Source organism: Bradyrhizobium sp. USDA 4473 (assembly GCF_054063335.1).
This window is the reverse complement of the sequence record NZ_JBSSGE010000001.1, coordinates 6,460,946-6,518,185: the sequence shown is the minus strand read 5'-3', so window position 1 is coordinate 6,518,185 and position 57,240 is coordinate 6,460,946. Positions and strand designations below refer to the sequence as shown.

52 protein-coding genes and 1 tRNA gene (2 of these 53 only partly in view) are annotated in these 57,240 nt (G+C 64.6%); 37 read left to right on the top strand and 16 right to left on the bottom strand.

What is annotated here, in order from left to right:
- From ACVW17_RS30930 to ACVW17_RS30920, 3 genes are all read right to left on the bottom strand, one after another.
- Positions 1-221 carry the 5' portion of an MgtC/SapB family protein gene (locus tag ACVW17_RS30930; protein WP_456755387.1) on the bottom strand. 292 nt of this gene lie to the left of the window's left edge, so 221 of the gene's 513 nt are visible here — the first part of the coding sequence; the start codon lies at positions 219-221; its stop codon lies beyond the left edge, outside the window.
- Positions 222-243: 22 nt separating this feature from the next.
- Positions 244-822, bottom strand: coding sequence for a peroxidase-related enzyme (locus ACVW17_RS30925; protein ID WP_456755386.1), 579 nt, complete (start codon positions 820-822; stop codon positions 244-246).
- Positions 823-936: 114 nt separating this feature from the next.
- On the bottom strand, positions 937-2,697 hold the full coding sequence (locus ACVW17_RS30920) for an ATP-binding protein (RefSeq protein WP_456755385.1): 1,761 nt from the start codon (positions 2,695-2,697) through the stop codon (positions 937-939).
- Positions 2,698-3,084: 387 nt separating this feature from the next.
- On the opposite strand from ACVW17_RS30920, the gene ACVW17_RS30915 reads away from it, so the two are divergent.
- The 8 genes from ACVW17_RS30915 to ggt all read left to right on the top strand — a co-directional run bounded on the left by ACVW17_RS30915 (position 3,085) and on the right by ggt (position 12,599).
- Positions 3,085-4,977 (top strand): putative bifunctional diguanylate cyclase/phosphodiesterase, encoded by a 1,893-nt coding sequence (locus tag ACVW17_RS30915; protein ID WP_456798234.1) that lies wholly within the window; start codon positions 3,085-3,087, stop codon positions 4,975-4,977.
- Between the two features lie 149 nt (positions 4,978-5,126).
- Positions 5,127-6,083 (top strand): catechol 2,3-dioxygenase, encoded by a 957-nt coding sequence (locus ACVW17_RS30910; protein ID WP_456755383.1) that lies wholly within the window; start codon positions 5,127-5,129, stop codon positions 6,081-6,083.
- A 142-nt stretch (positions 6,084-6,225) separates the two neighbouring features.
- Positions 6,226-6,696: a DUF1801 domain-containing protein gene (locus ACVW17_RS30905; protein ID WP_456755382.1), complete on the top strand. Its 471-nt coding sequence runs from the start codon at positions 6,226-6,228 to the stop codon at positions 6,694-6,696.
- Positions 6,697-6,871: 175 nt separating this feature from the next.
- Positions 6,872-8,107 (top strand): sulfite dehydrogenase, encoded by a 1,236-nt coding sequence (soxC, locus tag ACVW17_RS30900; protein WP_456798233.1) that lies wholly within the window; start codon positions 6,872-6,874, stop codon positions 8,105-8,107.
- Between the two features lie 28 nt (positions 8,108-8,135).
- Positions 8,136-8,684, top strand: coding sequence for a c-type cytochrome (locus ACVW17_RS30895; RefSeq protein ID WP_456755380.1), 549 nt, complete (start codon positions 8,136-8,138; stop codon positions 8,682-8,684).
- Between the two features lie 138 nt (positions 8,685-8,822).
- Positions 8,823-9,131 (top strand): BA14K family protein, encoded by a 309-nt coding sequence (locus ACVW17_RS30890; RefSeq protein WP_456755379.1) that lies wholly within the window; start codon positions 8,823-8,825, stop codon positions 9,129-9,131.
- Between the two features lie 146 nt (positions 9,132-9,277).
- Positions 9,278-10,777, top strand: coding sequence for an amino acid permease (locus ACVW17_RS30885; RefSeq protein WP_456756565.1), 1,500 nt, complete (start codon positions 9,278-9,280; stop codon positions 10,775-10,777).
- An 85-nt stretch (positions 10,778-10,862) separates the two neighbouring features.
- Positions 10,863-12,599, top strand: a complete 1,737-nt coding sequence (gene ggt / locus ACVW17_RS30880) for a gamma-glutamyltransferase (protein WP_456755378.1) — start codon at positions 10,863-10,865, stop codon at positions 12,597-12,599.
- A gap of 133 nt (positions 12,600-12,732) precedes the next feature.
- Here the strand turns inward: ggt and ACVW17_RS30875 are convergent, their stop codons facing one another.
- Positions 12,733-13,083, bottom strand: coding sequence for a hypothetical protein (locus tag ACVW17_RS30875; RefSeq protein WP_092112972.1), 351 nt, complete (start codon positions 13,081-13,083; stop codon positions 12,733-12,735).
- A gap of 551 nt (positions 13,084-13,634) precedes the next feature.
- Between ACVW17_RS30875 and ACVW17_RS30870 the strand changes: the two genes are divergently transcribed.
- Positions 13,635-16,127, top strand: a complete 2,493-nt coding sequence (locus ACVW17_RS30870; RefSeq protein WP_456798232.1) for a penicillin-binding protein 1A — start codon at positions 13,635-13,637, stop codon at positions 16,125-16,127.
- Positions 16,128-16,318: 191 nt separating this feature from the next.
- On the opposite strand, the gene ACVW17_RS30865 is transcribed toward ACVW17_RS30870, so the two are convergent.
- A tRNA-Gln gene (locus ACVW17_RS30865) sits at positions 16,319-16,392 on the bottom strand.
- Positions 16,393-17,029: 637 nt separating this feature from the next.
- Between ACVW17_RS30865 and ACVW17_RS30860 the strand changes: the two genes are divergently transcribed.
- From ACVW17_RS30860 to ACVW17_RS30840, 5 genes are all read left to right on the top strand, one after another.
- Complete coding sequence (locus ACVW17_RS30860; RefSeq protein WP_456755376.1) at positions 17,030-17,362, top strand: hypothetical protein; 333 nt, start codon at positions 17,030-17,032, stop codon at positions 17,360-17,362.
- 10 nt (positions 17,363-17,372) lie between these two features.
- Positions 17,373-17,798: a phage holin family protein gene (locus tag ACVW17_RS30855; protein WP_456755375.1), complete on the top strand. Its 426-nt coding sequence runs from the start codon at positions 17,373-17,375 to the stop codon at positions 17,796-17,798.
- Entirely contained in the window at positions 17,776-18,837 is a 1,062-nt protein-coding gene (locus tag ACVW17_RS30850) for a DUF3618 domain-containing protein (protein ID WP_456798231.1), read from the top strand. The genes ACVW17_RS30855 and ACVW17_RS30850 overlap by 23 nt, the downstream gene beginning before the upstream one ends.
- Positions 18,824-19,924, top strand: coding sequence for a YihY/virulence factor BrkB family protein (locus ACVW17_RS30845; protein WP_456755373.1), 1,101 nt, complete (start codon positions 18,824-18,826; stop codon positions 19,922-19,924). Before ACVW17_RS30850 ends, ACVW17_RS30845 begins: the two co-directional genes overlap by 14 nt.
- Positions 19,925-20,329: 405 nt before the next feature.
- Entirely contained in the window at positions 20,330-20,737 is a 408-nt protein-coding gene (locus ACVW17_RS30840) for a GNAT family N-acetyltransferase (protein WP_456756564.1), read from the top strand.
- A gap of 21 nt (positions 20,738-20,758) precedes the next feature.
- Here ACVW17_RS30840 and ACVW17_RS30835 read toward each other — a convergent pair whose 3' ends face one another.
- From ACVW17_RS30835 to ACVW17_RS30825, 3 genes are all read right to left on the bottom strand, one after another.
- The gene (locus ACVW17_RS30835) at positions 20,759-21,268 is read right to left on the bottom strand and encodes an invasion associated locus B family protein (protein ID WP_456756563.1); all 510 of its coding nucleotides are present in this window, start codon (positions 21,266-21,268) and stop codon (positions 20,759-20,761) included.
- A 105-nt stretch (positions 21,269-21,373) separates the two neighbouring features.
- The gene (locus ACVW17_RS30830) at positions 21,374-24,520 is read right to left on the bottom strand and encodes a multidrug efflux RND transporter permease subunit (protein ID WP_456755372.1); all 3,147 of its coding nucleotides are present in this window, start codon (positions 24,518-24,520) and stop codon (positions 21,374-21,376) included.
- Positions 24,517-25,686, bottom strand: a complete 1,170-nt coding sequence (locus tag ACVW17_RS30825; RefSeq protein WP_456755371.1) for an efflux RND transporter periplasmic adaptor subunit — start codon at positions 25,684-25,686, stop codon at positions 24,517-24,519. The genes ACVW17_RS30830 and ACVW17_RS30825 overlap by 4 nt, the downstream gene beginning before the upstream one ends.
- Positions 25,687-25,868: 182 nt before the next feature.
- On the opposite strand from ACVW17_RS30825, the gene ACVW17_RS30820 reads away from it, so the two are divergent.
- The 7 genes from ACVW17_RS30820 to ACVW17_RS30790 all read left to right on the top strand — a co-directional run bounded on the left by ACVW17_RS30820 (position 25,869) and on the right by ACVW17_RS30790 (position 32,548).
- Positions 25,869-26,330, top strand: coding sequence for a MarR family winged helix-turn-helix transcriptional regulator (locus ACVW17_RS30820; protein ID WP_456755370.1), 462 nt, complete (start codon positions 25,869-25,871; stop codon positions 26,328-26,330).
- 117 nt (positions 26,331-26,447) lie between these two features.
- A complete protein-coding gene (locus tag ACVW17_RS30815) occupies positions 26,448-26,687 on the top strand; it encodes a hypothetical protein (RefSeq protein WP_456755369.1) in 240 nt (79 codons plus the stop codon).
- A 246-nt stretch (positions 26,688-26,933) separates the two neighbouring features.
- Positions 26,934-29,513, top strand: coding sequence for a TonB-dependent receptor (locus ACVW17_RS30810; protein ID WP_456798230.1), 2,580 nt, complete (start codon positions 26,934-26,936; stop codon positions 29,511-29,513).
- A 20-nt stretch (positions 29,514-29,533) separates the two neighbouring features.
- Positions 29,534-30,223, top strand: coding sequence for a Fe2+-dependent dioxygenase (locus tag ACVW17_RS30805; protein WP_456755367.1), 690 nt, complete (start codon positions 29,534-29,536; stop codon positions 30,221-30,223).
- Positions 30,224-30,226: 3 nt separating this feature from the next.
- Entirely contained in the window at positions 30,227-31,273 is a 1,047-nt protein-coding gene (gene exbB / locus ACVW17_RS30800; protein WP_456798229.1) for a tonB-system energizer ExbB, read from the top strand.
- Between the two features lie 3 nt (positions 31,274-31,276).
- Positions 31,277-31,741, top strand: coding sequence for a TonB system transport protein ExbD (gene exbD / locus ACVW17_RS30795; RefSeq protein ID WP_456755365.1), 465 nt, complete (start codon positions 31,277-31,279; stop codon positions 31,739-31,741).
- Positions 31,742-31,753: 12 nt separating this feature from the next.
- Complete coding sequence (locus tag ACVW17_RS30790) at positions 31,754-32,548, top strand: energy transducer TonB family protein (RefSeq protein ID WP_456755364.1); 795 nt, start codon at positions 31,754-31,756, stop codon at positions 32,546-32,548.
- A 4-nt stretch (positions 32,549-32,552) separates the two neighbouring features.
- Here ACVW17_RS30790 and ACVW17_RS30785 read toward each other — a convergent pair whose 3' ends face one another.
- The 4 genes from ACVW17_RS30785 to ACVW17_RS30770 form a co-directional block, all read right to left on the bottom strand.
- Positions 32,553-33,773 carry an ABC transporter substrate-binding protein gene (locus ACVW17_RS30785; protein ID WP_456755363.1) on the bottom strand — a complete coding sequence of 407 codons (1,221 nt, stop codon included), beginning with the start codon at positions 33,771-33,773 and terminating at the stop codon, positions 32,553-32,555.
- Between the two features lie 197 nt (positions 33,774-33,970).
- Positions 33,971-34,399: a hypothetical protein gene (locus ACVW17_RS30780; RefSeq protein WP_456798228.1), complete on the bottom strand. Its 429-nt coding sequence runs from the start codon at positions 34,397-34,399 to the stop codon at positions 33,971-33,973.
- Positions 34,400-34,480: 81 nt separating this feature from the next.
- Complete coding sequence (locus ACVW17_RS30775; RefSeq protein ID WP_456755361.1) at positions 34,481-35,161, bottom strand: site-2 protease family protein; 681 nt, start codon at positions 35,159-35,161, stop codon at positions 34,481-34,483.
- An 83-nt stretch (positions 35,162-35,244) separates the two neighbouring features.
- Positions 35,245-36,150 carry a DMT family transporter gene (locus ACVW17_RS30770; RefSeq protein ID WP_456755360.1) on the bottom strand — a complete coding sequence of 302 codons (906 nt, stop codon included), beginning with the start codon at positions 36,148-36,150 and terminating at the stop codon, positions 35,245-35,247.
- Positions 36,151-36,244: 94 nt separating this feature from the next.
- On the opposite strand from ACVW17_RS30770, the gene ACVW17_RS30765 reads away from it, so the two are divergent.
- Positions 36,245-37,114, top strand: a complete 870-nt coding sequence (locus ACVW17_RS30765; protein ID WP_456755359.1) for a LysR substrate-binding domain-containing protein — start codon at positions 36,245-36,247, stop codon at positions 37,112-37,114.
- On the opposite strand, the gene ACVW17_RS30760 is transcribed toward ACVW17_RS30765, so the two are convergent.
- The 4 genes from ACVW17_RS30760 to gntR form a co-directional block, all read right to left on the bottom strand.
- The gene (locus tag ACVW17_RS30760) at positions 37,111-37,857 is read right to left on the bottom strand and encodes an SDR family NAD(P)-dependent oxidoreductase (RefSeq protein WP_456755358.1); all 747 of its coding nucleotides are present in this window, start codon (positions 37,855-37,857) and stop codon (positions 37,111-37,113) included. The two genes, ACVW17_RS30765 and ACVW17_RS30760, sit on opposite strands and share 4 nt — an antisense overlap.
- A gap of 25 nt (positions 37,858-37,882) precedes the next feature.
- Complete coding sequence (locus ACVW17_RS30755; protein ID WP_456755357.1) at positions 37,883-38,614, bottom strand: SDR family oxidoreductase; 732 nt, start codon at positions 38,612-38,614, stop codon at positions 37,883-37,885.
- A 124-nt stretch (positions 38,615-38,738) separates the two neighbouring features.
- Entirely contained in the window at positions 38,739-40,577 is a 1,839-nt protein-coding gene (locus ACVW17_RS30750) for an IlvD/Edd family dehydratase (RefSeq protein WP_456755356.1), read from the bottom strand.
- Between the two features lie 212 nt (positions 40,578-40,789).
- Positions 40,790-41,818, bottom strand: a complete 1,029-nt coding sequence (gene gntR, locus ACVW17_RS30745) for an HTH-type transcriptional regulator GntR (RefSeq protein ID WP_456755355.1) — start codon at positions 41,816-41,818, stop codon at positions 40,790-40,792.
- A gap of 206 nt (positions 41,819-42,024) precedes the next feature.
- On the opposite strand from gntR, the gene ACVW17_RS30740 reads away from it, so the two are divergent.
- The 15 genes from ACVW17_RS30740 to ACVW17_RS30670 form a co-directional block, all read left to right on the top strand.
- Positions 42,025-43,092, top strand: coding sequence for an ABC transporter ATP-binding protein (locus tag ACVW17_RS30740; RefSeq protein WP_456755354.1), 1,068 nt, complete (start codon positions 42,025-42,027; stop codon positions 43,090-43,092).
- Positions 43,093-43,170: 78 nt separating this feature from the next.
- Complete coding sequence (locus ACVW17_RS30735; RefSeq protein WP_456755353.1) at positions 43,171-44,490, top strand: ABC transporter substrate-binding protein; 1,320 nt, start codon at positions 43,171-43,173, stop codon at positions 44,488-44,490.
- 108 nt (positions 44,491-44,598) lie between these two features.
- Complete coding sequence (locus ACVW17_RS30730; RefSeq protein WP_456755352.1) at positions 44,599-45,558, top strand: carbohydrate ABC transporter permease; 960 nt, start codon at positions 44,599-44,601, stop codon at positions 45,556-45,558.
- Positions 45,559-45,624: 66 nt separating this feature from the next.
- The gene (locus tag ACVW17_RS30725; RefSeq protein ID WP_456798227.1) at positions 45,625-46,548 is read left to right on the top strand and encodes a carbohydrate ABC transporter permease; all 924 of its coding nucleotides are present in this window, start codon (positions 45,625-45,627) and stop codon (positions 46,546-46,548) included.
- Positions 46,549-46,617: 69 nt separating this feature from the next.
- Positions 46,618-47,604 carry a D-erythronate dehydrogenase gene (denD, locus tag ACVW17_RS30720; RefSeq protein ID WP_456798226.1) on the top strand — a complete coding sequence of 329 codons (987 nt, stop codon included), beginning with the start codon at positions 46,618-46,620 and terminating at the stop codon, positions 47,602-47,604.
- 25 nt (positions 47,605-47,629) lie between these two features.
- The gene (locus tag ACVW17_RS30715; protein ID WP_456798225.1) at positions 47,630-48,586 is read left to right on the top strand and encodes a sugar kinase; all 957 of its coding nucleotides are present in this window, start codon (positions 47,630-47,632) and stop codon (positions 48,584-48,586) included.
- Positions 48,583-49,233 carry a bifunctional 4-hydroxy-2-oxoglutarate aldolase/2-dehydro-3-deoxy-phosphogluconate aldolase gene (gene eda, locus ACVW17_RS30710; protein ID WP_456798224.1) on the top strand — a complete coding sequence of 217 codons (651 nt, stop codon included), beginning with the start codon at positions 48,583-48,585 and terminating at the stop codon, positions 49,231-49,233. The genes ACVW17_RS30715 and eda overlap by 4 nt, the downstream gene beginning before the upstream one ends.
- A 44-nt stretch (positions 49,234-49,277) precedes the next feature.
- Entirely contained in the window at positions 49,278-50,450 is a 1,173-nt protein-coding gene (locus ACVW17_RS30705) for an acetyl-CoA acetyltransferase (RefSeq protein ID WP_456798223.1), read from the top strand.
- A 13-nt stretch (positions 50,451-50,463) separates the two neighbouring features.
- Entirely contained in the window at positions 50,464-52,032 is a 1,569-nt protein-coding gene (locus ACVW17_RS30700; protein WP_456798222.1) for a class I adenylate-forming enzyme family protein, read from the top strand.
- A 144-nt stretch (positions 52,033-52,176) separates the two neighbouring features.
- On the top strand, positions 52,177-52,380 hold the full coding sequence (locus tag ACVW17_RS30695; protein ID WP_050627002.1) for a hypothetical protein: 204 nt from the start codon (positions 52,177-52,179) through the stop codon (positions 52,378-52,380).
- A 272-nt stretch (positions 52,381-52,652) separates the two neighbouring features.
- A complete protein-coding gene (locus tag ACVW17_RS30690; RefSeq protein WP_456798221.1) occupies positions 52,653-53,852 on the top strand; it encodes a CaiB/BaiF CoA transferase family protein in 1,200 nt (399 codons plus the stop codon).
- A 10-nt stretch (positions 53,853-53,862) separates the two neighbouring features.
- A complete protein-coding gene (locus ACVW17_RS30685) occupies positions 53,863-55,029 on the top strand; it encodes an acyl-CoA dehydrogenase family protein (RefSeq protein WP_456755344.1) in 1,167 nt (388 codons plus the stop codon).
- Between the two features lie 148 nt (positions 55,030-55,177).
- The gene (locus ACVW17_RS30680) at positions 55,178-56,317 is read left to right on the top strand and encodes a thiolase family protein (protein ID WP_456798220.1); all 1,140 of its coding nucleotides are present in this window, start codon (positions 55,178-55,180) and stop codon (positions 56,315-56,317) included.
- Positions 56,314-56,673, top strand: a complete 360-nt coding sequence (locus ACVW17_RS30675; RefSeq protein WP_456755342.1) for a Zn-ribbon domain-containing OB-fold protein — start codon at positions 56,314-56,316, stop codon at positions 56,671-56,673. Before ACVW17_RS30680 ends, ACVW17_RS30675 begins: the two co-directional genes overlap by 4 nt.
- A 473-nt stretch (positions 56,674-57,146) precedes the next feature.
- A protein-coding gene (locus ACVW17_RS30670; protein ID WP_456755341.1) for a carboxymuconolactone decarboxylase family protein crosses the window boundary here: on the top strand, positions 57,147-57,240 show its start. The gene runs 434 nt beyond the window's last position; 94 of the gene's 528 nt are visible here — the first part of the coding sequence; it begins with the start codon at positions 57,147-57,149; its stop codon lies off the right edge, out of view.

The following is a 57,240-nucleotide window of genomic DNA, read 5'->3' as shown; positions in this document are numbered from 1 at the left end:
CCGGTCAGCACGCCCTGGATCACGCGGCTGACCGCATCGGTGAATTTCCCGGGATCGACCCCATGCAAGGCCAGCAGCACGACGGTCGCGGTCGAGAGGCTGACGAGGCCGAGCGTCTTCAGGCCGATCGGCTTGCCGCGCAGGTCGCGGTCGAGCCCGATCGCACTGCCGGCCAGGGTGGCCGCGCCGAGCCGCAGGATGATCTCGCTCCAGTCCACCAAGATGTCCTCTGTGAGCCGTCCTCTATTTCGGCTGCCGCCCGAGCGTGTAGAACTCGGCGTTCGGCCGCATGCCGGTGACGTTGGCGAGCCGGTTCGAGAGCGCGAAGAACGCCGCCACCGCGGCAATGTCCCAGACATCGTCGTCGCTGAAGCCGTGGGCTGTGAGCGCGGCGAAGTCGCCTTCCGCGACCTCCTCGGCCGCGCGGCTCACCTTCATGGCGAAGTCGAGCATGGCGCGCTGCCGCGGCGTGATGTCGGCCTTGCGGTAGTTGATAGCGATCTGGTCGGCGATCTCCGGATTCTTGGCGCGGATGCGCAGGATCGCACCATGGGCGATCACGCAATACTGGCACTGGTTGGCGGCGCTGGTCGCCACCACGATCATCTCGCGCTCGGCCTTGGAGAGGCCGGAGTCCTTCTCCATCAGCGCGTCGTGATAGGCAAAGAACGCGCGAAACTCGTCGGGCCGATAGGCCAGAGTGAGGAAGACGTTCGGTACGAAGCCGGACTTCTCCTGCACCGCCAGGATTCGGCTGCGGATATCCTCGGGGAGCTGGTCGAGAGCGGGCGTCGGGAAGCGTTTTGCGGTTGGCTGCGTCATGAGCTGGTTCCGGCGTGCCGCAAGGACGCGGCGTCATGCGAAACCATAGTGGATGACGGCTTGGGTGCAAGGCGCTTTGGGTACAAGGCGCATCGGCGCCTTGCGGCCGCGATGTTAGCGCAGCGGCTTCTTCAGCAGCGAGAAGCGATCCGGATCGAGGCCCAGCGACGGCTGCAGCATCGGCGCCTCGGCCGGCGCCATCGTGCGTGCCGGCACGGGCGAGTTGAGGCTCGAATTCAATCCTGGGTCGTTCGGTGCGTTGTCGCGATGCGAGGTGGCGCCGCGCCAGCGTTCCAGCACAGCGCTGACGAAGTGCATGTCGTGGCCGGCGGTGACCGACGGCACGGTGGCGATGGTGGCCTCGCCGCGCGGCAGCTGGTGCGGCGGCACCTCCTTGAAGCGCAGCCGCGTCGGCAGCGCCACGCCTTCGCCGAACGCCAGCACCTCGCGGGTGCCGAGCGAGGGCACGAACGACAGCAGGTTGGCCGCGGCATCCGACACTGCGGAGCGCAGCAGCGCCTGGTCGCGGTCGTTGGCAAGGCGCATCGTGAACAGCGTGTTGCACTGGGAGATGATGGTGGCGTCGAGCTCGGCCGGGCGCTGGGTGATCAGGCCGAGATAGACGCCGTATTTGCGGCCTTCCTTGGCGATGCGCGACACCGCCTTGCGGGTCGGCCCGAAGCCGATATTGCGGTCGGCGGAAGCGTAGCGGTGCGCCTCCTCGCAGACGAACAGCATCGGCGAGACGCCGTCGCTCCACAGCCCGAAATCGAACGCCATGCGGCACAACACCGACACCACGGAATCGACGACTTCGGCCGGGAAGCCGGCGAGCTGCATGATGGTCATCGGCTTGCCGTTGGCGGGCAGGCGGAACAGATGGCTGATCACCTCGGCCATGGTATCGCCGCCGACATTTGCGTTGTCGAACATGAAGGCGTAGCGCGGGTCGTTGCGCACAGCGTCGATGCGCGAGATCAGCTTGTGATAGATGATGCGCGAGGAGCGGTTCTCCAGCTTGCCCATGCGTTCGTCGATCAGCGAGATCAGGTCGACCAGGCGATAGGGTACCGGCGTATCGACGGTGTAGCCGACCTGCTTGGGGTCGACGCGCTTCAGCCCGAGACCGACCCGGTCGGAATTCTGGTACTGGGTGTAGATGCCCTTCGCCATCGGGATCACTTCGGCGAGGATGTCGAGCTCTTCGGGCACGCCGGGGCGGCCGCCGAACAATACGTCGACGATCTCTTCGAAGTTGAACAGCCAGAACGGCAGCTTGAGGTTTCGCGGGTTCAGCACCTGCGCGCGCTCGCCGAAGCAGCGGCCGTATTCGTTGTGGACGTCGAGCAGGAAGATGCGCAGGTTCGGCCGCGACTTCAGGATCTCGTTGAGCAGCAGCGAGACGCCGGTGGATTTGCCGACGCCGGTCGAGCCGAGCACCGCGAAGTGCTTGGACAGCATTTCCTCGACGTCGACATAGGCAATGACGGAGCGATCCTGCTGCAGCGTTCCGACATTGATCTGGTCGGATCCGCTCGGCGCGTAGACCGTGCGCAGCTCCTGGTTGGTGATCAGGTCGGTGCTGTCGCCGATGGTCGGATAATGGGTGACGCCGCGCTGGAATTTCGGGCGGTCGCCGCCGAGGATTTCGCCGAGCAGGTCGACCGAGGCGGTCGCCATGTACTCGTCGGACGCCGGCAGGTTTTCGCAGGACACCTCGGTGATCATGGCGACGATGACCGAGCTCGCGCAGCGGATGCTGACGAACCGGCCGACGGTCGCGCGCATTTCTGAAAGCTGCATCTGGCCGCCCGCCAGCAGCCCAACCCGGGCCTGCGAGCCGCGCACAGAGATCACACGTCCAAAGGATGTCACAGTTCTCGCCTGGCTCGTTCGCGAAATCCAAATGTCCGGACCAATATGCCTGCCCGGGATTGGAAAAACCGTTAAGTCGCAGAAGTTTCGGTTCGGCTAAATCTACTCCTTCCCGGTGACGATTTGTTTCTGTCGTGTCGCGATATCACGCCGCTTCGGCGGCGGAGCGTCGCGTTCCGGCACAGCGGCGATTGTTTCGCGGCTTTTCCGTTAACGCGGCATTCACCATCTCGGAGAAGTGCGCCGGCAGCTCCGTAGGTTTACGGGGCGTCCGGCCTGGTTGGTCGCCCGCGGTCGCCTGGTATCGTGTAACCGATTGCTAACTGCGGTTTGTAACGACCTTTCCATTTGTGCTGCGTAACGATGCCGCGTCCGGGAGAGATCAGCGTGCGCATCGAACACCGCAATTCATCACCAGGAAATGCCGACGCGGGCACCACCAAGGGCCTGGCGTTCTGTGCCGGCATGCTGGTCGGCAGCCTGTTCGGAAGCGTGACCGCGCAATGGAGCGAGCGCGAAGGCCTGCTGATGGCGGCGTTCGCGATCATGGCCGTGATCGTCTTCCTGTTGCTGAAGCGTCATGAGATTTCCGACGCGCGGCTTGCCACCGAGCGTCGCAATCTGATGACCGCCGTCGACAACATTCCGCAGGGGCTCGTGCTCTACGATGCCTCGGCGCGCATCATCATCTGCAACCGTCCCTATATCGAGATGTTCGGGCTTTCGCCCGATGTGGCAAAGCCGGGCTGCACCATGCAGCGGCTGATCGCGCACCGGCAGGAGACCGGCTCGTTCGACGGCGACGTCGACGCGTTCTGCGATGCCATCATCCGCAACGTGAAGCTCGGCAAGGCGACGCGCCAGCTGACCGAGGCACCGGGCGGGCGGGCGATCGAGATCGTCAACAAGCCGCTGCCGGAGGGCGGCTGGGTGGCGACCATCGAGGACATCACGGAGCGGACGCGCACCGAGAACAAGATCGCCTACATGGCGCATTATGATGCGCTCACCGATCTGCCCAACCGCGTGCTGTTCCGCCAACGCCTCGATCAGGCGCTGAAAGCGATCGGGCCGAACGAGCAACTCGCGGTCATGTATATCGACATCGACGAGTTCAAGAGCGTCAACGACGCGCTCGGCCACCAGATCGGCGACGAACTGCTGAGGGCCGTGGCCGATCGCCTGCGCTCCTGCCTGGGGGATACCGACGTCGCAGCGCGGCTCGGCGGCGACGAATTTGCCGTGATCCAGACCGCGGTACGCGATCAGACCCAGACTATGCAGCTGTTGGCCGCGATCTATCAGGCGATCCGCCAGCCGGTCGATTGCAGCGGGCATCTCATCACCACCGACGCCAGCATCGGCATTGCGGTTGCGCCGGCCGACGGCCTCGAGCTCGATCAACTGCTGCGCAACGCCGATCTCGCGCTCTATGGCGCCAAGAGCGACGGCCGCCGCACCTACCGCTTCTTCGAGGCCGGCATGGACGCGCGCGCCAAGGCGCGGCGCAGCCTGGAGCTGGAATTGCGCCAGGCCATCGTCGACGGCAATTTCGAGCTGCACTATCAGCCGCTGCTTCATCTCGAAGACGGCCGGGTCAGCTGCTGCGAGGCGCTGCTGCGCTGGCGCCATCCCGAACGCGGCACCATTTCGCCTGCGGATTTCATCCCGGTCGCCGAGGACACCGGCCTGATCAACGATCTCGGGCACTGGGTGCTGAACACCGCATGCCGCGAAGCCGTGAAGTGGCCGGATCATGTCCATATCGCGGTCAACGTGTCGCCGATCCAGTTCAAGAGCCAGACGCTGGCGCTGAATGTCGCCGCCGCGCTGGCGGCGTCGGGGCTCGCGCCCTCGCGGCTCGAGCTCGAGATCACCGAAGCCGTGCTGATCCGCGACGACGAGGCCGCGCTCGATGTCCTGCATCAGCTGCGCGAGCTCGGCGTCCGCATCGCGCTCGACGATTTCGGCACCGGCTATTCGTCGCTGAGCTATCTGCAGCGCTTCCCGTTCGACAAGATCAAGATCGATCGCGCCTTCATCAAGGATCTCGCCGGGACCGGCGCATCGTCCACCATCGTCCAGGCCGTCGTGAACATCGCCGCCGCGAGCGACATGACGACGACGGCGGAAGGCGTCGAGACCGAGCAGCAGCGCAACCTGCTGCGCATCCTCGGCTGCACCGAGATGCAGGGCTACCTGTTCAGCCGGCCGGTGCCGGATCTCGAAATCCGCGAGCTGCTGTCCTCGCATCGCGAAAAGGCCGTCTCGGTCGCCTGACTACCGGCCTCGATCAGCATGCCGCGATGCCGGCGCCAACAATTTGTTGACGGGACCTAATCCTTTGTACACTAGTACAAATCGAGAGGCGCCGCCGTCGCCCGCGTAGGAAGGGTCGGTCCGGCGCCGTCGTGCAAGGAGACCGTCCCATGCAGCCGGAACCGATCTTCGATCTCGCTCATCTCGGCCACATCGAGCTGTTAACGCCGAAGCCGGACGAGAGCCTCAAATTCTTCGTCGACGTCATGGGCATGACCGTCAGCGGCCGCAAGGGCGAGTCGGTCTATCTGCGCGGCTGGGACGATTACGAGCGCTATTCGCTGAAGCTCACGGCGTCGAACACGTCTGGCATGGAGCACATGGCGCTGCGGGCGCGCAGTCCGCAGGCGCTCGAGCGCCGCGTCGCCGCGCTGAAGGGCTCGGGCTTCGAGATCGGCTGGGTCGACGGTGACATGGGGCAGGGACCGGCGTTCCGCTGCCGCGATCCCGACGGCCATGTCGTCGAGCTCTATTACGAGACCGAGTGGTACGAGGCGCCCGCCGAGCTGAAGCCCGCGTTGAAGAACCAGGCGCAGCGCTTTCCGGCGCGCGGCGTCAATGTGCGCCGGCTCGACCATCTCAACTGCCTTGCGGTCGACATCAAGGCCAACCGCCTGTTCTTCGAGACTTACCTGGGCTGCCGCACCACCGAGCAGATCGTGCTCAACGACGGCACGGAAGCGGCGATGTGGATGACCATGTCGAACAAGAGCTACGACTTCGCCTACACCCGCGATCACTACGGCAAGCGCGGCCGGTTTCATCACGTGACCTATGCGCTCGACAGCCGCGAGGAGATCCTGCGGGCCGCGGATATCTTCCTCGAGCATGGCGTGCATATCGAGACCGGGCCGCACAAGCATGCGATCCAGCAGACCTTCTTCCTCTATGTCTATGAACCCGGCGGCAACCGCGTCGAGGTCGCCAATGCCGGTGCCCGCCTGATCCTCGCGCCGGACTGGAAGCCGATCGTGTGGACCGAGGAGGAACGCAAGAAAGGACAGGCCTGGGGCTTGAAGACGATCGAGTCGTTCCACACCCACGGCACGCCGCCGGTGACCGGCTAGGTCTGGACCGCGCGGCGCAGGATCGCGCGCGTCGATACGCCGCCGCGAATGTCCGCGGCCGATGACGACAACATCGGCGCATTGTCGATATGATCCGGTTCGAGCGGCTGATGCTGCGCGCGATACGCTGGGAGCGGGTACGATGGCTCGTAAGACGTCCAAGACGCCGGCGAAGCGCGCGAAGAAGAGCGCCACGAAGCGTACCACTGCAAAGCCGCGCCTGCTCTCGGGCGGCAATCCGCAGATCGCAAAGGGACATGGCGACGCTCCCGTGCAGGCCTATATCGCGGCGATGCCGGGTTGGAAGCACGACGTCGGACGCAAGCTTGACGCGCTCATCGCGCGCACCATTCCCGGCGTGCACAAGGCGGTGAAGTGGAACTCGCCGCTCTACGGCATGGAGGGACAAACCTGGTTTCTCGGCATCCATGTCTTCACGCGCTACGTCAAAGTGGCGTTCTTTCGCGGCGCATCGCTGCATCCGGTGCCGCCCGGCAAGTCCAAGCAGCAGCACACGCGCTATCTCGACATTCACGAGAACGACGCGCTCGACGAGGCGCAGTTTGCCGCCTGGGTGAAGCAGGCCAGCGAATTGCCTGGCGAACGGATGTGACCGTCACCATCGGCGTCCGTATGGGCGCTGCCCTCGGCTTTCGAATGTACCTCGCACAGCAATGCAGATCGCCCGCGAGTAACATGCATCTGATGCAGCTCTGCGCGTGGGATCATTGCATCGCCTCGGGCGTTTGGTGCTAGGCTGCGACTCGTAACGTCAGAGGAAAACGTCGATGAGCGAACACACGACGGACAAGCGGGTGCGAGAGGCGTCTCGCAGGCGATTCCTTCAGGCGGGCGCAGCACTGGCCGGTGGCTCCGCGATCTCAGGAGTGGCCGGTTCTCCCGCGCTTGCCGAACAGGGGAATAATCTTCCGCCCAACGTGCCGGAATGGATGAAAGCGCCTGGCGATCCGATGGGAAGCCAGCCCTATGGCACGCCATCGGTTCACGAGAAGGGCGTCGTCAAGAACATCTCGAAGACGCTGCCGCAATATATCTCCGCCTCGGGCCGCACGCCGTTGCAGGAGCTCGACGGCATCATCACGCCGAATGGTCTGTTCTACGAACGCCATCATGGCGGCGTGCCGACCATCGATCCGGCCGAGCACCGGCTGATGCTGCACGGCATGGTCGATCGCCCGCTGGTGTTCACGATGGAGGACATCCGCCGCTTTCCGTCGCAGTCGCGCATCCACTTCCTCGAATGCTCCGGCAATCCCGTCTACACCAAGCCCTACGGCAAGACGGCGTCCGACCTCGTCGGCCTCCTGAGCTGCGCGGAATGGACCGGCGTGCCGCTCAAGACGGTGCTGGACGAAGCCGGCCTGCAGGCAGGCGCCAAATGGATCGTGGCCGAAGGCGCCGATGCCGCCGCGCTGACGCGCTCGATCCCGATCGAGAAATGCCTCGACGACGCCATGCTGGTCTACAGCCAGAACGGCGAGCGGCTGCGTCCGCAGCAGGGCTATCCGCTGCGCCTGTTGTTGCCGGGCTTCGAGGGCAACATGAACGTGAAGTGGCTGCGCCGGCTCAAGGTGGTCGCCGAGCCGGCCTATTCGCGCGAGGAGACCTCGAAATACACCGATCCGATGCCCGACGGCACGTCGCGCGAATTCACCTTCTACATGGAAGCCAAGTCGATCATCACGCGGCCGTCCGGCGGGCAGAGGCTGACCACGCACGGCTTTCACGAGATCACCGGGATCGCCTGGAGCGGTCACGGCAAGATCAAGAGCGTCGAGGTCTCGCTCGACGAGGGCAAGAGCTGGCAGCAGGCCGAACTGCAGGAGCCGGTGCTGACACGGGCGCTGACGCGCTTCCGCTTGCCCTGGCACTGGGACGGCAGCCCGGCGGTGATCCAAAGCCGCGCCATCGACGAGACTGGCTACGTCCAGCCGACGCTGGCGGAATTGGTCAAGGTGCGTGGTCTGAACTCGTTCTACCATAACAATGCGATCTGGCCCTAGCGCATCGACGCGAACGGCGAGGTGACCAATGCCCAGGCGTAACATCAAGGCGGCGTTGCTCGCGGGTGCGATCGCGATGCTTGCCGCTGCTGCGGCGCAGGCCGAGGATCGCTTTGGCATCGGGCGTCCGGCAACGCCTGCCGAGATCGCCGGCTGGAATATCGACATCGATCGCGACGGCTCCAACCTGCCGCCGGGCAGCGGCAGCGTCGAGCGCGGCCGTACCGTGTTCGCAGAGCAGTGCGCGGCGTGCCATGGCGACAGCGGGCAGGGCGGCGTCGGCGATCGCCTGGTCGGCGGTCAGGGTACGCTGGCGAGCCCAAAACCGATCCGCACCGTCGGCAGCTATTGGCCCTATGCCCCGACGCTGTTCGACTATATCCGCCGCGCGATGCCGCAGAACGCGCCGCAGTCGCTCAGCAATGAGGACGTCTATGCGGTATCGGCCTTCATCCTCAGCCTCAACGGCATCGTGCCGTCCAATGCCGTGCTCGACGCGAAGTCGCTCGCGGCGATCAAGATGCCGAACCGCGAAGGCTTCGTCTCCGACCCACGGCCCGACGTGCATAACCATTGAGCGGGAGCCAGGCCCCGGGCGGCTCGCAGCATCGTGACGCCGTGGCCCCTGTGTCCGGAGCATCGCCGTCCCTATGTCCGTCTGGGGGCGGCCCGGCCGTCTTCCGGCACATATTCATTGATCGATAGGAGAGGCCGTATGACCAGGTCGTCGGCAGTCGCAGCCGCCATGCTGCTCGTGGGAATGACGTTCACGCCGGCCTCGGCCCAGATCTCGGAGCCGGCACTGTTCGACGCGCAAAATCCGGGGCGCAGCGCGATCAACGGCGGCGCCCTGACGCCATGGGGCGAGGCCCAGGCGGCACAACGCAGCGGCAACCCCGTGAACGCCAATGGCGCCATGCTGCCCGCGGCGGCGCCATCCTCTTCCTGCGTACGTTACCGTTCATTCGATCCGGCGTCCGGCACCTTCCTTGGCCGCGACGGACGCCGCCATCCCTGCCGATAGGGGCCGCCACCGCGCCTGGCGGTGGATAAGCGCGCTGTCCTTCGTCCGCGGCTCGAACGACTGGACGCCGGACGCGTTATAGTCAGCCGATCGCATTGGGCCCTGCCGGACCCGGGCGGCGGAGGGCATCTGGCGTGACCGACACCCTGGCCGGATTCTGGGATCGAAAGTCGACCTCCGAGCTGCTGCGGGAAGCGGCGCGGGCCGACGGCGACGCGGAGACGCCCGTCTTCAAACGCTCGCTCTCGGCGTTGCAACTGGTCACGCTGGGCATCGGCGGCATCATCGGCGCCGGCATCTTCGTGCTGACCGGCCACGCGGCGGCTGCGAATGCCGGTCCCGCCGTCACGCTCTCCTTCATGCTCGGCGCCGTCGCCTGCGCCTTCGCCGGCCTGTGCTACGCGGAGATGGCCTCGACCGTGCCGATCTGCGGCAGCGCCTACACCTACGCTTATGCCACGCTCGGCGAACTGATCGCCTGGATCATCGGCTGGGACCTGATCCTCGAATACGCGGTCGGCGCGATCGCGGTCTCGGTCGGATGGTCCGGCTATTTCGTCAGCTTCATGTGCGATTTCGGCGTCAACCTGCCGCAGCAATTCACCTCGGCGCCGCTCGCCTACGATGCCAACAGCGGCGTGTGGTCGTCGACCGGTGCGGTCATCAACATCCCGGCGATGGCGATCATCGCGTTTGTCACCACGCTGCTCGTGGTCGGGATTCGCGAGTCCGCGCGCTTCACCGGTTTCGTCGTCGTGGTCAAGCTCGTCGTCATCGCATTGTTTCTCGCCACCGCGGCGTCGTCGGTGACGCTGGCGAACTGGGTGACGGCGGGCAATCCGCAGGGCGCGCTGATCCCTCCGAATGCGGGTCCTGGCGTGTTCGGCTGGTCCGGCGTGATCCGCGGCGCGGCGGTGGTGTTCTTCGCCTATATCGGCTTCGACGCGGTCTCGACCGCGGCACAGGAGGCGAGGGTGCCGGAGCGCGACATGCCGATCGGCATTCTCGGCTCGCTGGTGATCTGCGCTGCGCTCTATGTCGCGGTCGGCTTCGTGCTGACCGGCATCGTGCCGTATGACCGGCTCAGCGTCCCGGACCCAATCGCGGTCGGCATCGATGCTGTCGGCATCGGCTGGCTCGGTCCCTTCATCAAGCTCGGCATCCTGTTCGGATTGACGTCGGTGATCCTCATCATGCTGCTGGCGCAGCCGCGGATCTTCCGCGCCATGGCGCATGACGGGCTGCTGCCGGGCATCGCTGCCAGGATCCATCCGCGATTTCAGACCCCGTATGTCTCGACCATCTTCTCCGGCACCGTCGCTGCTGTTCTCGGCGGGCTGCTGCCGATCGGGCTGGTCGGCGAACTGGTTTCGATCGGCACATTGTTCGCATTCACGGTGGTCTCGATCGGCACGCTGGCGCTGCGTGTGCGCGATCCGGACCTGGCACGGCCGTTCAGGGCGCCGGCGATCTGGCTGGTGGCCCCGGCTGCCGCAGCGACCTCGCTGTTCCTGATGTTCGGCCTGCCGCTCGACACCTGGATCAGGCTCGCGGTGTGGCTCGTGATCGGGCTTGCGATCTATGCGGCCTATGGCAGGCGTCACAGCCGGCTGCGGGCGCGCGGCGAACGCCGCGTGGGCCTATAGTGCGCACGCGTGCGGCCTGCTAGATGTACCCGTTGAGATAGCACCTTAAAGCCGCGACAAGTCGGCATTCCCCGGGGAGCCTTCCATGCAAAATTCAACGGTGCAGGCGCGGTGGATGGTCGCCGTGATTGTTTCACTCGGCATCCTGTCGGCGGCGCCAGGGCGGGCAGCCTCCGTCGCACCCGTCGCCGCCGAGAACGGCATGGTGGTTTCGGCGCAGCATCTCGCGACCCAAGTCGGCGTCGAGGTGTTGAAGCGGGGCGGCAATGCCGTCGATGCGGCGGTCGCGGTCGGTTACGCGCTTGCGGTCGCCTATCCCGCCGCCGGCAATCTCGGTGGCGGCGGGTTCATGACCATCCAGCTCGCCGACGGCCGCAAAACCTTCCTGGATTTCCGCGAGACCGCCCCGAAGGGCGCTACCGCCAACATGTATCTCGACAAGGACGGCAGCGTCATCCCCGGCCTGTCGACCAAGGGGCATCTCGCCGTCGGGGTGCCGGGCTCGGTGGCCGGCATGGAATATGCGCGCGAGAAATACGGCACGATGAAGCGCGCGGACGTGATCGCACCTGCGCTGCAGCTCGCGGAGGACGGCTTCGTGCTCGACCAGGGCGATATCAGCATGCTGCAAACCGCGACCAAGGATTTCCAGGACGATCCGGCCTCGGCTGCGATCTTCCTCAACGACGGCAAGCCGTTCCAGGTCGGTGAGCGGCTGACACAGCACGAGCTCGCCGAGACGCTGCGCGAGATCAGCAAGCGCGGCACCGATGGTTTCTACAAGGGCTGGGTGGGGGCGGCCATCGTCGCCTCGAGCCAGGCCGGCAAGGGCCTGCTCACGCAAGAGGATCTCGACAATTACAAGGTGCGCGAGCTCGCGCCGGTCGAATGCGACTATCGCGGCTACCACGTGGTCTCGGCGCCGCCGCCGAGCTCGGGCGGCGTAGTGATCTGCGAGGTGCTCAATATCCTTGAGGGCTATCCGCTGAAGGAGCTCGGCTATCACTCCGCGCAGGCGGTGCACTACCAGATCGAGGCGATGCGCCATGCCTATGTCGATCGCAACAGCTATCTCGGCGATCCCGACTTCGTGAAGAATCCGCTCGACCGCCTGCTCGACAAGACCTACGCGGAGAAGATCCGTGCCGCGATCGACCCGGCCAAGGCCGGAGTCTCCAGGGACATCAAGCCCGGCGTTCCGCCGCACGAGGGCAGCAACACCACGCATTATTCGATCGCCGACAAGGACGGCAACGCGGTGTCGGTCACCTACACGCTGAACGACTGGTTCGGCGCCAAGGTGACCGCGGCCAGGACCGGCGTGCTGCTCAACGACGAGATGGACGACTTCACCGCCAAGGTCGGCGTGCCGAACCTCTACGGCCTGGTGCAGGGGGAGGCCAATTCGATCGTCCCGGGCAAACGCCCGCTGTCCTCGATGAGCCCGACCATCGTCACCAGGGGCGGCAAGCCGGTGATGGTCGTGGGGACCCCTGGCGGCAGCCGCATCATCACGGCCGTGCTGCTGACGATGATCAACGCGATCGATTACGGCATGGACGCGCAGGAGGCCGTCGACATGCCGCGCTTCCACCAGCAATGGCTGCCGGAGGCGACCAATCTCGAGGACTTCACGCTGTCGCCGGACACGCGGAACATTCTGGAAGGCATGGGCCACAAGTTCGGTCCGCCGCAGCCGGCCAATCACCTTGCGGTCATCATCGTCGGCGCGCCGTCGCTGGACGGCAAGCCGGTCGGCAACAATCGCTTCTATGGCGCCAACGATCCGCGCCGCAATTCGGGGCTCGCCGCCGGATACTGATCGTGAGAGAGCTGTAGACCCATGAGCCAACGGGTCGTGCGAACGCGCGCCCGATGACAGGCTCCGCGACATGCGGGGCCCCAGATATCCCTCCGCTCATCCGGGCTGCGAATCTGCTTATCGGCAGCGCGCCTCAAGCAACGGCAGTCGACCGGCCGTCGTCGTGCCCACTCGTCAGCAGCAGGCGCCGGCGGATGGCATCTTCGACCAGGGCCAGCGATTGCCTGGCTTCACGCGCCTCGGCTTCGGCGGCCTGGGCGCGGAATTCGGCGGCATCGAGCTGCTCCTGCTGGGACTCGATGCGCCGCCGGGCTTCCTCGAGCGCCCGCGACGCGTCCCTCAGCTTGCGCTCGGTCGCGGCGATGATTTCGAGCTGCGCCTGTTCGGCAGCCTCGGCGCGGGCTTCGCCGGCTCGGGCCCTGTCCTCGATGCTGCGGAACAAATCCGCTGCCTGATAGACCAGGTCCAGGGCCTCGGTCCCCATTGCCGATGTCGGAGGCCTCGGAAATCCGAGGACGTTGGGGTCGGCCGCAAAGGGCCGTCTAAATCCGCGCAGTGCCATGCAAATCAGCCCGTCGCGAGTCGCGTGTATTCGAACAACTTGCGGTAGTTATAGTTAACGGATCGTTAATCTGGTGGCCCCGCAGGCGCTGTCCACCGGTTTCTGATGTCCCAGTAACTCGAAGCGGCAACTAGGTAGTGAATGTCGCGATCCGGCACGCGCTTTTCTTTCGCGACTCGCCCCGTGCGCAAGTGCAGCGCTGGAGGCAGGATGGCTGCGGCGAGGTGCGGGCGAATCGGAGCGCGAGCGCACTGCAGATCGATCGGGCCTCGCGGAGCGTCGCCGGAGCGGCGAGGCCGGCTGATTTGGCGCCCGCGCGCGAGCCGGGCTCTATGGCATAAGTTTGACGCCTGAGGCGCTTTAATTCTCCGCTGTTGAATTGCAGGTCCCTGGTACGACCGATATACCGGGCGGCCTAAGTGGCACGCAGCGCGCTCAGAACGAGCGACGCATCCGCCACGGAAATCTGGTCGATGAAATTTCTGTTGCGGTTCTTCGGGTTCCTGTTCACGGCAGGAACCATCCTGTTCCTGGCTGGTCTGGCCGCGGTCGCAGGGCTGTTCTGGCATTTCTCCAAGGACCTGCCCGACTATTCGCAGCTCCAGAACTACGAGCCGCCGGTGATGACCCGCGTCCACGCGGCGGACGGTTCGCTGCTCGGCGAGTTCGCCAAGGAACGCCGGCTCTATCTGCCGATCCAGGCGGTGCCGAAGCTCGTGATCAACGCCTTCGTCGCCGCGGAGGACAAGAATTTCTATGAGCATGGCGGCGTCGACTATACCGGCATGGCGCGCGCCGGCGTTGCCTACATCCAGAATTTCGGTTCCAACCGTCGTCCGCAGGGCGCCTCCACGATCACCCAGCAGGTCGCCAAGAACTTCCTGTTGACCAACGAGGTGTCGTTCAGCCGCAAGATCAAGGAAGCCCTGCTGGCGATGCGAATCGAGCGGGCCTATTCCAAGGACAAGATCCTCGAGCTGTATCTCAACGAGATCTATCTCGGCCTCGGCGCCTACGGCATCGCGGCGGCCTCGCTGGTGTATTTCGACAAGTCGGTCAACGAACTGACGATCTCGGAAGCGGCCTACCTGGCGGCGCTGCCGAAGATGCCGGCCAGCCTGCATCCGGTGCGCAACCGCGCACGCGCCATCGAGCGGCGCAACTACGTGATCGACCGCTTGCAGGAGAACGGCTGGATCACGGCGGCCGACGCCGACAAGGCGCGCAAGGAGCCGCTGACCGTCACCAGCCGCACCAACGGCGCGCACACCTTCGCCGGCGAGTATTTTTCGGAAGAAGTCCGCCGCGACATCTTCGAGCGCTATGGCGAGAAGAAGCTCTATGAAGGCGGCCTGTCGGTGCGAACCACGCTGGATCCCAAGATCCAGGTGATGGCGCGCAAGGCGATGGTGGCGGGGCTCGTGAACTATGACGAGCAGCAGGGCTACCGCGGCGCGATCCAGAAGCTCGATTTGTCGGCCGACTGGGGCGTGCCGCTGGCCGAGATCAAGTCGCTGTCCGACATCTCGCCGTGGCGGATGGCGGTGGTGCTGGAGAGCAACGACCAGTCGGCGCGGATCGGCTTCCAGCCCGGCCGCGAGCTCGGCGGCGCCATCAGCAAGCAGCGCGAGACCGGTATCATCACGCTCGAAGGCGTGCGATGGGCGAGGCTGTTGTCTGGTCCGTACAAGGGCAGGACGCCGACCTCGGTGGCGCAGGTGCTGCAGCCCGGCGACGTGATCTATGCCGATCCGCTGTTCACCAAGGACGGCAAGGCGGTCGAGGGCCAGTACCGGCTGCGCCAGATCCCCGAACTGTCGGGCGCGATGGTGGCGATGGATCCGCACACCGGCCGCGTGCTCGCGATGGTCGGCGGCTTCTCGTTCGACCAGAGCCAGTTCAACCGCGCGACCCAGGCCTACCGGCAGCCGGGCTCGACCTTCAAGCCGATCGTGTATTCGACGGCGCTCGACAACGGCTACACCGGATCGACCGTCATGATCGACGCGCCGATCGAGATCGACCAGGGGCAGGGCAATGTCTGGCGCCCCGAGAACTTCTCGACCGGCAAATACCAGGGCCAGGTCACGCTGCGCAATGCGCTGCGGCTGTCGCTCAACACCGTGACGGTGCGGCTGGCGCAGGAAATCGGCATGCCTGTCATCGGCGAGTACGCCAAGCGTTTCGGCGTCTATGACGAGCTGCCGAACTATCTCGCCTATGCGCTCGGCGCCGGCGAGACCACGGTGATGCGGATGGCCACCGCCTATTCGATGATCGCCAATGGCGGCATCCGCGTGAAGCCGACCCTGATCGACCGCATCCAGGACCGCTACGGCCACACCATCTTCAGGCACGACCAGCGCGAATGCCGCGGCTGCGATGCACCGGAGGGCTGGAAGAACCAGCCGGAGCCGCAGCTGGTCGACCGCCGCGAGCGGGTGCTCGACGCGATGACGGCCTATCAGATCACCTCGCTGATGGAGGGCGTGATTCAGGCCGGTACCGGTACCGCGCTGAAGGAGGTCGGCAAGCCGCTCGCCGGCAAGACCGGCACCTCGAACGAGGCCAAGGATCTCTGGTTCGTCGGCTTCTCGCCGGATCTCGTGGTCGGCCTCTATGTCGGCTACGACAAGCCGCGCTCGCTCGGCCGCAACGCGCAGGCCGGCCACACCGCGGCGCCGATCGCGCGCGACTTCATGAAGCTCGCGCTGGCCGACAAGCCCGCCACCCCGTTCAAGCAGCCGGTCGGCATCCGCCTCGTGCTGGTCGATGCCAAGACCGGCCTGCGCGCCGCGCCGGGGCAGAAGGGCGTGGTGCTCGAAGCCTTCAAGCCGGGCCAGGCGCCGCCGTACTATGATCCCGGGATGGTCGCCGGCACCGACGTGATCGACGGCACCCAGCAGGGCATCTCGCCCGACGCGGATCGGGCCGTGATGCGGTCGGGGACGGGCGGATTGTACTGAGGCCGGGGGGCGGGCATCGGCTAACCGCACGCGTGCAATCTCTTGCGCCGCCGCGGCGTTGCAATTGTCCGCACGCCGCGCTTCCAGACAAGCTGGCCGCGATCCGGCTGAACCATCGCCTCTGCGAGGAGCAGCAACACGGGACGCTGTCGTGAGAATTCTTCAGGTTAGTTGCGCCACCGGGGGCGAATTGGCTGGGGAACCTGGATTCGAACCAAGACAAACAGAGTCAGAGTCTGTTGTGCTACCGTTACACCATTCCCCAAATAAGCACTTGAAATTCCAGCGCTTATTTCAGTGGTTTGCAATGCCTGCGGTGAGTTTTGCAAATCAGCCTGATTGGTGCGGCTGATATAGCGACCGCGCCGTTCGCGGTCTAGTCCTTATTGCTCAAGAGCCTGAGCTTCCTTAGCCGTCCTCCGCGGCCCTCATCTGGTCGGCGCACGTAATGCTCAACGTTTTGACGCGACGTTTCGATGTCGTTGGCGATCTGATTTGTCTCATAACTTGCTCGGATCTGGCCAAGATGCCTGTGCCGCGCAGGCCATGAATGGTCGGTGGTCAGCCTCTTCGGGGGCGGCAAGAAACGCCAGTTAGAAGGTCAGCGATGTTGATGCTTTCGGGCTGGCCACTTGCCGCACTTTCTGGCTCTGCGCCGGGCGCTGGAAGTTGATGCCATAGACAACCAGCAGGTTTCCCAGACGGTCGGAAATCGAAGCACATATCAGCTGCTCCAATCCATTGCGTCGTCGTGGGTTCGGGACGAAGTCCCCATTCCTTAGACCCTCGTGTTTTTTCCGCGCGCAAGGAACGTCAAAGGCTCCTCACTGTTGGCGTTCCGAAGCAGCATTTTTGCAGCGGGCGCAACGGGGGCGGTGCGAGCTGCGAGTGAGGACTCGGACATGCAAGCAGCAGACACAATCACCCAAGTCGAAGCAGTCGCAGAACAGCAGAAGCAGGCAGGTGCCGGTCAAGCCGATCAAATGGCCAAGGCGGTGCACAAAGCGGCGGACGAGCTTCAAGAACAGATGCCAAAGGCCGCCGAGTTCGTGCACGGGGCAGCTTCACAACTGGAAAAGGGCGCCGACGCGCTGCGCAATCGTGGCATCAGCGACCTCATGACAGGCTTCAACGATCTGGGACGTAAGGAGCCGCTGGCGCTCTTTGGGGCCGCCATCATCGCAGGCTTCGCTGCCTGTCGTTTCCTCAAGAGTTCCGCCGAAAAATCGAATTGAGGCGAGTACCATGGCTGCTTCCAATTATCCGCGTCCAGTCCCCCAGATCGTCAGCGACCTCTTTTCGCAATTCACCTCGCTCATGCGTAAGGAGGCCCAGCTCGCCCGCGCTGAGCTCTCTGAGAACATTGCCAGCGTCGGGCGGGGCCTCGGGATGGTCATCGGGGGCGCGGTGCTGCTGATTCCAGCACTCGTCATCCTGCTCCAAGCCGGAGTTTCAGCTCTTACAGATGGGTATGGCTTAGCACCATACTGGTCCGCCCTGATCGTCGGCGGCGCCGTGCTGCTCCTCGGGATCATTCTCCTCCTCATCGGAATCAGCCGCCTCAAGATCGAAAACATCATGCCCGGCAGAACCGTCCACCAGCTCCAGCGGGACGCATCGGTAGCCAAGGAACAAGTGAGCCAGAACCATGACGCACAGCGAGCAGCTTGAACGAGAGACCGAAGAGCAGCGGACGCAGCTTGCCAACACCTTGGACGAGCTCCGGGCGTGTATGACGCCGGGGCACGTAGTTGATCAGTTAGCCGACAGGGTCAGCGAGGGAGCCGCCGCGGCGTTTACGCGCAATCTACGGGATCAAGCGGTCAATAATCCTCTCCCCATCATGATCATGGGGGCGAGCCTTGCATGGATGATGCTGGGATCGCGCACCGGTTCAGCAGCCGGCCCGATGCGGCGGACCGCAGGTCGCATGCGGGATGCCGCTGGAGATGCCACTGAGAGCGTCCGAACCGTGGCCGACCGGGCGAGCGACGGTGCCGCCGAGAAGAGCGGCGAATGGAGCAACAAGGTTTCGACCGCCCGGAGCGAGGTCGCGGATAGCCTTGCTTCGGCCGCGGATCAAACCAAGAAGGCTGCCAATGACACGGGACGGAACATGCGAGACGCTGCCGGCTCGATGGTCGAATCGGCCCGGGAAACTGCTGCGCAGACTCGTGAAAACATTCGCGATACCGCTGCCTCCATGACTGATTCCATGCAGCGCACCGTCTCTGAAGGATACGAAGCTATCGCCGACAGCGGGCGTCGTACCGCCTCGTCAATCTCCGACTCCACGAAGGCAGCCGGTCAACGAACGTTGCAGACGGGCAATTCCCTCGTCGAGTTCTGCCGTGAACAACCATTGCTCCTGACCGGGATAGGAATCGCTGTGGGCGCGCTGATGGGCGCGCTGCTGCCGGCGACCGGAGTGGAAGATCGCATGATGGGAGAGACGAGCGACCAAATGAAGGAACAGGCCAGGGATTTCGCATCGGAGCAGTACGACAGCGCAAAGAAGGTCGGCGAGCGCGCTCTGGATGCGGCGCAGGACGAGGCCACCAAACAGGCACAAAAGGCAGATGCCAGCTCCGGCGAGGTCGCGGCACACGGGGCCAAGAGCGACCAAGCGACGCTGGTGCCCGATGAGTCTCAGACTTCTGAAGGCGAGTGGCAAGGGCAGCCCTGGAAACCCGAGAATGCGCCGGTCTGAGCACGTCGATACCAAGAAGGCAGGCCCGCCGCTTTGGGCTACCGCCATGACCCTTGCCCTAGTCGCGGCCGGTCTCTGGGCTCGGCGGTTTTCAGAGGCGACTGTGGAGGTTCGTGGAAATCGGCCGCAGTCCGATGAGGGCCGCGGCCGCCTTGCAACGATGCCCTCGGAGATTCCGGCGCGAGGTTGGAAAGACATCCTGCTGAGGGTCTACCAGAACATCTCCGAGCACCGGATCGTGGCTTTGGCGGCAGGTGTGACGTTCTACAGCCTTCTCGCGATCTTTCCAGCAATCGCTGCTCTTGTGGCCGTATACGGCTTATTTGCCGATCCGGTAACGCTCGCCCTCCAGTTGGACAAGCTGTCCGGCCTGCTGCCCGGCGGCGCGCTCGACGTCATCCGCGATCAACTGACACGAGTTGCGGCGCAGCGGGGTGCTACGCTCGGATTGACTTTTGTCGTGAGCCTTTGCCTCTCGCTTTGGAGCGCAAACGCGGCGATGAAGTCTATTTTCGATACTCTGAATATCGTCTACGCGGAGCGGGAGAAGCGCAGCTTTGTCAGGCTGAATGCGATCTCGCTCGGATTTACGGCTGCCGGAATCGGTTTCGTGCTGCTCGCGATCGGAGCCATGGTCGTTCTCCCGATTGCGCTCAAATATCTTGGCTTGTCAGAGGTCGGTGAACTCATCTTGCAAGTTGCACGGTGGCCAGCAATGTTTGTGATCGTCACCTTGGCGCTTGCATTCATCTATCGCTTGGGCCCCTCGCGCGAGCAACCCCAGTGGCGCTGGATCACCTGGGGAAGCGCATTCGCGGCAGTAGGCTGGCTCGCGGCCTCGATCCTGTTCTCCTGGTATGCGGCGAACTTCGGATCATTCAACAAGACCTACGGTTCGCTTGGCGCCGTGATCGGCTTCATGATGTGGATCTGGCTGTCCGCAATCGTGATCCTGATCGGCGCCGAACTCGACGCGGAAATGGAACATCAGACAGCGCGCGATACCACAACCGGCCCACCGAAGCCGATAGGAGCGCGGCGGGCGACAATGGCTGATACCGTGGGGGCCGCTCAGACAAAAAGTTAGGGACGCACGACAGGCTAGTAGGGGACCGTCAAGCTCCGAACCCTCCCGCGCGAATGCCACAACGGCAGAAGCGTCTCTCCGTTGGTACGATTTTCCCATACCCGACCCCCGCCCGAGAGTCTTGCAAACTTCTCAGAAGTGCCCGGATCTAGTCGGATCAGAAAAGGGCAGGACTGCAAAACCGGTTGGGAAAAATCAGCGAGTTAGCCCAGAAACTGATAGGCTGCCGTTACACCATTCCAAATCAACAGCTTAGCTGGAGGTCTGGACATCTCGGTGCAGCGAGTTCGCCTGCCAAATCGGCGCCTGCGAGTTTGCGATCTTCTACTGCTTGGTCCCGGGCCCAAGCATAATCGACCATGGTTTCGCGTGTTGTCCGGCTTGTTGCGACAGAGGTTTAAGGTGATGGACGAAATCCTCTATGCCCGCGAGTCGTCGATCGGCGTCGACGAGTTCATCGACGTGCTGCGCCAATCGGGCCTCGGCGAGCGGCGTCCGCTCACGGATACCGACCGGATGGGGCGCATGATCGCCAATGCCAACCTGATCGTGACCGCGCGGAAGGCAGGCAGGCTGGTCGGCGTCTCGCGCGCGCTGACCGATTTCGCCTATTGCTGCTATCTGTCCGATCTCGCGGTCGATCGCGGCTATCAGGGACATGGCATCGGCAAGCGCCTGATCGCGGAGACGCGGCGCCTCGCCGGGCCTGAATCGATGTGCCTGCTGCTGTCGGCGCCTGACTCGATGAGCTTCTATAAGAGCATCGGCATGCCGCAGCCGGACAACGCGTTCCTCTACAAGAGGGAACGCTAGCGACCTGCGGCGTGCGCGGCGTTACTTGATCTTGTCGTACACCGTCGCGAAGTCGGCGAGCGGCATCGGGATCGAGATGGTTTCCTTGCCGAGGTTCTGGAACGACACCTTGAGCTGCTTGCCCGATTTCAGCTGCGCCAGGACGTCGGCGGCGATCGGGGCGTTGATGTAGCAGCCGCGCGCCTCGCAGGTCTGGATCGGCACATCGACGGCCTTGCCGTCGTCGACCTGCAGCTTGGCGCCGACAGGCAGGTTCAGCCCGAGCGGAAGCTGGATCAGCGCAACCGGCGTGCGGGTGTCACCGGGAACACGAATGTTGACCAGCACGATCAGCTGACCGGTCTTGGTGAGAACGGCGGTCTGCTCCATCGCGCATTCGAGCGGCGCGTCACGGCTCGCGCTGGTGCAGCGCGCGACCCAGCCGGTGTTGCTGCCGGATGCATCAGCTTGTGGAGTTGCGGCAGCGGCGGCTGGAGCCGGCGCGGGCGTGGTCTTGCCCTTCGGTGTCTGGGCGTGGCCGAGGCCCGCCATGCCGAATGCGCTGAACAGAACCACGAGCGATCTTGCGACAATCTTCACGATACCGGCTCCGAAACGAACATCTTTCGGATGTGCCGGTATCCGGGCAAAGTCAAGTCACTCGGCAGCCTGCTTGACCGATCCGTCCTCGCCATCACCGGCGTCATGGTCGGCGCGCGGCGAGCGGCCCCAATTCGCAAATGCGTTGGAGAGCTTGTCGAGATAGAGATAGACGATCGGGGTCGTGAACAGCGTCAGCGCCTGGCTGACGATCAGGCCGCCGACCATGGCGTAGCCGAGCGGCTGGCGGATTTCCGAGCCGGTGCCGGTCCCCAGCATCAGCGGCACGCCGCCGAGCAACGCCGCCATCGTCGTCATCATGATCGGCCGGAAGCGGAGCAGGGCGGCCTGGCGGATCGCCGCCTCCGGCTCCAAATGCTGGTCGCGCTCGGCGGCGATCGCGAAGTCGACCATCATGATGCCGTTCTTCTTGACGATGCCGATCAAGAGGATGATGCCGATCAGCGCGATCAGCGAGAAGTCGAAGCCGGCCGCCATCAGGATCGCCAGCGCGCCGACGCCGGCCGACGGCAGCGTCGATAGAATCGTGATGGGGTGGATGTAGCTCTCGTAGAGAATGCCGAGGATCAGGTAGACCACCACGAGCGCCGCCAGGATCAACAGCGGCACGGTCGACAGCGATTGCTGGAACGCCTGCGCGGTGCCCTGGAAGCTCGAGCTCAGGGTCGGCGGCGCGCCGAGGTCGACCATCGCCTTCTGCACCGCCTCCGTCGCTTGGCCGAGCGCTGTACCCTGCGCCAGGTTGAAGGAGATCGTGATCGCCGGGAACTGGCCCTGGTGGCTGATCGACAGCGGCCGCACCGGCGCGCTGGTCCATTTCGCAAAGGTCGACAGCGGCACCTGGTCGCCGGTCAGCGGCGACTTGACGTAGATGTTGTTCAGCGTGTCGATCGCGCCCTGCAACTCCGGCAGCACCTCGAGGATCACGTGGTAGCTGTTGAGCTGGGTGAAGTACTGCGTCACCTGGCGCTGGCCGAAGGCGTCATAGAGCGTGTCGTCGATCAGCTGCGGCTGGATGCCGTAGCGCGAGGCGGTGTCGCGGTTGATCTTCAGCTCGACCGTGGTGCCGTTGGTCTGCTGGTCGGTGGCGACGTCGCGAAGCTGCGGCAGCGTCTGCATCTTCGACAGGATCTTCGGCGCCCACTGGTTCAGCTCGTTGAGGTCGGCGTCCTGCAGCGTGAACTCGAACTGGGTACGGGTCGGGCGGCCGCCGAGGCGAACGTCCTGTGCCGCCTGCATGAACAGCCGGGCGCCCTGGATCTTCTCCAGCTTCGGCCGCAGCCGGGCGATGATCTGCTGCGCGTTGGCGTCGCGCTCGCTCAGCGGCTTCAGCGTGATGAACATGGTGCCGTTATTGCCGGCACGGCCGCTGCCGCCGATCGCCATCGCCACCGTCGCCACGCCGGGATCCTGCATGACGATCTTGCCGAGCTCCTCCTGCTTGCGCTTCATCTCGGCGAAGGAGATGTCCTGGTTGGCTTCCGAGGTCGCGGTGATCAGGCCGACGTCCTGCTGCGGGAAGAAGCCCTTCGGGATGATCACGAACATGTAGACCGACAGCGCCAATGTCGCGAAGAAGATCATCAGCGTGGTGAACTTCCAGCGCAGCGCGAGGTCGAGCACGCTCTGATAGCCGCGCAGCATGGCGTCGAAGCCGCGCTCGCTGAGCTGGTAGAAGCGGCCGTGCTTCTCCTCATTGTGCGCGCGCAGGAAACGCGAGGCCATCATCGGGGTCAGCGTCAGCGACACGAACATCGAGACGAAGATCGTCATCGCCAGCACGACCGCGAATTCGCGGAACAGGCGGCCGATGATGCCGCCCATCAGCAGCAGCGGGATCAGCACCGCGACCAGCGAGATGCTGATCGAAACGATCGTGAAGCCGATTTCCTGCGACCCCTTGAAGGCGGCCGCCATCGGCTTCTCGCCCTCTTCGATGTAGCGGCTGATGTTCTCCAGCATCACGATGGCGTCGTCGACCACGAAGCCGACCGCGATCGTCAGCGCCATCAGCGACAGATTGTCGAGGGTGTAGCCGAACACCCACATCAGCGCGCAGGCGCCGAGCAGCGCCAAGGGCACCGTCACGGTCGGGATCACGGTCGCCCAGAAACTGCGCAGGAAGACGAAGATCACCATCACGACCAGGAAGATGGTCAGGAGCAGGGTGTACTGAACGTCCTCCACCGCGGCGCGGATCGTGGTGGTGCGGTCGGAGATGACTTCGATCTTGATCGCCGGCGGTATCGCGGCAACCAGCCTGGGCAGCGTCGCCTTGATCTTGTCGACGGTGTCGATGACGTTGGCGCCGGGCTGCTTGAACACGACGAGGAACACGCCGCGCTGGCCATTGGCCCAGGCGGCCTGCTTGGCGTCCTCCGGTCCGGTGACGGCCTGGCCGACGTCGCGGATGCGCAGCGGCCCGCCATTGCGGTAGGCGATGATGACGTCATTCCACGGATCAGCCGTCAGCAGCTGGTCGTTGGCGTAGATGGTGTAGGCGCGGGTGGTGCCGTCGATGTTGCCCTTCGGGCTGTCGACGGTGGCGATGTTGATCGCGGCGCGGACGTCTTCCAGCGACAGGCCCTTGGCGACGAGCTTGGCCGGGTCGATCTGGACGCGGACCGACGGCTTCTGCTGGCCGCCGATGATGACCTGCGCGACACCGGAAATCTGGCTGATCTGCTGGGCCAGCTGGGCGTCGACGGCGTCACTGACCGTGGTCAGCGGCAGCGTGTCGGACGTCGCCGACAGCAGCATGATCGGCGCGTCCGCCGGGTTGACCTTGCGATAGGTCGGCGGCGAGGGCAGGGTCTTCGGCAGCTGGCCGCTGGCCGCGTTGATGGCGGCCTGCACGTCGTTGGCGGCGCCGTCGATCGAGCGGTTGAGGTCGAACTGAATGGTGACCGCCGCGGTGCCCAGATAGCTCGTCGAGGTCATCTGGGCGATGCCAGGGATCTGCGCGAACTGGCGTTCCAGCGGCTGGGCGACCGAGGTCGCCATCGTCTCGGGACTCGCGCCGGGCAGCGTCGCGGTGATCTGGATGGTGGGGAAGTCGACCTGCGGCAGCGGCGCGACCGGCAGCAGCGGATAGGCCACGAGGCCGATGAACAGGATGCCTGCCATCAGCAGCGAGGTGCCGATGGGGAAGCGAATGAATGGTGCGGATATTCCGGCGCTCATTCCTGCGTGACCTTCGACTGGGACTGATCCGAGCTCGCCACCGCCGTTGTCACCAGGGTTCCCGGCGAGACCTTGTACTGGCCGGCGGTGATCACCTGCTGTCCGGGCGACAGGCCCTCATCGATCACCGACTTGCCGTCGATCGACTGGCTGACCTTGAGTTTGCGAAGCTCGGCCTTGTTCTCCTGATTGACTGAATACGCGTAGAGGCCTTCGGTGCCATGCTGCACTGCGTCATCCGGGACGACGGTGGCATCCTTCAAGGTTTTGACCAGCAGCCGGGTGGAGACCGACTGGCCCGGCCACAGCGCATGGTCCTTGTTATCAAACACCGCCTTGAGCCGGACAGTCCCGCTCGTGGTATCGACCTGATTGTTGATCAGCGCCAGGGTTCCGGTCGAGAGCACCCTCTTGCCGTCGGTGGTCAGCGCAATGGTCTTCGGCGGCGCCACGGCGAGCGCGGCCTTGATGTCGGGCAGCTGGTCCTCCGGCGCAGTGAAAATCACCGTGATCGGCTCGATCTGGGTGATCGTCACGATGCCGGTCTGGGCCGAGGCGTTGACGATGTTGCCGATATCGACCAGGCGCAGGCCGACGATGCCGTCGATCGGCGACTTCACGGTGGTGTAGTCGACCTGGGTCTGCGCGTTGAAGATGGCGGCCTCGTCGGCCGCGATCTGCGCCGTGAGCTGGGCCACGGTGGAACGCTGGGTATCGAGCTGCTGACGGGTCGCAAACTCGCCGAGCTTGGTGTAGCGCTGCAGATCGAGATTGGCGTTGGCGAGGTTGGCCTCGTCCTGGGCCTTCTTGGCCTTGGCCTGGTCGAGCGTTGCCTGATAGGGCCGCGGATCGATCTCGACCAGCGTATCGCCCGCCTTGACGAACTGGCCTTCCTTGAAGGCGATCTTGGTGATCTGGCCGTCGACCCGGGTGCGGACCTGGACGGTGTTGAACGCCTGCACCGTGCCGAGACCGGTGAGGTAGACCGGGAAGTCGGCCTTTTCGACCGGCGAGATCTTGACCGGAACCGCCGGGCGCTGGGCGGCGCGCTTCTGCGCGGCCTCGGTCGCCTGCTGGTTGAGTGTATATTTTTGCCAGCCGAAATAACCGGCGGCGCCGACCGCAGCGATCACTAAAACCCAACCGATGGTGCGTGACTTTGACATGCGGACTCTTGGGTTCGACGTAACAATAAAGGGTGATTGAAACGGTTCACAGAGCTTGCGGATATAATATGCGTGCACTTAATGTGTAAACACACCAAGGCTTGAGAATCCTAAACATTTGGAAAGGTTTAGGTCAGAAACGAGCAGCAACATTCCGTCTGGGAAACGCACCGAGGACCCCTATGTCGCGCGATCTCAAACGCCAGTTCATTGCGCAGCTCGTCGAGAGTTCCCGGCTGCTGCGCAACTATATCGATCATCGCGCCAAGGCGCGAGGCACCACGCGTGCTCAATGGATCGTGCTCTTCCGTTTGCGCGAGCAGGAGGGATTGTCCCAGGTCGATCTCGCCGATGTCCTCGAATTGCAGCCGATCTCGCTGGTGCGGCTGCTCGACCGCCTCGTCGAGCATGGTCTGCTCGAACGTCGTCCCGATCCCAGGGATCGCCGCGCCAATCGCCTGTTCCTGACCAACAGCGGGCGCCGGCTGGTCGACGATCTCGACAGTCTGCGCGATGCGATCGCCTGCGACGTGCTGCGCGACGTCTCGGACAAGCATGTCGAGAGCGGCCTTGCCACGCTCCGCGCGGTCAAGGACCGCATCAAGCTGCTCGGCGAGGAGGCGGAGCACATCGCCGCGAAATAGCGTGCGTCTCTTTGCAAGAACGTCTGCGTCGGCTCGTCGAGATTGCGCGACGCGGTTGAAACGCCGCGGGATGTCGTTCATATCGCGCAGCGACGGTGTGAGCGGACGAGGACAGCGATGGATGAGTTGAACGGGCGCATGATGGCGTGCCAGCTCCTGGTGACAGGATTGATCGCGCGCGTCGCCAATGAGCAGCGAGACCCGCTGCGCTTCCTCACCGACTTCCGCGACGAGATCAAAGCGGTCGTCAACGGCGTCAATATCGCCGGCCTCGAGAACAGCGACCGCGTGCGGCAGGTCGCGCAGCGGACCATCGACGAGCTGTTTTCACTGATGAAGCCGCCAAGCGCCGAGTGAAAGGCGCATCGGCCGCTGCCTGCAACCATGCGAGGCAGCAATTTAGAACGATTATTAGAATGCTTAAAAACTTCAGTTTAGAACGATTTCAAAGGCGAGATTAGAATCGCTTTGAATTGGGGCGATTCAAGCGAAGTGTTGCGCTCGCCGCATTGATAAAAAAAGTCACGCTCGATAACCGAAAGAGACAGTTCGTCGCAGCTTCATTTCGCGATCGAACTGACTTCGTTTGGGGGCGTGCAAGACATGAACAATATGAAGGCGCCGAGATCGCTGCGCTTCGGAGCAGCAATCGGTTCGGCTGATGATACGGGTTATTCCGCCACGAAGGTCTCCGCGGTCGCGAGCCTGATCGCGGTGGCGTCGTTTTCGGGAGCCGAAGCGCAGCAGTCCAGCCTGCCGCCCGTCAACGTCGATGCCCCGGTCGCGCGTCCGAAGCCCGTCTCATCCAAGCCGCCATCGGACCAGGTCCGCGCCCGCAATGCGCTGCGCCGCGCCGCGCGGCGCGCCAACCAGCAGGCACAGCAGGCGCCGGTGCCGTTTCCGAATGCCGGCGGTCTTCCCCCCGACCGCAACCCCTACGCCGATCCGGCGGCGCCGTACAAGGGCGACCGTCTGCAGGCGTCCGGCAAGTTTCCCGAGCCGATCCTGAACACGCCGAAGTCGGTCACGGTGCTGACCAAGGACATCCTCGAAGACAAGAACGCCACCTCGCTGAAATCGGCGATCCTGTCGACGGCGGGCGTCACGCTCGGCACCGGCGAGGGCGGCAATGCGTTCGGCGACCGCTTCTTCATCCGCGGCTTCGATGCGCGCAACGACATCTTCATCGACGGCGTGCGCGATCCCGGCGTCAGCGTCCGCGAGAACTTCTTCACCGAACAGGTCGAGATCCTGCGCGGCCCCGGCTCGTCCTTTGCAGGCCGCGGCACCACCGGCGGCGCGATCAACATCGTCACCAAGCAGGCGACGACGGAGAAGAGCTTCTACAACATGGACACCACGTTTGGCACCGACCAGACCAAGCGGGTGACACTCGACGTCAACCAGGTGATCAGCCCGACGCTGGCGATCCGCGCCGGCGGCCTGTTCCAGGACGCCAACGTCGCCGGGCGCAACAACACCACCGATGACCGCAGCGGAGCCTTCGTCGCGGCGAAGTGGACACCGATCGACGCGGTGAAGATCACCGCTGACTACGTGCACACCGACCTCCACGGCATACCGGACTTCGGCGTTCCCTACTACCGACCGGGTTCACCGGCGCCAGGAAACATCTTCACCAGCACCGCCGGCGGTCCGTTCCCTCAATTCGGCTCCCCCGCCAATAATTTCTACGGCTTGGTCAATCGCGACTTCTTCAAGGTTCAGCAGGACATCGGAACGGTCAGCACCGAAGTCCATGTCACGCCGGACCTCGTCCTCACCGACAAGTTCCGCGCGTCGCGTGCGATGAACAACTACATCGGGACAATTGCCGAGTCGCCGGTTGTCGCGAGCCCGCTCTCGGCTTCGACGATCACGATGAATCCGCAGAGCCGCTACCAGATCACCGACGTGGTCGCAAACCAGAGCGAAGCGACCTACAAGTTCGACACCGGCGGCTTCAGGCACACGGCGGTCGGCGGCGTCGAGATCTCGCGCGAGACCTCGTATATCGACAAATACACCGGCTTGAGTTCGGAGCTGACGACCGGTACGCCGTTCAACGGCGCCGGCTCGATTTCCGGCGTCAATGTATTCGCGCCGCAATACACCTACACGCCGTTCACGTCGACGCCGACATTGAGCGGTCTGCCGACCAACCTCGCGATCGACACCGCGAGCGTCTATCTGCTCGACAGCGTCAACTACCGTGATCTCGTCATCCTCAATGGCGGCATCCGCTACGACGACTATTTGATCAAGACCAGCGGATACGGCACGGTGTCTGGCGCGACGGTCTTCGGTGCGCAGAGCGCGGAGTTCGGCATGCCGAACTTCAACCTCGGGCTGACGCTGAAGCCCGCGCCGAACGGCAGCGTTTACGCCGCGTACGCGACGTCGTCGAACCCGGTGGGCGCAGAATTCGACGGCACCAGCACGGCGTATGGCGGCCTGTCGCCCGTCCTCAACGGCAGCTCCAACCAGATCTTCGGGCCGGAAAAGAACCAGGCGATCGAAGTCGGCACCAAGTGGGAGCTGTTCGACCGGCACCTGCTGGTGACGGCCGCGCTGTTCCAGACCAACAAGGAAAACGCGCGCGAGGCGCAGAACATCACGCCAACGACCGGCACGGCGACCTGTCCCTATCCGGTCACCACCCCCCAGATCACGAGCTCCGTATCGTGCATCACTGCCGGTGCCGCCTACTGGGTACGCGGCATCGATCTCGGCGTCGGCGGCAAGATCACCGACAAGTGGAGTGTGTTCGGCGGCCTCGTGCTGATGCAGTCGCAGGTGACGAAGTCCAATGCGCCGTCGCCGCAGCCGCTGCTCTACCCGACCAATGTCGGGCTGCCGCTCGCCAACGTCGCGCATCAGTCGTTCAGCATGCTGACGAAGTACCAGCTCACCGACATGTGGGAGCTCGGCGGGCAGGCGGTCTACCGCTCGAAGATTTATGGCGGCACGCTGCTCGCGGCCAACCAGGGCACCTCGCTCCCGAGCTACTGGCGCTTCGACGCCTTCGCCGAAGCGAAGATCGACCAGCACTGGACCGTGAAGCTGTTCGTCAACAACATCTTCGACAAGCGCTACTACGATGCGCTCTACCAGAGTGCGACACCTTTCGTGCTGGAAGCGCCGGGACGCGCTGCGTATCTGGTTGTGTCTGCGCGTTACTGACGGAGGCTCTGCGGCGCAAGATGCTGGTCTGTGTTCCCAACGTATTGAGCAAGGCTGATGTGGCGGACTTCCGCCGCATCATGGAGCAAGCCGAATGGGAGGACGGCCGCTCGACCGCGGGTGCTGCGTCCGCCATGGTCAAGCGCAACGAGCAGCTGCCGCCCGACAGCGAGGTCGCCAGGCTGCTCGGCAACCGCATCCTATCGGCGCTGTCGGCAAGCCCGCGGTTCATCTCGGCGGCGATCCCGCTGAGGATCTTTCCGCCCTTGTTCAATCGCTACGCCGCAAGCGACGGGCACCATTTCGGTCTGCATGTCGACAATGCGGTGCGCGGCGACCGACTGACCGGCATGCGGATCCGCACCGACCTCTCGGTCACGCTGTTTTTATCGGAGCCGGAAGAGTACGATGGCGGCGAACTCGTCATCGAGGACCGCTACGGATCGCATGAAATCAAGCTGCCGGCGGGCGATCTGGTACTTTATCCTGCTTCCAGCTTGCATCTGGTCACGCCGGTCACGCGGGGAGTTCGAGTAGCGTCTTTTTTCTGGTTGCAGAGCATGGTACGGGATGCTCACGCGCGCAGCCTGATCTTTGATCTCGATACTGCGATCCAGGCTCTGGTGGAGCGGCTGGGGCGCGATGACCCTGAAACGGTCAAATTGACCGGGATTTATCACAACCTGATCCGTCACTGGGCTGAAGTGTAACTGATGATGACATTCAAGTTCCCCGCTGCATCCGCCATGATCGCCTCGCTGGCGATGCTGATGCTGGCCGCGCCGTCTTCGGCGCAGCAGCAAACGGCGCCTGCCGCGCAGTCCGTGACCCGGCCGCAGTCCGCTCCCGCGGCTCAACCGCCGGCCGCCCAGGCCCAGCCTGCGGCCGCTGCCCAGGCGGCGCCGGTGGCTCAGCCGGCCGCGCCCGTGGCGCCGCCAGCCCAGGCCGCGCCGGCACAAGCCGCGGCGGCTCCGGCACTGGCGCTTGAAGCGTCGCCCGCCGGCGGCGACGGCAAGTCGCCGAAGTCGACCGCGACCGGCCTGCACGAACTGTCGCCGTGGAATATGTTCTTGAACGCCGACATCATCGTGAAGGCGGTGATGCTTGGCCTTGCCTTCGCGTCGCTCGTGACCTGGACGGTGTTCATCGCCAAGATGGTCGAGCTGACAGTGGCGCAGAGCAAGCTGCGCGGCGCGCTCGCCAAGATCGCTGAATCGCGTTCGCTGGCCGAAGCGCAGTTCGCGCTCGGCGCCAAGGGCAGCGTGCTGTCGTCGTTCATTGCCGCCGCGATGCGCGAGGGACGTCTGTCGGCGGGCATCTCGAGCGATGCCGGCATCAAGGAGCGCGCCGCCTCGAGCTTCGCCGAGATCGTGCGCGCCGAAGCCCGCAAGATCCGCGTCGGCATGGGCCTGCTCGCGACCATCGGCGCGACCTCGCCCTTCGTCGGCCTGTTCGGCACGGTCTGGGGCATCATGAACAGCTTCATCGGCATTTCGAAGTCGCAGACGACCAACCTTGCCGTGGTGGCGCCGGGCATCGCGGAAGCGCTGCTGGCGACCGCGATCGGTCTGGTCGCGGCGATCCCCGCTGTCATCATCTACAACCATTTCTCGCGCGTCACGAAGGTCTATCTCGAGCTGGTCAACCGCGCGTCGGGCGCCGCGGGGCGGCTGCTGTCGCGCGATCTCGACCGCACCCATGGCAGCATTCCCGGTGACGTTCCGCGCAGCGCGCATGGGCGCGCCGCCGCGGCGGAGTAAGCGATGGCAGTCTCGATCTCCGAGAACGACGGCGACGACGATTTCGCGGAATCCCACGAGATCAACGTCACGCCATTCATCGACGTCATGCTGGTGCTCTTGATCATCTTCATGGTGGCGGCGCCGCTCTCGACCGTCGACCTGCCGATCGACCTGCCGACCTCCAGCGCGACGCCGCAGAAGAAGCCGGACAAGCCGACCTATCTCAGCATCAAGCCGGACCTGACGCTGGCGATCGGCGAGAACGCCGTGAAGCGGGCCGAGCTGATCAATTCGCTCGATGCGGTGCCTGACATGAGCCGGGACAAATACGTGTTCCTGCGTGCCGATCGCACGGTGCCCTATGGCGAGCTGATGGGCGTCATGGAGCTGCTGCGCGCCGGCGGCTATACGCATGTGAAGCTGGTCACGCTCGAGGGCGTTCCGGGCGCGCCCGCGGCGGCGCCGGCCGAGCCGGCCAAACCCTGACGGCGAGCAGCGATGTCCACCAACCCCGATCTCGATCTGCGGACCTCGAAGCGGCTCTGGGTGATCGCCGCGGTGACGGCGGTCGGGCTGCATCTGGGCGGCGCGGCGCTGGCGCTGACGAATCTGCGCGGCGACGACGGCGACGAGGGACTTGGCGCCGCAGGCGCCGAGTATGCCATCGAGCTCTCCTCGCCGGATGTCCCTGAAGAAGCGGCACCGCCCGGTGCGCCGTCCGATGAGCAGCAGGCCGTGCAGGAGATGGCGCAGCAGAAGGCGGAGGTGAAGGACACCGACCTGCCTCAGGAAAAGCCTGTCGAGGCCGACGATCCCGATCGCATCGTGACGGAAGACACCGCCAAGAAGCAGAAGGAGGAGGAGGCCAAGGTCGCCAAGGTCGAGACCAACGCCCAGGAGGCGCAGCAGGCTTCAGAAGCGGCCGCGCCGACCAAGCTCGACGACGCGCGCCAGTCGGAGACGACCAAGGCGCCCAATCCCGGCATCGGCAAGGACAAGCTCGCGCTGACCGCCAAATGGGGCAAGAAGATCAGCGCCTATCTCGACCTGCACAAGAAATTCCCGGAGAACGGCAAGGCCAAGGAGGGCAAGGTGAAGCTTGCCCTGGTGCTCAACCGCCTCGGCAAGGTGTTGTCCGTCGCCGTGATGGAAACGTCCGGAGATGTCGCGTTCGACGACGCCGCGGTCTCGATGGTGCACCGTTCCGATCCGGTGCCGGCGCCGCCCGCCGGGCTGACCGAGGACCAGTTCTCCTTCACGCTTCCGGTCACGTTCAACAAGCCGAAGAAGTAGCGCGTCAGCTCTTCTTCACCAGCGGGCAGACGCTCTTCTCGAGCGGCAGCCAGGCCTCATCCGCGGGGATGGTGGCGACAAGCTTGTAATAGTCCCACGGATATTTCGATTCCGATGGCTTCTTCACCTCGAACAGATAGGCCGGGTGGATCTTGCGGCCGTCGACGCGGATCGAGCCCTTGCCGAACAAGGGATCGTCGGTCGGCATCTCCTTCATCTTGGCGACCACGGCGCGGCCGTCATGCGGATTGCCGCCGAGCGCGTCGAGCGCCTTGAAATAGTGGATCAGCGACGAATAGACGCCGGCCTGCACCATGGTCGGCGGGTTCTTCTTGAAACGCTCCATGAAGCGCTTGGTGAAGGCGCGGGTCTGCTCGTTCATGTCCCAGTAGAACGTCTCGGTGAAGTTCAGGCCCTGCGCGACGTTGAGGCCGAGCGCGTTGATGTCGGTGATGAACAGCAGCATGCCGGCAAGCCGTTGGCCGCCCGAGACGATGCCGAATTCGGCGGCCTGCTTGATCGCATTGGTGGTGTCGCCGCCGGCATTGGCGAGGCCGACGATCTTGGCCTTCGAGCTTTGCGCCTGCAGCAGGAACGACGAGAAGTCGGCGTTGTTGAGCGGATGCTTGACGCTGCCGAGCACCTTGCCGCCATTGGCGGTGACGACCGCGGACGTGTCGCGCTCGAGCGCCTGGCCGAAGGCATAATCCGCGGTGAGGAAGAACCAGCTATCGCCGCCGGATTTCACCAGCGCCTTGCCGGTGCCGTTGGCGAGCATGTAGGTGTCGTAGACCCAATGCACCGTGTTCGGCGAGCACTGCGCGCCGGTGAGGTCGGACGAGGCGGAGCCCGAGTTCAGATTGACGACATTCTTTTCCTTGGCGAGGTTGGCGATCGCGAGCCCGACATTGGAGGCGGCGAGATCGACGAACACGTCGACCTTCTCGACATCGATCCATTGCTTGCCGATATTGACCGCGACATCCGGCTTGTTCTGGTGATCCGCCGAGACCAGATCGATCTTCCAGCCCTTGGCCAGCAGCCCGGAATCCTCGATCGCCATCTGCGCCGCCACCGTCGAGCCGGGACCGCCGATATCCTGATAGAGGCCGGACTGATCGCCGAGCGCGCCGACCTTCGCCACCTTGTCCATCGTCTGCGCCGACGCTGCGCCGGCGAACACGAGGCTTGTGGTCATGATCAGGGCTGCAATGGAATGCTTCATGTTCCCTCCAGTATGATTTTGTTTTTTGAGTTCCGCATTATGCCCGGCATCGGGCGCAGCGCCTAGGGCACCGCCGCGAGTACGTGCACGCGATATTCCACGCGGCGGCGATTGCGCGGCTGATGACGCGCGGCGCGATGCCGCGCCACCCGCGTGTCGGTCATCAATATCGGAGACGAAGAGAAGCGCCGACGGCGCTATCTCCAGTGGTAGCGGATCGCGACGTAGACCACGACGAGGCAGGCGAAGATCAGCGCCACCGGCATCGGACGCTTGGCGTTCGGGTTCGACGTATTCGTCTTCTTTGCGGGCAGGCGGCGGAATGCGGTGACATTGCCGGTGTCGGCGACCGGCTCGCGCGTCCGTGCCGGAACCTCGGGCGCCTTGCCGGCGCCGCCCATCTCCGCATAGTAGGTGCGGTACATCTCCTGGATGGTGGCCTCGCTGGCCTCGGCGTCGCTCATCTGCTCTGTGAGCTTCTTGTAGATGGCGAGGAAATTCTGCGCTTCGGGCGGCAGCGCCGAGGCGCCGTTCAGCTTGGCCATCATCTTCCAGGTTGCAAAGTCAGCCCGCGCACGCGTATCGGCGCGTCGTGCAATCAGCATATCGGCAGCTTTGATCACCATGGCCTCGACGCGTTCCTGTCCCCGCGCATGACCCCGGCAAGCGGGCACCGGTTTTCCGATCGGGTCGTGCACTCATGAAAGCTATGTGTTTCCGGTAATGAGGAGAAGGGCATTGATCACATAGCCGGTCAGAGTTCGCAGTATCGTTGAAATAACATCAAGATTTAGGCCGACTTGCCTGCCAATCACGGGCAGCAGGATCAGGAGCCCGATCAGGATCAGCATGCCGTAGGGCTCCAGCCGGGCCAGCGGGATGGCCAGCGGCCGCGGCAGCAGCCCGACCGCGACCCGGCCGCCGTCCAGCGGCGGGATCGGCATCATATTGAAGATCGCGAGCACGATATTGATCAGGAACGCGTTTTTCAGATTATCCGCGGTCCATTTCGCGGCATCGGCGGGAACCAATGGCAGCGCGTGGAATGCCAGCGCTGCCGCGGTCGCCAGGATGATGTTGGTGACCGGACCGGCCAGCGCCACCCAGACCATGTCGAGCTTGGGACGGTTCAGCTTGCGGAAGTTCACCGGCACCGGCTTGGCGTAGCCGAACAGGAACGGCGAATGCGCGAACAGCAGCATCGCAGGCAGGATCAGCGTGCCGAACGGGTCGATGTGCTTCAGCGGGTTGAAGCTGACGCGGCCGAGCTTCCAGGCGGTGTCATCGCCGAGCCGGTGCGCAACGTAGCCGTGTGCGGCTTCGTGAAACGTGATCGCGATGACCAGCGGCAGCACCCAGACAGAGACGTCGTAGAGGGAAATGTTCAATGCGTGCCGCCTTTAGGTTCGCGGGGACCGGACCTCAGGCTAGCACGGATTCGCTGATGGCCTTGCGGGCGAGCGGCCTCCGGTCAGTGCGTCTCCGGCGCGGCCATGCGCGCCTGGTGCGGCTGGGTGGTGGTCGCGATCCAGATGCCGACGAACACGGTGACGATGCCGGCCATCAGATTCCAGCTCAGCGGCTCGCCGAGCAGCGCGGCGCCGACCAGCGAGGCAGCGATCGGATTGACGGTGACCGAGATCGCTACCCGCGTCGGCGTCGTCCGCTCCAGTGCGAAGGCCCAGAGATAGAAGGTGAGCGCTGCGCCGAAGGCGCCGAGATAGGTCGCGCCGAACCATTGCGGTGCACCGAAATCGGCGACCGGCGCAAAACTGCCGCGCAGCAGCGAGGCTGTTATCAGGACCGCAGCGCCAGCCGCCATCGCCAGGGTGGTGAAGGGGATCGGGCCGGAGCGGCGGATATAGGATTTTGACCAGATGCTGTAGAGCGCCATGCACAGTGCGGCGGCGACCATCAACAGGTCGCCGCGCCAGGCGCCTTCTGGTGCCGCGGCGAGGCCGGAGAGCAGCGCCATCGCGACGCCGAGGATGGTGACCAGCACGCCGATGGTCTTGCGCGCGGTGAGTGGCTCGGCGCCGAGCGCGGCGCCGACCAGCATGGTCAGCAGCGGCAGTGTCGAGAGCGCGAGCGCGCTGCGCGCTGCGGTCGTGAAGATCAGCGATGCATTGAACAGGATCGGAAACGCTGCAAAGAACAGCAGGCCGAGGCCGGCTGTGCCGAGCCAGTCGCGCCGCGGCGGCCAGCTGCCGCGCTGGAGCAGCGCGAGCGGCAGCAGAAGCAGGACGCCGATGCCGAAACGGAACGCACCGATCGCCAGCGGATCGATGGCGCCGACCAGAAACCGGGTCGCCCCGATCGAGGTTCCGCCGATCGCGCTCGACGCGACCGCCGCCAAAATTCCCCAGAGCTCACCCATACCGCCTCGATCCCGTTGCTTCGCTTGCGCAATCTAGGGAAGGCGGCATAATCATGGAATGGAATAGATTTGATCAGATAAATCAGAGATCGTTATGAGTGCCTCCATCCTGGACCCGGATCTGCTGCAGGCCTTTGTCGCGGTCGCCGACCATCGCTCCTTCACCCGGGCCGCCTCGGCGCTGAACCGGACCCAATCGGCGGTCAGCATGCAGGTGAAGCGGTTGGAGGAGCGGCTGCAGGCCGAGCTGTTTCACCGCAGCACCTCGAGCGTCGATCTGAGCGCGGCCGGCGAGGGGCTGCTCGGTTACGCCCGGCGCATCCTGAGCCTCAATGCCGAGGCGGTCGGCCGGGTGCGCGCGCACGGCACCGACGGGCGGGTTCGCCTCGGGGTGATGGACGACTACGGCACGCTGATCGTGCCGCCACTGCTCAAGGATTTCACCGCCAACTATCCGCTGATCCATGTCGAGATGGAGACCGGGCTGACGTCGTCGATGACCGAGCGGCTCGGCGAAGCCTATGACCTCGTGATCGCGATGCACCCCGAAGGCCGCGGCGAGGGCGAGCTACTGCGCACCGAGCAGGCGGTGTGGGCCGCAAGCGCATCGCATCGCGTCGAGGAACTCGATCCGCTGCCGGTCGCGCTCTATCCGCAAGGCTGCCTGTTCCGGAGCTGGGCGATGCAAGCGCTCGACGAAGCCGACCGGCCGTGGCGGCTCGCCTTTGTCAGCCACAGCCTGTCCGCGGTCGAGGCGATCGCAGCCCAGGGCCTTGCCGTGACCGTGGTCAAGTCGGGCACCTTTCCGCCGGCGCTGCGGCGCCTGACGGCGCGCGACGGCATGCCGCGGCTGCCACGTGCGGAGATCCGGCTGCACCGCGCGCAAAATCTCTCGCGCGCGGCATCATTGCTTGCCGATCATCTCGTCGCGGCGCTTCGGCAGCCGGTGAAGCGCGCGAATTAGTAGGTCGCACGCCCGCCGGAGATGTCGAACACCGCACCGGTCGAGAAGGCGCAGTCCTCCGACGCAAGCCACGCCACCATCGCGGCAAGCTCCTCGACCAGCACGAAGCGGGCCTTCGGAATTTTCGACAGCATGAAGTCGATATGCGCTTGCGTCATCTGGTCGAAGATCGCGGTCTTCGCCGCTGCCGGCGTCACCGCATTGACCAGGATGTCGTGCTGCGCGAGCTCCTTGCCGAGCGACTTGGTGAGCGCGATCAGGCCGGCCTTCGACGACGAATAATGCGCGGCGTTCGGATTGCCTTCCTTGCCGGCGATCGAGGCGATGTTGACGATGCGGCCGTATTTCTGGCCGATCATAACAGGCACGATCGCCTTGCAGCAGATGAAAGGACCCTCAAGGTTGAGGCGTATCACCCTGCGCCAGTCGTCGAGATCGGTTTCCCATACCGGCTTGTTGGCTCCGGTGATGCCGGCGTTGTTGACGAGAATGTCGATCTTGCCGAACGCCCGCAGCGTCTGATCGCGCGCGGCGTCAACCGCATCGGGATCGGTAACGTCGGTCTTGATCGCGATCACGTTCTCGCCGATCGCTTTCGCGGTCTTCTCCGCCAGCGGCTGGTCGAAATCCCAGATCGCGACCTTGGCGCCCGAGGCGGCGAAGCGCTCGGTGATGGCGCGGCCGAAGCCCTGCGCACCGCCGGTGACGACGGCGCAGCGGCCGTTGAGGTCGATCTTGTTCATGCTGGATGCCTTTTGATCGGGGACGTCAGAGCATGAAGCCGCCGTCGACGACCATGTCGACGCCGGTGGTGAATGCGGCTTCGTCGCTCGCAAGATAGACCGCCATGGCCGCGATCTCCTCTGCGGTGCCGAGCCGGCCCATCTTCTGGCGGGCGACGAATTTCTCGCGTCCGTCGGGGCCTGCGGCCGCCGCGCGCTCGAGCATCGAGGGCGTCTCGACGGTGCCGGGGCAGATCGCGTTGCAGCGGATGCCCCGGGTGATGAAGTCGAGCGCGACCGCACGCGTCAGCAGCGAGACCGCCGCCTTCGACGCGCTGTAGACGTAGCGATTGGCCGGTGGCCGCAACGCCGCGCAGGACGAGATGTTGACGATGCTGCCGCCGCCGCCCTCGAGCATGGCCGGCAGGAATGCCTTGATGGTGCGGTGCATGGATTTGACGTTGAGGTCGAACGAGAAGTCGAAGTCTTCGTCCGAGCACTCCAGGATGGTGCCGTGATGCACGAAGCCTGCCGCGTTGAGCAGGATGTCGATCTTGCCGACGCGCGCGGCGAAGCTGTTGACGTCAGCCGTGCTGCGTACGTCGAGCCGCGCGGTCTCGGCGATGCCGTCCTTGCCGAGCGTGGCGATGCCGCTCTCGTTGATGTCGGTGGCGATCACGGTGGCGCCTTCACGCGCGAATGCGATCGCGCATGCGCGCCCGATGCCTGCCGCGGCGGCGGTGACAACGGCGCGTTTGCCCTTCAGTCGGTCTGACATTCATATCTCCCAGAGTTCGTCCTGATTTTTGTCCCGTCATTGCGAGCAAAGCGAAGCAATCCATTCCTCCGGTGCGGAGCTATGGATTGCTTTGTCGCTGCCCTCCTCGCAATGACGAAGAGTGTCAGTGATTATCCCGCGCCACGCCGACCTTGCCGGCGATGTCGTGGTAGCGCGTCGCGAGTTCGAGGCAGGCGCCGGTGGCGTGCTGGCCGACGGTCTGGCGGTAGAGCTCCTGCCACGGCGTCTGGTTGGCCGGGTGCGGGAAGCCGCCCTTGGCCTTCAGCTCGGCGCGGCGGGTTCGCAGCTCATCCTCCGAGATCATGATGTTGGCGCTGCCCTTGTTGAGGTCGATGCGCACCTTGTCGCCGGTCTTGAGGATCGCAAGCCCGCCGTCGGCGGCCGCTTCCGGCGAGGCGTTGAGGATCGACGGTGAACCAGACGTGCCGGACTGCCGACCGTCGCCAATGCAGGGCAGGGACAGGATGCCGCGTTTGATCAGCGCCGCCGGCGGCTGCATGTTCACGACCTCGGCGCCGCCGGGATAGCCGATCGGGCCGGTGCCGCGGATGAACAGGATGCAATGCTCGTCGATGTCGAGCGCCGGATCCTCGATCCGGGCGTGATAATCCTCCGGGCCCTCGAACACGATGGCGCGGCCCTCGAAGGCGTTGAGGTCCTTCGGGTTGGACAGATAGCGGTCGCGGAATTCCTTCGAGATCACGCTGGTCTTCATGATCGCGGAATCGAACAGATTGCCGCGCAGCACGATGAAGCCGGCGTCCTTCACCAGCGGCTTGTCGTAACCCCAGATCACGTCGCCGTCGGGCGCCGGCGCGTCCTTGCAGTTCTCGCCCATGGTGCGGCCGTTGACGGTCAGCGCCCCCTCGTGGATGCGCTTGTGCTTGATCAGCTCGCGCACCACCGAGGGCACTCCCCCGGCGCGGTGATATTCCTCGCCGAGATAGAAGCCGGCCGGCTGCATGTTCACCAGCAGCGGCACGTCATGGCCGTATTTCTGCCAGTCGTCGATCGACAGCTCGACGCCGACATGGCGCGCCAGCGCGTTGATGTGGATCGGCGCGTTGGTCGAGCCGCCGATCGCGGAATTGACCACGATGCAGTTCTCGAACGCCTCGCGGGTCAGGAAGTCCGACGGCTTGAGGTCTTCCCACACCATGTCGACGATGCGTTTGCCGGTCTCGTAGGCGATCTGGCCGCGCTCGCGATAGGGCGCCGGGATCGCCGCGCAGCCCGGCAGCGAGAAGCCGAGCGCTTCGGCCAGCGAGTTCATGGTCGAGGCGGTGCCCATCGTGTTGCAATGGCCGACCGAGGGCGCCGAGGAGGCGACGATCTCGATGAACTGCTCATAGTCGATCTCGCCCGCGGCGAGCCGTTCGCGCGCCTTCCACACCACCGTGCCGGAGCCGGTGCGTTGGCCCTCGTGCCAGCCGTTCAGCATCGGGCCGCCCGACAGCACGATCGCCGGCAGATTGACGGTTGCCGCCGCCATCATGCAGGCCGGCGTGGTCTTGTCGCAGCCGGTGGTCAGCACCACGCCGTCGAGTGGATAGCCGAACAAGATCTCGACCAGGCCGAGATAGGCGAGGTTGCGGTCGAGCGCCGCGGTCGGGCGCTTGCCGGTTTCCTGGATCGGATGGGTCGGAAACTCCATCGCGATGCCGCCGGCGGCGCGGATGCCTTCGCGGACGCGGTGCGCGAGCTCAAGGTGGTGCCGGTTGCAGGGCGACAGGTCATTGCCGGTCTGGGCGATGCCGATGATCGGCTTGCCCGACTGCAATTCCTCGCGGGTCAGGCCGTAATTGAGGTAACGCTCGAGATAGAGCGCGGTCATGCCCGGATTGTGCGGGTTGTCGAACCATTCCTGGGAGCGGAGCCTGCGGCCCTTGCCCTTTGTGGTCTCGCCTGCGGCGCCGTGCCCGTTGGTGTGGGGTTTTGTCATTTGTTTCTCCCGCAATGCAAACTCTGGATGGGCCCATGGAAGGGCTCTGGTTCAGCGCTGTTCTACCTTGCGCAAATCGTCGCGCATTACAAACCTCGACGATCACGCAGTGGTGTTTCGCTGGATGGATTGGACCTTAGTTGAAGGGACTTGGTTGCGCTACCATTTTGTCATTTTTTGCGTCCTTGTGGCGGGCCGGTGTCGAGCGGATGTCAGCTGCGTCGCGCTGAGCTTTGCCGTTCCATGACACTGAAGCCGAGATCGACGACGGGGTCCGTGGGACGGCGCCCCTCGAGCGTCTCGAGCACCATCATGGCAGCGTTTCTGCCCATTTCGTAGCGATTGGTGCGCACGCTGCTCAGCGTCGGCTCGCTCGACGCCATGAATTCGAGATCGTTGAAGCCGACGATCGCGATCTGCTCGGGGACTGCCATGTGCCGGCGCTTGCATTCGAACAGCGCGCCGAGCGCAAGGTCGTCATTGACGCAGAACACCGCGTCGATGTCGGGGGCCTTGGCGAGCAGGTCGGCAAACAACGTCCCGCCCAATGTCACCGAGGTCGGGATCGCCGTTGTCACAATCAGCTGGGGATCGAACAGCGCGGCCTCGGCCATCGCGGCGCGATAGCCGTCGAGTCGGCGCTGCACCCGCGGATCCATCCGCGCGCCGAGGAAGCCGATCCGCCGATAGCCCTGGGCGAGCAGATGGCCGATGGCGGCTTTTGCCGCGTCAAAATGCGAGAATCCGATCATCAAGTCGATCGGCGAGGGACCGAGCTCCATGATCTGCACGATCGGGCAATCGACCGTTTCCATGATGCTGCGGGAATCGGCAGTCTGGTTGATGCCGGTGATGATCAGGCCGGCCGGCTTCTGTGCCAGAAAAAGACGCAGCAGGCGTTCTTCCTGCAGGATGCTGTAGCGGGTGTTGGCGAGCTGGATGCTGTAGCGGCTGCCGTCGAGCGCGTCATAGATGCCGCGCAGCACATCGGAGAACACGTTGTTGGTCAGCGACGGGATCAGGACACCGATCACCTCGGTACGCTGCGACGCAAGCGCGCGTGCCGCGAGATTGGGCACGTAGCCGAGTTCTTTTGCCGCACTCTCGACCCGGGCGCGCTTGCCGGCCGATAGCGCCTCCGGATTCCTGAAGAAGCGCGAGGCCGTAATCGGACTGACACCGGCGAGCTTCGCGACTTCGGCGAGCCGGATCTTGCCTGGCGTGATGCGTTTTCGGGCCATTTGCCGCTCATAACACGACGTTGGTCGCAGACAAACCGATATTGACAGCGCTACCAAGCGGTTGCTAATCGAACGATTGCCAAAACCGGATAAACTGCGGACAATAACGCCAGTCCAGCAGAGCCGCGCACCCAGCGTGGCCGGCACAGAACAGAGCGGTGGCGGCACTCGTCGTACGCCGTCGGGAGCTTGAGGGAGGGAAGTGGATGTCGTCGGTCCAGATTCGCGACGTGCGGAAATCGTTCGGCAATTTCGAGGTCCTGCACGGCGTGTCGATCCCGATCGAGGACGGCGAATTCGTCGTCCTGGTCGGCCCCTCCGGCTGCGGCAAGTCGACCCTGCTGCGCATGCTGGCGGGTCTTGAGAACATCACCTCAGGCACGATCTCGATCGGTGACCGCGTCGTCAACAATGTCCAGCCCAAAGAGCGCGACATTGCGATGGTGTTCCAGAACTACGCGCTCTATCCGCACATGACGGTCGCCGACAATATGGGCTTCTCGCTCAAGCTGCGCGGCGCCAAGCCCGAGGAGATCGCGACCGGCGTCAAGCGCGCCGCGGAAATCCTGGCGCTGACGCCGCTACTGGAGCGCTATCCACGCCAGCTCTCCGGCGGCCAGCGCCAGCGCGTCGCGATGGGCCGCGCCATCGTCCGCGATCCCCAGGTGTTCCTGTTCGACGAGCCGCTGTCCAACCTCGACGCCAAGCTGCGTGTTGCGATGCGCACCGAGATCAAGGAGCTGCACCAGCGGCTCAAGACCACGACGGTCTACGTCACCCACGACCAGATCGAGGCCATGACCATGGCCGACAAGATCGTCGTGATGCATGACGGCATCGTCGAGCAGATGGGCTCGCCGCTCGAGCTCTACGACACCCCGGCGAACCAGTTCGTGGCCGGTTTCATCGGCTCGCCCGCGATGAACTTCCTCAAGGGTAATGTGAAGGTGAACGGCGCCGCCTATTTCGAGGGACCGAACGGCGTCAAGCTGCCGCTGAAATCGGCGCCGGCCAATTCCGACGGCAAGCCCGCGGTCTATGGCGTGCGGCCGGAGCATTTCACCATCGCCGATGACGGCGCCGAAGCCGAGATCGTGGTGGTCGAGCCGACCGGCTCGGAGACCCAGGTGTTCGCCAAGCTCGGCGGCGAGCAGGTCGTCGCGGTGTTCCGCGAGCGCCATCTGTTCAATCCCGGCGACAAGGTTCGGCTCAAGCCGGACCCGGCGCTGGTCCATTTGTTCGACGATTCGACGGGGAAGCGACTGAACGGCTGACGGACTGATTTGATCCGAATGGCCGACCAACAGGCCAGATCAAAAACAATAAAAACACAGTCATTGGGAGGAAGGACGATGCACGATTTTACGCGCCGCTCGCTACTTCAGGGCGGCACCGCGCTGGCCGCAACCGGGATGCTGACCGGGCCGGCGCTGCTTGACTTTGCCAAGGCCTGGGCACAGAGCGCGCCCTGGAAGGCGGAGCCCGGCGCCAAGCTCACCGTGATGCGCTGGAAGCGATTCGTGCCCGCGGAAGACGATGCGTTCAACGCCATGGTCGTGGCCTTCAAGGCGGCCACCGGCACCGAGATGAACGTGTTCAGCGAGTCCTTTGAGGACGTGCAGCCGAAGGCCTCGGTTGCCGCCAACACCGGCTCGGGTCTCGACCTCGCCTGGGGCCTGCACACGCTGCCGCAGCTGTTCCCGACCAAGGTCCTCAAGATGAACGACGTTGCCGATTATCTCGGCAACAAATACGGCGGCTGGACCGAAGCCGCGGCCAAGACCTGCAAGCAGGGCAATGACTGGCTCGGCATTCCCGTCGCGACCATCGGCGGCTATCTGACCTATCGCAAATCGGCGGTCGAGAAGGCCGGCTTCAAGCAGGTGCCGGCCGACTTCCCCGCCTATCTCGAACTGTGCAAGGCGCTGAAGGCGAACAATACGCCGGCCGGCTTCGCGCTCGGCCATGCCACTGGCGACGCCAACGCCTGGGTGCACAACATCCTGTGGGGCTTCAATGCCTGGACCGTCGACAAGGACGACAAGGTCATCATCAACTCGCCGGAGACGATGAAGGCGCTGGAATACGCCAAGGCGTTGTCGGAGACCTTCATTCCCGGCGTCGCGTCCTGGAACGACTCCTCCAACAACAAGGCGTTCCTGTCCGGCGAACTGTACCTGACCTCGAACGGCATCTCGATCTACGTCGCGGCCAAGGACGATCCGAGCAAGAAGGAGCTCGCCGACGATATCGACCACGCGCTGTGGCCGGTCGGCCCGATCGGCAAGCCGACCGAATTGCAGCTTGCGGTTCCGATCCTCGCCTTCAACTTCTGCAAATATCCGAATGCGGCGAAGGCGTTCATCGCCTTCATGCTGGAGAAGGAGAACTTCGAGAAGTGGCTGTCGGGCGCGCGGGGCTATCTGACCCACACGCTCAACGCTTACGACTCGGCTCCGGTGTGGACCGCCGACCCGAAGAATGCGGTGTTCGGCCAGGCCTCCAAGCGCGCGCTGCCGGCGTCCGGCATCGGCACGCCTGGCGAGAAGGCCGCGACCGCGATCGCCGACTTCATCGTGGTCGACATGTTCGCGAACTACTGCACCGGCGCCAAGGACGGCAAGACCGCGATGGCCGAAGCCGAGCGGCAGCTGAAGCGCATCTATCGCTGATGTGATCGGTGCGGGCGGCAGAGGACCGCCGTCCGCACCATCATTGGAATGCATCATTGGAAGTTTGCGTGGTCATGCTCAATCCGTTGAGCAATCGGGACATCGCCCATGGCTGACATTGCGCTCGCGCCGCGACGTGCGAAGACCGAAATCCGCGAAGCGTCCGCCTGGGACCAGCTCCGCCACAACAAGAACTGGCTCGGCTTCTGGTTCATGCTGCCGGCGATGGCGTTCCTGATCTTCTTCCTGGCCTATCCGCTGGGCCTCGGGGTCTGGCTGTCCTTCACCGACACCCGCATCGGCCGGGTCGGTCATTTCATCGGCACCGAAAACTATGAGTGGCTGTGGGACGATTCGATCTTCTGGCTGTCGGTGTTCAACACGCTACTCTACACCTCCATCGCCAGCGCCATCAAATTTGCGGTCGGGCTCTATCTCGCGCTGCTGCTCAACGAGCGCATGCCGTTCAAGGCGCTGCTGCGCGCCGCGGTGCTGATCCCCTTCATCGTGCCGACCGTGCTGTCGGCGCTGGCGTTCTGGTGGATCTTCGATTCCCAGTTCTCGATCATCTCCTGGTCGCTCAGGCACCTCGGCCTGATCACCCAGAACATCAACTTCCTCGGTGACACCACCTGGGCCCGGATCTGCGTGATCTTCGCCAATATCTGGCGCGGCGTGCCGTTTGTCGCGATCACGCTGCTGGCCGGCCTGCAAACCGTGCAGCCTTCGCTCTATGAAGCCGCGACGCTGGACGGCGCCTCGCGCTGGCAGATGTTCCGTTTCATCACCTATCCGTTGCTGACGCCGATCATCGCGGTCGTGATGACGTTCTCGGTGCTGTTCACCTTCACCGATTTCCAGCTGATCTGGGCGATGACCCGCGGCGGCCCGGTCAACGCCACCCATCTGATGGCGACGCTGTCCTATCAGCGCGCGATCATCGCCGGGCAATTGGGCGAGGGCGCCGCGATCTCGAGCGCGATGATCCCGTTCCTGCTCGCCGCGATCATGGTGTCCTGGTTCGGCTTGCAGCGCCGGAAGTGGCAGCAGGGAGAGAGCAATGACTGATCTTTGCCGCCGCTGCTGCTTTTTTGCGCGAACGGGGCAGGCCCCGCGCGCGCCAGGGAGAGAGCAATGACTGATCTTCCTGCCCAGAAGGTCGACCTCAAGTCCATCCTGTCGACGCCGGCGCGCGCCGACAACAGCGAGGGCATGAGCTATTTGCAGTCGGTGCCGCGGCGGATCGTGACGCTGTACATTCCGCTGTCGATCATCGTCATCATCCTGCTGTTCCCGTTCTATTGGATGGGACTGACGGCGATCAAGCCGGACGACCAGCTGCTCGACCTCGACAAATACAATCCGTTCTGGATCTGGAATCCGACCTTCAAGCACATCCACAAGCTGCTGTTCGAGAGCTACTATCCGCACTGGCTCTGGAACACGATGTATGTCGCGGTCGGCGCCACCGTGCTGTCGATCATCGCGAGCGTGCTGGCGGCCTATGCCATCGTGCGACTGCGCTACAAGGGTGCCAATCTCGTCGGCGGGCTCATCTTCCTGGCCTATCTGGTGCCGCCGTCGATCCTGTTCATTCCGCTGGCGACCGTCGTGTTCCAGTACGGCCTGTTCGACTCGCCGTTGGCGCTGATCCTGACCTATCCGACCATCCTGATCCCGTTCTCGACCTGGCTTCTGATGGGCTATTTCAAGACCATCCCGTTCGAGCTCGAGGAATGCGCGCTGATCGACGGTGCCAGCCGCTGGCAGATCCTGATCAAGATCGTGCTGCCGCTCGCCGTTCCCGGCCTGATCTCGGCCTTCATCTTCTGCTTTACGCTGTGCTGGAACGAGTTCATCTACGCGCTGACGTTCCTGCAATCGACCCCGAACAAGACGGTGCCGGTCGCCATCGTCAACGAATTCGTCGACGGCGACATCTATCGCTGGGGTTCCCTGATGGCAGGGGCGCTATGCGGCTCGCTGCCGCTGGTTATTCTTTACGCCTTCTTCGTTGAGCACTATGTCTCGGCGATGACGGGTGCCGTGAAGGAATGACGCGCAAGGCCCGCAGCTGAATTCGAACAACAAGCCAAGACAACAACACAAGAAAAGGAGAGCAGGGTCGTGCACATTCTGATTCTGGGCGCCGCCGGCATGGTCGGCCGCAAGCTGACCGAACGGTTGCTGCGTGAGGGCCGTCTCGGCAGGCAGGACATCAGCAAGATGACCCTGCAGGACGTGGTCGCGCCGCAGAAGCCCGCGAATGCCGCGATCCCGGTCAATGTCATCGCGTCCGATTTCGCCGATGCCGGCGCCGCGGCGCCGCTGATCGCCGAGCGCCCAGACGTGATCTTCCACCTCGCCGCGATCGTGTCGGGTGAGGCGGAGGCCGAGTTCGACAAGGGCTACCGGATCAATCTCGACGGCACCCGTTATCTGATCGAGGCGATCCGCGCCGTCGGCGGCGGCTACAAGCCGCGGCTGGTGTTCACCTCCTCGATCGCGGTGTTCGGCGCACCGTTCCCGGAGAAGATCGGCGACGAGTTCTTCCACACCCCGCTGACCAGCTACGGCACCCAGAAGTCGATCTGCGAGCTGCTGATCAACGACTACACCCGCAAGGGCCTGCTCGACGGGATCTCGATCCGCCTGCCGACCATTTGCGTGCGTCCGGGCAAGCCGAACAAGGCGGCGTCCGGCTTCTTCTCCAACATCATCCGCGAGCCATTGGCGGGCGAGGAGGCGGTGTTGCCGGTCTCCGAGGACGTGCGGCACTGGCACGCCTCGCCGAAATCGGCGGTCGGCTTCCTGATCCATGCCGGTACCATGGATCTCAACGCGATGGGCCCCCGGCGCAATCTCAGCATGCCCGGGATGTCCGTTACCGTCGGCGAGCAGATCGCCGCGCTGGAGCGCGTCGCCGGCAAGAACGTCACCGCGCGGATCAAGCGGGTGCCAGATCCGACCATCATCGGCATCGTCTCCGGCTGGCCGCGCGATTTCGCCACCGAGCGCGCGCTGCAGCTCGGCTTCACCACTGCCGAGAAGACATTCGACGACATCATCCGCATCCACATCGAGGACGAGCTCGGCGGCAAGTTCGCCGCCTAGCTCGCTCAGGCGCGCGGGCCTTGCCATGACGAGGGTTGCCAGCATCGGCGAATGCATGATCGAGCTGCGCGCGGCGCCGGGTGGGCAGCTCGGCGGGCTGTATTCGCGCTCCTATGGCGGCGACACGCTCAACACCGCGGTCTACCTGTCCCGGCTCGGCGTCCACATCGACTACATCACGGCGCTCGGCGACGATGCGCTCAGCGATGAGATGATCGCCGGCTGGGCGGCGGAAGGCATCGGCACCAAGCATGTCGCGCGATTGGCGGGCAAGCTGCCCGGCCTCTACATGATCCAGACCGACGACAAGGGCGAGCGGCGCTTCTTCCACTGGCGCGACAGCGCCGCCGCGCGCGAGCTGATGGACCTGCCCGAGACGGAGGATCTCCTGAACTCGCTCGCGACATACGACCTCGTCTATCTGTCGGCGATCACGCTCTCGATCCTGCGCGAGGAGGGGCGGGAGCGGTTGATAACAGCGCTGAAGCGTGCGCGGTTGCTCGGCACGCGCTTCGCGTTCGACACCAATTTTCGCGCCCGCGGTTGGCCGGACCTCGCGATCGCACGAAAGGTCTTCAGCAGCGCATTCGAGGCGGCCGATATCGTGCTCGCCTCCACCGAAGATCTGGCGCCGCTCTATCCCGACGAGGACAACACCGCGCTGCTCGCCGGCATCTCGAGCCCCGAGGTGGTGCTGAAGCTTGTCGAGCCTGCCTGCATCGTGCGCTCCGCCGGCGGAACGCGCGAGGTGAAGGCCGAGCCGCTGATCAAGCCGGTGGTCGATACCACGGCGGCCGGCGACAGTTTTGCCGCGGCCTATCTCGCCGCGCGGCTCGGTGGCGTCGAGCCCGAGGAGGCGGCGCGCGCCGGCCATCGCCTCGCCGGTGTCGTGGTGTGCTATCCCGGCGCCATCATTCCGCGTTACGCCATGCCGCCGAAGAAGGCGCCCCGCCCCCCACCATCCCGCAAGGCCTCGCAATGACGACCACATCGAAGCAGGAGCAGATCGCCGAGCTGATCCGCCAGGCCACTGTGATCCCGGTGCTGACCATCGAGCGACTCGAGGATGCGGTGCCGCTCGGCAAAGCATTGGTCGCGGGCGGCGTGCGGACGCTCGAGGTGACGCTGCGGACGGCGGTCGCGGTCGATGCGGCCAAGGCGATCATCGCCGAGGTGCCCGGTGCGGTGGTTGGCATCGGCACCATCCTCAATGCCGACGATCTGGCGCGCGCCGAGGCGCTCGGCGCCAAATTCGGCATCAGCCCGGGCGCAACGCCCGAACTTTTGAAGGCGGTCGCCGCCAGCAAGCTGCCCTTCGCGCCGGGAATCGCGACGGCCTCCGAGCTGATGCAGGCGCTGGCGCACGGCTTCGACGTCGTCAAATTCTTCCCCGCCGAACAGGCCGGCGGTATCAAGGCACTGCGGGCGCTGGCCGGTCCATTCCCCAACGTCAGGGTCTGCCCGACCGGCGGGATCGGCGAGGCCAATGCGGCGACCTGGCTTGCGGAGCCGAATGTGCTCGCAGTCGGCGGCTCCTGGCTCTGCCCGGCGGCCGATATCCGCGCCGGCAACTGGGCAGGCATAACCGCCATGTGCGCCAAGGCGATGAAAACGCTGAAAGCTAGCTGAAGATACGCTACATAACTCCCGAACAGGAACAGGGAGAGACGGCCATGACAGCAGCCAGCATCGTGGGTTGGGCGCACACGCCATTCGGAAAGTTCGACGCGGAGACCGTCGAGGGTCTCGTCGTCAAGGTCGCCAATGAGGCGCTTGCCGATGCCGGCATTGCCGCATCCGACGTCGACGAGATCATGCTCGGCCATTTCAACGCCGGCTTCTCGCCGCAGGATTTCACGGCCTCGCTGGTGCTGCAGGCCAATCCGGCGCTGCGCTTCAAGCCGACCACCCGCGTCGAGAACGCCTGCGCCACCGGATCGGCCGCCGTGCATCAGGGCATCCGCGCCATCGAGGCGGGTGCCGCGAAGATCGTGCTGGTGGTCGGCGTCGAGCAGATGACCAGGACGCCGGGTCCGGAGATCGGCAAGAACCTCTTGAAGGCGTCGTATCTGCCGGAGGACGGCGACACGGTGGGCGGTTTTGCCGGCGTGTTCGGCAAGATCGCGCAGGCCTATTTCCAGAAATACGGCGACCAGTCGGATGCGCTGGCGATGATCGCCGCCAAGAACCACAAGAACGGCGTCGCCAATCCCTATGCGCAGATGCGCAAGGATTTCGGCTTCGAGTTCTGCCGCGCTGAGAGCGAGAAGAACCCGTTCGTCGCGGGTCCGCTGAAGCGCACCGATTGCTCGCTGGTGTCGGATGGCGCCGCGGCGCTGGTGCTGACCGATGCGGAGACCGCGAAATCCATGGGCAAGGCGGTCAACATCCGCGCCACCGCGCATGCGCAGGACTTCCTGCCGATGTCGAAGCGCGACATCCTGCAGTTCGAAGGCTGCACCGTCGCCTGGCAGCGCGCGCTGCAGAAGGCCGGCCTGCAGCTCTCCGATCTCTCCTTTGTCGAGACCCACGACTGCTTCACGGTTGCCGAGCTGATCGAGTACGAGGCGATGGGCCTGACGCCGAAGGGGCAGGGCGCGCGCGCGATCATGGAAGGCTGGACCCAGAAGGACGGCAAGCTGCCGGTCAATCCATCCGGCGGTCTCAAGGCCAAGGGCCATCCGATCGGCGCCACCGGTGTCTCGATGCACGTGATGAGCGCGATGCAGCTCGCAGGCCAGGCGCCCGAGGGCATGCAGCTCAAGAACCCGCAGATCGGCGGCATCTTCAACATGGGCGGCGCCGCCGTCGCCAACTACGTCTCGATCCTCGAGCCGGCCAAGTAGTCTGAACAGTAGCTTGAACATTGCCGAATGGCTGGCAGCGACGGCGCGGGCGCGTCCCGATGCGCCGGCGCTGCTGACCGGCTTCGACCTCGACGCCGACTACGCAACCTTCGCCCGCCGCGCCGCCTCGATCGGGGCGGCGCTGGCGCGCGATCACGGCGTCGTTGCCGGCGACCGCATCGCGCTGTTTGCGACGAACTGCACCCAATACCTCGAATGCCTCTACGGCATCTGGTGGATCGGCGCCGCGGCGATCCCGATCAACGCCAAGCTGCACGGCCGCGAAGCGGCCTGGATCTGCGGCAATGGCGGCGCCAAGCTCGCCTTCGTCTCCGACGACACGATCGGCGCGCTGACCGAAGCGAAGGACGATTGCCCCGCCGGCATGACCATGCTGTCGGTCGACAGCGACGCCTACAAGATGATGCGGAGCGGTGAGGGCGCGCCTGCGCCGCTGCCGCGCGAGACCAACGATCTTGCCTGGCTGTTCTACACCTCAGGCACCACAGGCCGTCCCAAGGGCGTGATGCTCAGCCACGGTAATCTGCTTGCGATGTCGCTGTGCTATCTCGCCGATGTCGATCCGGCGACGCCGCACGATGCTTCGCTCTACGCCGCGCCGATCTCGCATGGCGCCGGCCTCTACAATTTCCCGCATGTCCGGATGGGCGGCCGCCACGTCATTCCGGAGTCCGGCGGCTTCGATCCGGACGAGGTGCTCAATCTCGCCCGCCAACTCGACAACGTCGTGATGTTTGCCGCGCCCACCATGGTACGCCGGCTGGTCGATGCCGCGAAGCGGCGCGGCGAGACCGGCGAGGGGCTGCGCACCATCGTCTATGGCGGCGGGCCGATGTACACGGCCGACATCCTGGACGCGATGGCGACGATGGGCCAGCGCTTCGTGCAGATCTACGGCCAGGGCGAGTCGCCGATGACCATCACGGCGCTGTCGCGTGATTGGCACCATCAGAGCGATCATCCGCGCTATCTGGAGCGGCTGGCATCGGTCGGCACGGCGCAGAGCGTCGTCACCGTGCGCATCACCGGCAAGGACGGCCGGCCGTTGCCCGCAGGCGAGACCGGCGAGATCGAGGTCAAGGGCGCAACCGTGATGCTCGGCTACTGGAACAATCCGAAGGCCAATGCCGAGACGCTGAAGGACGGCTGGCTGCGCACCGGCGATGTCGGCCGGCTCGATGCCGATGGCTTCCTGACGCTGTCGGATCGCTCCAAGGACGTCATCATCTCAGGCGGTACCAACATCTATCCGCGCGAGGTCGAGGAAGCGCTGCTGACCCATCCCGATGTCAGCGAGGTCTCGGCCATCGGTGTACCGGATCCGGAATGGGGCGAGATCGTCGTCGCCTGCGTCGTGCTCGAGAACGGCGCCACGGCCGACGACGGCCGGCTCGACGCGCATTGTCTGGCCTCGATCGCCCGCTTCAAGCGGCCGAAGCGCTATGTCTATCTCGATGCCCTGCCGAAGAACAACTACGGCAAGGTGCTGAAAACCGCGCTGCGGGAGATGATGGCCAAGGGCATCAGCTCCAAAGGCGTGGACTCCAAAAGCTTGGGCTAAAACGCAATCAGGCCGGGTTGAATCGAAAACATCGAAAACAACCCCATGCACAGGAGGGATTGGGGTCACCGGGGCGGTTAAAGGATAGGCCACAGCCTCCCGTCGCGCTAAGCTGGCAGCGGCTTCTCACCGGGAGAACGGACCATGGGAATCGAGACGTCGTTGTCGCTGTCGGAAGTGAACGATCGCATCGCGATCCTCCGGGACAATATCAGGCAGCTGATCGAGCAGGCCGCGGGCGCAGCCGGCGCCGAGGTCGAGGAGCGCATCGCCGAGCGGCTCGAGCAGCAGAATGCGGAACTGGAAAAGCTCCTGAAGGCGCGCGAGGTGATGACGGGTGGCCGGTGATGGCCAGTAGGGTGGGCAAAGGCGCTTGCGCCGTGCCCACCATCTACGCTGTGCTCGTGGTGGGGGGGCACGCTTCCGCCTTCGCTTTTCGAGCTACGGTGGACAAGCCGCTTGGCCCACCCCACTGGCTCTGATGGAACGCCAGCGTTCCGCTTCGCGGAAACCGCCGGCCGCCACCGCGCATACGCCCATACGCTCGGCGCAGCTTGATCTCCGAGAAAACCTCCCGTTACTAGGCTTCAATCCACAACAGCCGGGGAGCGAGCAGCACGATGGGACCATTGCAGGGTATCAAGGTCGTCGACATGACGACCGTGCTGATGGGACCCTACGCCACGCAGATGCTCGGTGATTACGGCGCCGACGTCATCAAGGTGGAATCGCCCGATGGCGACGTGACGCGGCAGATCGGTCCGACCCGGCATCCCGGCATGGGACCGGTGTTCCTCAACACCAACCGCAGCAAGCGCTCGATCTGCCTCGACCTGAAGAAGCCGGCCGGGCGCGAGGCCGTGCTGCGGCTGATCGCGAAGGCCGATGTGCTGGTCTACAATGTGCGCCCGCAGGCGATGGCGCGGCTGCAACTCGGCTACGACGTCGTCGCCAAGATCAATCCGCGGCTGATCTATGCCGGCGTGTTCGGCTTCGGCCAGGAAGGACCGTATGCCGCCAAGCCCGCCTATGACGATCTGATCCAGGGCGCCACCGCATTGCCGGCGCTGATGGCGCAGACCTCGGACGGCGTGCCGCGCTACGTGCCGAATGCGCTGGTCGATCGCATCGTCGGCCTCACCGCGGTCGGCGCGATCTGCGCGAGCCTGGTGCATCGCGACCGCACCGGGCAGGGCCAGCGCGTCGACATCCCGATGTTCGAGACCATGGCGGGTTTCGTCATGGGCGACCACATGGGCGGGCTGACCTACGATCCGCCGCTCGACAAGGGCGGCTATGCGCGTCACCTCTCGCCGGATCGGCGGCCGTACAAGACCCAGGACGGCTACATCTGCGTGATCGTCTACAACGACAAGCAGTGGGAGAACTTCTTCAAGGCGACCGGGCGGGACGATCTGCGCAGCGATCCGAAATTCGCGACCTTCGCCGGCCGTGCCACCAACATCGATGTCGTCTATGCCGAGCTCGCGCGTATCCTGCTCACCAAGACGACCGCCGAGTGGAACGAGATCCTCGAGAAGGCCGATGTGCCCGTGATGCCGATGCACGATCTCGAGAGCCTGTTGCAGGATCCGCATATGGTCGCGACCGGCGTCTTCCCCGTGGTCGATCACCCGACCGAAGGGCGGATCCGCAGCATGACGCCGTCGGCACGCTGGTCGGAGACCAGGGTCGAGCCGAGCCGGCTGGCGCCGCGGCTCGGCGAGCACAGTGAAGCGATCTTGCGCGAGGCCGGTTTCTCGACCGAGGAGATCGCGGCGATGCTGCGCGACGGTGTCGCCAAAGCGGTGCAGGCATAGGAGACGACAGATGGATTTCGCACTCTCCGCCAACCAGGAATCGATCCGCGACGCGGTGGCAAAAATCTGCTCGCGCTTCGACGAAGCCTACTGGCTGAAGAAGGACAAGGAGGGCGGCTATCCCGTCGATTTCCACCGCGCGCTGGCCGATGCCGGCTGGCTCGGCATCTGCATCCCGGAGGAATATGGCGGCTCAGGCTTAGGCATCACCGATGCCGCGATCATGATGCGCACGATCTCCGAATCCGGCGCCGGCATGTCCGGCGCCTCCGCCGTGCACATGAACGTGTTCGGGCTCAATCCGGTGGTGGTGTTCGGCACCAAGGAGCAGTGCCAGCGCATGCTGCCGCCGATCATCGACGGCCGCGACAAATCCTGCTTCGCGGTCACCGAGCCCAACACCGGCCTCAACACCACGCAGCTCAAGACCCGCGCGGTGCGCCAGGGCGACAAATACATCGTCAACGGCCAGAAGGTGTGGATCTCGACCGCGCAGGTCGCCAACAAGATCCTGCTGCTGGCGCGCACCACGCCGCTCGAGGAGGTGCGCAGCCCGACCCACGGCTTGAGCCTGTTCTACACCGATTTCGACCGCAAGCGCGTCACCGTGCATGAGATCGAGAAGATGGGCCGCAAGCCGGTCGACTCCAACGAGCTGTTCTTCGAGAATTTTGAAATTCCGGTCGAGGACCGGATCGGCGAGGAGGGGCGCGGCTTCGAATACATCCTGCACGGCATGAACCCGGAGCGTATCCTGATCGCGGCGGAAGCCGTCGGGCTCGGTCAGATCGCGCTGAAGCGGGCGTCGGACTATGCCAAGGGGCGCATCGTGTTCAACCGTCCGATCGGCATGAACCAGGCGATCCAGCATCCGCTGGCGAAGTGCTGGATGGAGCTCGAGGCCGCCTGGCTGATGGTGCTGCGCGCCGGCTGGCAGTACGACCAGAACCTGCCGTGCGGACCGGCCGCAAACGCGGCCAAATATCTTGCGGCGGAAGCCGGCTTCCACGCCTGCGAGCAGGCGGTGATGACCCATGGCGGCTTCGGCTACGCCAAGGAATATCACGTCGAGCGCTATTTGCGGGAATCGCTGATCCCGCGCATCGCCCCGATCAGCCCGCAACTCATCCTCAGCTTCATCGGCGAGAAGGTGCTTGGCCTTCCGAAGTCGTATTGATGATGAGCGACGGGTCTCTGCACTTGTCATTCCGGGGCGCGCCGCTTGGCGCGAGCCCGGAATCCATCGGGCGACATACAGTGCGGCGAAATGGATTCCGGGCTCGCGCTCCGCGCGCCCCGGAATGACGAGGGGAGGGAGTAGCACTATGAGCTTCGTCACCGGCGTCGGTCTCACATCCTACGGCAAGCATGAGGGCCTGTCCTCGCTCGACCTGATGAGCAAGGCGGCCGAGCTTGCGATCTCGGATGCCGGGCTGAAGCGCGCCGACATCGACGGCATCCTGTGCGGCTACTCCACGGTCTCGCCGCACATCATGCTGGCGACCGTGTTCGCCGAGCACTTCGGCATTCGGCCGTCCTACGCCCACGCCGTGCAGGTCGGCGGCGCCACTGGGCTTGCGATGACGATGCTTGCGCATCATCTGGTCGATGCCGGTGTGGCAAAGCACGTGCTGGTGGTCGGTGGCGAGAACCGGTTGACCGGGCAGAGCCGCGACGCCTCGATCCAGGCGCTGGCCCAGGTCGGGCATCCCGACTACGAGGTGACGCTGGGGCCGACGATCCCGGCCTATTACGGCCTGGTCGCGACGCGCTATATGCATGCTGAATACGGCGTGACGCAGGAGGACCTTGCGGAGTTTGCCGTGCTGATGCGCAAGCACGCGGTGACGCATCCCGGCGCCCAATTCCACGAGCCGATCACGGTCGCCGACGTGATGGCCTCGAAGCCGGTGGCGATGCCGCTGAAACTGCTCGACTGCTGCCCGGTGTCAGACGGCGGTGCGGCATGCGTGATCAGCCGGGAGCCGACCGGTGACCAACGTGTTCGCATCCGCGGCTGCGCCCAGGCGCATACCCATCAGCATGTCACGGCCGCGCCCGCGTTGAGCGAGCTCGGCGCCGAGATTTCGATCGCCAAGGCCAAGCAGGCGTCGGGCATCGCGATCTCGGACGTGCGTTACGCCGCGGTCTACGACAGCTTCACGATCACGCTCGCGATGCTGCTGGAAGATCTCGGCCTCGCCGGGCGGGGGGAGGCGGCGGCGCGGGTGCGCGCCGGATATTTCAACGGGGACGGCGAGATGCCGCTCAACACCCATGGCGGCCTGCTCAGCTATGGCCATTGCGGCGTCGGCGGCGCGATGGCGCATCTGGTCGAGACCCATCTGCAGATGACCGGCCGCGCCGAGAACCGTCAGGTGCGCGACGCCTCGGTCGCGCTGCTGCACGGCGACGGCGGCGTGCTGTCGTCGCATGTCAGCATGTTCCTGGAGCGCGTGCGATGAGCGGACCGATCGCCGACTGGACCAAGGGCGCGGAAGCCATTGGGTATCAGACCTGCAACGCCTGCGCCGCGCGGCAATATTTCCGCCGCGGCTTCTGCGCGGCGTGCGGCTCGACCGATCTCGCCGAGCATCGCGCGAGCGGGACGGGGACGGTGTATGCGACCTCGCTGGTCTGCCGCGCCGCGACGCCCGAGACGCGGGCGCATGTGCCCTACAACATCGTGTTGGTCGATGCCGACGAGGGCTTTCGCATGATGGCCCATGGCGACAGCGATCTCGCCATCGGCGACAAGGTTTCGGCGCGCTTCACGCAATTTGCGGGACGGCTGGTTCCGTATTTCGCAAAGGCAAAATGAGGGGCCGAACGATCAGGTCAGTACGCGAGATCAGGCTGAACCAGATCACTCGTGCCCCTCGAGTTGCGGATACTATGTTTGGGCATGATCTTTCGGAAAACCGCTACACACTTTTCCGGATCATGCCTTAGCGCCAATAAAAGACAAAGCTGGCGATGACGAGCATCGCCGTCACCGCCAGCATTTGCGCAAGCGCTTCCGAGGCCGCCCTCTTGGTGGCTTCCTTCATGCGTTTCCCCTAGACTTGGGCGTGACTCATCGTTGCGTGGATGACACGCAAGACGGCCAGATTTTCTACTCGGAACACCCCGCGTCGAGCATTCGCTTTGATGAGTCCCCACTCAGCGAATATCGACTGTGGCAGGGTTGTCTTTGAATGCGGCGGCAATTTGACTCGGGCGTGTTGCTCCTGCGACGGCCGGCAGATACTGTTTCGAACCCGACAGAAACGACAGCAAGATCAAGGTTAGGAAATGGCCCGTATCGACTACTCCGATCCCGCGAAGGCAAGCCCGCGCACCCGCGAGATCCTCGACAAGAACCGCAACGCCAACATCTTCCGCATGA

Excerpts from the sequence above, each read along its gene's own strand:
- ACVW17_RS30925 (WP_456755386.1), bottom strand. The coding sequence starts at position 822 with ATGACGCAGCCAACCGCAAAACGCTTCCCGACGCCCGCTCTCGACCAG.
- ACVW17_RS30910 (WP_456755383.1), top strand. The coding sequence starts at position 5,127 with ATGCAGCCGGAACCGATCTTCGATCTCGCTCATCTCGGCCACATCGAG.
- ACVW17_RS30905 (WP_456755382.1), top strand. The coding sequence starts at position 6,226 with ATGGCTCGTAAGACGTCCAAGACGCCGGCGAAGCGCGCGAAGAAGAGC.
- soxC (WP_456798233.1), top strand. The coding sequence starts at position 6,872 with ATGAGCGAACACACGACGGACAAGCGGGTGCGAGAGGCGTCTCGCAGG.
- ACVW17_RS30895 (WP_456755380.1), top strand. The coding sequence starts at position 8,136 with ATGCCCAGGCGTAACATCAAGGCGGCGTTGCTCGCGGGTGCGATCGCG.
- ACVW17_RS30890 (WP_456755379.1), top strand. The coding sequence starts at position 8,823 with ATGACCAGGTCGTCGGCAGTCGCAGCCGCCATGCTGCTCGTGGGAATG.
- ggt (WP_456755378.1), top strand. The coding sequence starts at position 10,863 with ATGCAAAATTCAACGGTGCAGGCGCGGTGGATGGTCGCCGTGATTGTT.
- ACVW17_RS30875 (WP_092112972.1), bottom strand. The coding sequence starts at position 13,083 with ATGGGGACCGAGGCCCTGGACCTGGTCTATCAGGCAGCGGATTTGTTC.
- ACVW17_RS30870 (WP_456798232.1), top strand. The coding sequence starts at position 13,635 with ATGAAATTTCTGTTGCGGTTCTTCGGGTTCCTGTTCACGGCAGGAACC.
- ACVW17_RS30860 (WP_456755376.1), top strand. The coding sequence starts at position 17,030 with ATGCAAGCAGCAGACACAATCACCCAAGTCGAAGCAGTCGCAGAACAG.
- ACVW17_RS30855 (WP_456755375.1), top strand. The coding sequence starts at position 17,373 with ATGGCTGCTTCCAATTATCCGCGTCCAGTCCCCCAGATCGTCAGCGAC.
- ACVW17_RS30850 (WP_456798231.1), top strand. The coding sequence starts at position 17,776 with ATGACGCACAGCGAGCAGCTTGAACGAGAGACCGAAGAGCAGCGGACG.
- ACVW17_RS30845 (WP_456755373.1), top strand. The coding sequence starts at position 18,824 with ATGCGCCGGTCTGAGCACGTCGATACCAAGAAGGCAGGCCCGCCGCTT.
- ACVW17_RS30840 (WP_456756564.1), top strand. The coding sequence starts at position 20,330 with ATGGACGAAATCCTCTATGCCCGCGAGTCGTCGATCGGCGTCGACGAG.
- ACVW17_RS30835 (WP_456756563.1), bottom strand. The coding sequence starts at position 21,268 with ATGGCGGGCCTCGGCCACGCCCAGACACCGAAGGGCAAGACCACGCCC.
- ACVW17_RS30830 (WP_456755372.1), bottom strand. The coding sequence starts at position 24,520 with ATGAGCGCCGGAATATCCGCACCATTCATTCGCTTCCCCATCGGCACC.
- ACVW17_RS30825 (WP_456755371.1), bottom strand. The coding sequence starts at position 25,686 with ATGTCAAAGTCACGCACCATCGGTTGGGTTTTAGTGATCGCTGCGGTC.
- ACVW17_RS30820 (WP_456755370.1), top strand. The coding sequence starts at position 25,869 with ATGTCGCGCGATCTCAAACGCCAGTTCATTGCGCAGCTCGTCGAGAGT.
- ACVW17_RS30815 (WP_456755369.1), top strand. The coding sequence starts at position 26,448 with ATGGATGAGTTGAACGGGCGCATGATGGCGTGCCAGCTCCTGGTGACA.
- ACVW17_RS30810 (WP_456798230.1), top strand. The coding sequence starts at position 26,934 with ATGAACAATATGAAGGCGCCGAGATCGCTGCGCTTCGGAGCAGCAATC.
- ACVW17_RS30805 (WP_456755367.1), top strand. The coding sequence starts at position 29,534 with ATGCTGGTCTGTGTTCCCAACGTATTGAGCAAGGCTGATGTGGCGGAC.
- exbB (WP_456798229.1), top strand. The coding sequence starts at position 30,227 with ATGATGACATTCAAGTTCCCCGCTGCATCCGCCATGATCGCCTCGCTG.
- exbD (WP_456755365.1), top strand. The coding sequence starts at position 31,277 with ATGGCAGTCTCGATCTCCGAGAACGACGGCGACGACGATTTCGCGGAA.
- ACVW17_RS30790 (WP_456755364.1), top strand. The coding sequence starts at position 31,754 with ATGTCCACCAACCCCGATCTCGATCTGCGGACCTCGAAGCGGCTCTGG.
- ACVW17_RS30785 (WP_456755363.1), bottom strand. The coding sequence starts at position 33,773 with ATGAAGCATTCCATTGCAGCCCTGATCATGACCACAAGCCTCGTGTTC.
- ACVW17_RS30780 (WP_456798228.1), bottom strand. The coding sequence starts at position 34,399 with ATGGTGATCAAAGCTGCCGATATGCTGATTGCACGACGCGCCGATACG.
- ACVW17_RS30770 (WP_456755360.1), bottom strand. The coding sequence starts at position 36,150 with ATGGGTGAGCTCTGGGGAATTTTGGCGGCGGTCGCGTCGAGCGCGATC.
- ACVW17_RS30765 (WP_456755359.1), top strand. The coding sequence starts at position 36,245 with ATGAGTGCCTCCATCCTGGACCCGGATCTGCTGCAGGCCTTTGTCGCG.
- ACVW17_RS30760 (WP_456755358.1), bottom strand. The coding sequence starts at position 37,857 with ATGAACAAGATCGACCTCAACGGCCGCTGCGCCGTCGTCACCGGCGGT.
- ACVW17_RS30755 (WP_456755357.1), bottom strand. The coding sequence starts at position 38,614 with ATGTCAGACCGACTGAAGGGCAAACGCGCCGTTGTCACCGCCGCCGCG.
- ACVW17_RS30750 (WP_456755356.1), bottom strand. The coding sequence starts at position 40,577 with ATGACAAAACCCCACACCAACGGGCACGGCGCCGCAGGCGAGACCACA.
- gntR (WP_456755355.1), bottom strand. The coding sequence starts at position 41,818 with ATGGCCCGAAAACGCATCACGCCAGGCAAGATCCGGCTCGCCGAAGTC.
- ACVW17_RS30740 (WP_456755354.1), top strand. The coding sequence starts at position 42,025 with ATGTCGTCGGTCCAGATTCGCGACGTGCGGAAATCGTTCGGCAATTTC.
- ACVW17_RS30735 (WP_456755353.1), top strand. The coding sequence starts at position 43,171 with ATGCACGATTTTACGCGCCGCTCGCTACTTCAGGGCGGCACCGCGCTG.
- ACVW17_RS30730 (WP_456755352.1), top strand. The coding sequence starts at position 44,599 with ATGGCTGACATTGCGCTCGCGCCGCGACGTGCGAAGACCGAAATCCGC.
- ACVW17_RS30725 (WP_456798227.1), top strand. The coding sequence starts at position 45,625 with ATGACTGATCTTCCTGCCCAGAAGGTCGACCTCAAGTCCATCCTGTCG.
- ACVW17_RS30715 (WP_456798225.1), top strand. The coding sequence starts at position 47,630 with ATGACGAGGGTTGCCAGCATCGGCGAATGCATGATCGAGCTGCGCGCG.
- eda (WP_456798224.1), top strand. The coding sequence starts at position 48,583 with ATGACGACCACATCGAAGCAGGAGCAGATCGCCGAGCTGATCCGCCAG.
- ACVW17_RS30705 (WP_456798223.1), top strand. The coding sequence starts at position 49,278 with ATGACAGCAGCCAGCATCGTGGGTTGGGCGCACACGCCATTCGGAAAG.
- ACVW17_RS30695 (WP_050627002.1), top strand. The coding sequence starts at position 52,177 with ATGGGAATCGAGACGTCGTTGTCGCTGTCGGAAGTGAACGATCGCATC.
- ACVW17_RS30690 (WP_456798221.1), top strand. The coding sequence starts at position 52,653 with ATGGGACCATTGCAGGGTATCAAGGTCGTCGACATGACGACCGTGCTG.
- ACVW17_RS30685 (WP_456755344.1), top strand. The coding sequence starts at position 53,863 with ATGGATTTCGCACTCTCCGCCAACCAGGAATCGATCCGCGACGCGGTG.
- ACVW17_RS30680 (WP_456798220.1), top strand. The coding sequence starts at position 55,178 with ATGAGCTTCGTCACCGGCGTCGGTCTCACATCCTACGGCAAGCATGAG.
- ACVW17_RS30675 (WP_456755342.1), top strand. The coding sequence starts at position 56,314 with ATGAGCGGACCGATCGCCGACTGGACCAAGGGCGCGGAAGCCATTGGG.